We start from the raw sequence: 57,671 nt of genomic DNA on the forward strand, positions 1-57,671 counted from the left end.
TTCTTCTCTACCTTCTAATAATAATTGGCTAAAAAGAAGCGGTTGTGTTAGAAATAATTGATCAATCCCTTCTTTTTGAGCTTTTAAGGTAACTTCCCTTGATATTTCAGGCATACAATGGTAACCTCTTCGTATCAATTCTTCTAAAACAGAAGATTTACCTGTTCCTGGTCCACCGATAAGTACTATTTTTTGTTGCATTTTGCAAAAATAGAAGTTTCAAGTTAGAAATTTAATAAATAGTGTAATTTTGTGGTTTGCTCATAAAAAAATAAATAATTATCATTCAATGATAATTCTAATTATACTGTTAGATAAAATTAAAAGCATACTATATGTCAGATAAAGAAGCATTTTACAAGAAATTAAAAACTCAGTTAGACGATACAACGAAATTTCCAGCGGATTATATGTACAAGTTTATTGTTCCAACGGATGAAAACCAAGTAGAAGAAGTACAAAGTTTGTTTGATAAGGGAGGTGCAGTGATTAAAACAAAAAAATCGAAGACCGGAAAATATGTAAGTGTATCAATAGTATTGAAATTGAAAAGTTCTGATGAAGTAATTTCATATTATAGACATGCAGAAAAGATAAAAGGGATTATTTCACTATAAAAAAGAATGATATGAGATTTTATTTATTTTTAATAAGCCTTTTTACTATTTCAACAATTTTAGGCCAAGAAGAGGTGTTGTTTACCATCAATGAAACGCCAATCACAATTGCTGAATTTAAGCGTGTTTATGAAAAAAATTTAGATTTAGTACAAGATAGTAAAGCAAAAGATATAGATGGTTATCTAGAATTGTATATCAACTTCAAATTAAAGGTTCAAGAGGCTTATAAATTAAAGCTAGATGAAGCTGAAACGTACAAGAGAGAACTTGAAAGTTATAAAAAACAACTAATGTTGCCATATTTACAAGATCCTCAAAAAATAGCAGAATTAGTGAAAGAAGCTTATTACAGAACAAAGAATGAAGTAAAGGCAAGCCATATTGTATTGAGTTTTCCTAAGGGAATGAAAGAAAAAGATACATTGTCATTATATAGAAAGATAGAAGAAGTACGTAATAGAGTTTTAAAAGGAGAGGCTTTTGAAAAAATAGCTTTAGAAGTATCTGACGATCCCTCTGTGAAAAGAAATTTAGGAAATTTGGGGTACTTTTCAGCTTTTAAGATGGTGTATCCTTTTGAAACAGCTGCATTTAATACGGAGAAAGGAGCGCTATCAAAGCCTTTTAAAACTCGTTTTGGATACCATATTTTAAAGGTGCATGATAAGAAACCGTCGGAAGGAGAAGTTGAAGTAGCGCACATTTTTGTAGAAGATAAAAGTATCGTAGGGAAATCAAAATTAGACAGTGTTTATCAAGAGTTAAAGAGAGGAGAAGCTTTTGATGTGTTGGCAAAGAAATATTCTCAAGACAGAAAATCGGCAGTAAGAGGAGGGCGATTAGCTAAATTTGGTAGAGGAACAATGGTTGAAAAGTTTGAAAGAGTAGCATATGAAATACCAAAGGAAGGAGGGTATAGTGAGCCTTTTAAAACCAAATATGGATGGCATATTATCCAATTAATAAAAAAATATCCAATAGCTTCTTTTGAAGAATTGAAAGGAGATTTAGAAGAAAAAATTAAAAAAGGTAACAGAGGTAAATTGTCAGATAAGTCGCTTTTAAATAAATTAAAAAAGAGTTATAAGATAACAGTTAATAAAGAAGCGCTAGCGCTTTTCGAAAAATCAGATAGAAGAACTTTTCCAAAAGACAGCATGCAAGAGATTTTACTGAGTATCAATGAAAAAAGAATCAGCCAAGAAGATTTCTCATCTTATATAAAGATTAGAAAATATAAAGGAATTTCCGTGTTGTTGAAAGAATTTGTAAACCAAGAAATTTTAAAATATTTTAAAGAAAATTTAGTACATACAGCTCCTGAATATAGAAACACATTAAACGAATATAAAGAGGGATTATTGTTATTTGATTTAATGAAAAGCAAAATATGGGATGCTTCCGCAAAAGATACTCTTGGGTTAAAAAAATACTTTTTAGCTCATAAACCTAAGTATGCTCCTAAGAAATTAAGACAAATTAGAGGAATAGTTATGAGTGATTATCAAAAATACTTAGAAGAGGAATGGGTCAAAGGGTTGAAGCAAAAAAATGTTATTAATGTAAGAAGAAAGCAATTAAAAAAACTTAAAAAAGAGTATAATCAATAAATAGATGAGAAAAATATTTTTTTTATTAACACTACTAACTTTTTTTACCTCTTGTGAATATGTAAATGTAGAAACAAAGGAGCAAGAGAAACAAGAAAAACCGATAGCAGAAGTTTATGATTTTAAACTCTATAAATCTGATATAGAAAGTTTATTTCCTGAAAATATATCAAAGAATGATAGTTTAGTACTGGTCAAAAGTATTATAAATTCGTGGGCAAAGAAGCAATTACTATATCAAAAAGCAGAAGAAAATATAACAGAAGTAAATGATAACGAAATTAAGAATTTAGTGAAGGCTTATCGAGAGAGTCTGTTTATAAATAGTTATAAAGAACGTTTGATAAAACAACAATTAGATACGATTATAGCAGCAGAAGAAGTAGCTACATATTACAATAAAAATAAGGAGAATTTTAAATTGAATGAAGAATTATTTCAACTAGATTATATTTTTTTTGGTAAAAACCTTTTAAATAAAAAAGAAATTATTAAAAAATTTAAGTCAGACAAAGAGGAAGACTTAGAAGATTTAGAAGATCAAGGAATTAATTTTAAATCATATAGATTAAGGGATAGTACTTGGGTAACTTTAAATGATGTTCGACTTAAAATACCTCCATTTCGTTCAGAACCAAAACAGAAACTGTTAAAAATATCAAAATTCATACAAAAAGAAGATAGTTTAGGAGTATATTTGGTCGCTGTAAAAAGTATTTTAAAAAGAAATGATATAGCGCCAATGAGCTATGTAGTTCCTACAATAAAGGAGATGATTTTACATAAAAGGAAATTAGAATTAATAAGAGAGATAGAAAAAACGCTGATAAATGATGCAATTCAAAACAAACATTTTAAGGAATATTAGTCTGTTTACCACCTTGTTGCTAGGAGGTTTAACAATTATAAATGCGCAACAAGAAAAGATAGATGGAGTAGCGGTAGTTGTAGGAAAAAATATTGTATTAGATTCTGATATAGATAAATTTAAACAAGAAATAGCGCTTCGTAGTGAAGGAAAAGTAAAAATATCTGACTGCGATATGTTAGAGCAGTTAATGGAGCAAAAGTTATTGGCACATCATGCTGTAATTGATAGTGTGGTGGTAACAGATGCTGATATTAAAGATCGTGTGAATAGAAGTTTACAATTTTTTACTCAAGAATATGGTACTATTGACAAGGTAGTTGCGGCTTATGGTTTTAATGATGTTGAAGATTTAAAGAAAGAACTATCTAAGGTTCAAAAAGAAAATTTACAAATAGAGAGAGAACAAGCTAAGATCACTGAAAAAATAAATGTAACACCAGAAGAAGTACGTGTATATTTCAACGGATTAAAAGATAAAGATGAATTGCCAGAATTTCCGGCAGAAATTGAACTAGCGCAAATAGTATTACATGCAGAGCCTACTAAAGAAGAAAATGAGCGAGTAATAAATAAACTGAAGCAAATTAAGAAGGATATTGAAGAAAATGGCGCTAGCTTTAAGTTAAAAGCTATTATTAATTCAGATGATCCGGGGGTAGCTCAAAATGGAGGGCAATACACAATAACTAAAGATAGTCCTTTTATAAAAGAGTTTAAAGAAGTTGCTTTTTCTTTAGATAAAAATCAAATATCAGAACCATTTAAATCTTTATTTGGATACCATATTATTCAATTGCATGAAATTAAGGGGAACCAAAGAATAGCATCTCATATTTTAATGCAACCTGAAATTTCTGACGAGAAATTAGCTAAAACTAAAAAAGATATAGAAAAAGTAAGAAAAGATATTTTAGAAGGAAGAATTACGTTTGAAGAAGCGGTTAAAAAATACTCTGAAGATAAAGAAACTAAAAATAGTAGAGGTTTGATTGTAAATCCTTATACGGGAGAATCTACATTTGATTTAACGCGTATGGATCCTGCTTTATATGGTAGGGTAAATGATTTGAAAAAAGGAGAAATTACAGAGCCTTTTTACGACGAAACTCGTGGAGGGGAAAAAATGTATAAAATCATCTTAATGAAAGATCGTACCAATACACATAAAGCAGATTTGGTAGAAGATTATGTTAAGGTACAACAATTGGCTTTACAGAAGAAAAAAGAAGAAACAATAGCCAAATGGTCTAAAGAAAAAATTAATGATACCTATATTAAATTAAATGCAGAATATAAAAAGTGTACCTTTAAAAAAGATTGGAAAAAAGAAGATAAATAAAAAAAGGTATTAATTAATTCATAACAACTTACAAAAGATGTCAGACGTAGCAGCCGTAAATAACCTAGTTGAAAAATACAAAGCGCTAAAAAAAGAAATAGGAAAAGTAATTATAGGTCAAGAAAATGCCGTAAACTTTACATTATTGTCTGTTTTTTGCGGAGGGCATTCTTTATTGATAGGAGTACCTGGTTTGGCAAAAACGTTGTTGGTAAATACCGTTTCTGATGTTTTGGGATTGGATTTTAAAAGAATTCAATTTACACCAGATTTAATGCCTTCAGATATTTTAGGAAGCGAAATACTGGATGAAAAACGTCAGTTTAAGTTTATTAAAGGTCCTATATTTTCAAATATCATTCTTGCTGATGAAATTAATCGTACGCCGCCAAAAACGCAAGCAGCTTTGCTGGAAGCAATGCAAGAACGTTCTGTAACTGTAGCAGGAAATCATTATAAGTTAGAGTTACCTTTTTTCGTTTTAGCAACTCAAAACCCGATAGAACAAGAAGGAACGTATCCGTTACCGGAGGCTCAATTAGACCGATTTATGTTTTCTATTAATTTAGAATATCCAACTTTTGAAGAAGAGGTAGCAGTTGTAAAAAATACAACGTCTATGGCAAATGAAAAGTTGAAAGCATTATTTTCAGGTAGTGAAATTATAGCAATTCAAAATTTAGTGCGTAAGGTTCCTGTGGCTGATAATGTAGTAGAGTATGCTGTAAAATTGGTAGGGAAAACAAGGCCTAATGGAGTAGGAGCTACTGAATTTGTTAAAAATTACATTGATTGGGGAGCTGGCCCTAGAGCTTCTCAAAATTTAGTTTTAGGAGCTAAGGCTCATGCCTTGGTAAATGGGAAATATTCACCTGATATCGAAGACGTGCAAGCAGTTGCTGTTCCTATCCTTTCTCACAGAGTAGTTAAAAATTATAAGGCAGAAGCAGAAGGAATTACGATTAAAGAAATTATAACATCATTATTTTAATAATAGATAAAGCAGACATATATAGAAAAAGCAGAAGGTTAATTAAAGATCTTCTGCTTTTTTTATGTTGATAGGTTTTGTATTAGATTAATTACTCCATTCTAATATTAATTTAAAAGTAATGGCATAATTGGTTTGACCAATAGTATAAATAATTTCAGAAGGTTTTAAATAACGATATTCATTAAAAGAAATATGACCAAAGGCTAAACGCTCAATAGGCTCTTTAGTAACTGTTTTTTGTCCATAAAAATTTAGTTCAAAGTTGTCTGTTCCTCCGTTAGGGTGATGATTTCCTTCTTTATAAACCTTAGCTTCATAAGGAGTGTTTAAATCCGAAGAGATATTATGAAATGTATTGTAGTAAGTTACATCATTGGCATCATTAAAATTTGATTGATATGTGATTTGCATAGCGTTGTTAATAAGCGCTCTTATGGTAAATCTGGCATTTAAAGAAATTAAAGTATTTTCCTCCTACAGAATTATAAGAAAATTGATTCCAAATAGCAGAGGCGACTCCTGTTATTTCAATTGTTTTGATCTTAAGAGTAAAATATTCTTGTTCTTTGATAGTGAAATTTATAGCAATGTTGTATGTTTTACCATTTACTCCATGTATTTTGGCAGTCACATTTTTTTGACCAAAATCATTATAAATATATGCTATTTGGTTTGCTGTATTGCGATCGTTGTTTTCGCTTCCAAAATTTCATTCTACATAAGATATGTTCGAGATCTCTTCATTGGAATTAGAGGTTATTTTATAGGTTGTCTTATCAAATTGAGTCGGAGTACTTGAATACTCAATAAAATATTCGAAGACAGGTTCTATAATTTAATCGCTACTAGAACTAGAACTGCATGATAAAAAAGATAAGCAAATAGCACAAAATACTAGTCTGGTAAAATTTTTCATAATTTTCAGATTTTGATAGCAAATTTAACTTTTTCTCTAAACTATAGGGCTCTTTCTAAAAAAACCTCTTTGTTCAAAACAAAGAGGTTTTTTACATATTAAATATAGCATATCATTACTTAATCAATTCGTAGCTACGTTTGATAAAGTTAGTCAGCTCTTCACCATGTAATAAGTTTTGAGAAAGCTTTGCTAAATCAAAGGCTTGTTTTGTTAAGCGCTTTTGATCTTCTTCGTTAGCGTTTAGTATTTCAGAAACTAAAGGGTGATTGGTGTTAACAACAAGGTTATACATTTCAGGGAAATTGCCCATTCCCATCATTCCTCCACCTCCAGAAGCTTGCATCTCTTTCATTCTTCTCATAAATTCAGGTACAGTAATAATGAAAGGAGAGCTGGCAGAATCCATTGCCTCTAATTGAACAGTGTATGTTTGACTAGGCACTGCACTTTCTATAATAGGTTTTAACGTATCTTTTTCTTCGTCAGATAATTTAGAAATTACAGTATCCTCTTTCTTGATTAGATTATCTATAAAGTCAGCATCTACACGTGTAAATTGTACTTTACTATCTCCTGAAGTTTCTAGTTTTTGCATTAAGTGAGAAACTATTGGAGAATCTAATAGTAAAACTTCATAACCTTTGTCTTTAGCATCTTGGATATAGCTATGTTGAGCATCTTTATTAGCAGCATATAAAATGATATGTTTTCCATCTTTATCTGTTTGTGTATCTTTTGTTTTTTCGATAAGTTCATCGAAAGTATAAAAAGAGTCATCTACAGTTGGATACAAAGCAAACTTTTTGGCTTTATCGAAGAATTTATCTTCCGATAACATTCCATACTCAATAATTACTTTAATATCATTCCATTTTTTTTCAAAATCTTCACGATCTTTTTTAAACAAAGAGCTTAGCTTATCTGCTACCTTTTTAGTGATATATCCAGAAATTTTCTTTACGGCGCCATCTGCTTGTAGGTATGAACGAGAAACGTTTAGAGGAATATCAGGAGAATCAATAACACCTTTTAACATTTGTAAGAAGTCAGGAACGATACCTTCTACATTATCCGTTACAAATACCTGGTTTTGGTACAATTGAATCTTATCCTTTTGCATATCTAAATTTTGAGTCAATTTAGGAAAGAATAAAATACCTGTTAAATTAAATGGGTAATCTACATTTAAGTGAATATGAAATAAAGACTCTTCAAATTGCATAGGATATAATTCTCTATAGAAATTTGTATAATCTTCAGCCTCTAAGTCTGCTGGCTTTTTAGTCCAAGCAGGATTCGTGTTATTGATAATATCATCAACTTCTATTTGCTTATGAGGTTCAGTAGTTTCTTTTCCATCTTCTCCCTTAATTGTTTTAGGAGTGAAATCAGGATCGTTTATCTTCTTTGTTCCAAATTTAATAGGAACCTGGTTAAAGCGATTGTATTTGGTTAATAAACCTTTAATTTTAGAAGCTTCTAAAAATTCGGTAGAATCATCAGCTATATGAAGAATAATTTCAGTACCTCTATCAGATTTATCGTGTGCTGTTAGTGTATATTCAGGAGATCCATCACAGGTCCAATGTGCTGCAGGTTCATCTTTAAAAGATTTAGTGATTAACTCAACCTTATCAGCAACCATAAAAGCAGAATAAAAACCTAATCCAAAATGACCAATAACTCCTGTTTCATTTTTATCATCTTTATATTTTTCTAGAAATTCTTCAGCACCAGAAAAAGCAATTTGATTAATATACTTCTCAACTTCATCAGCAGTCATTCCTATCCCTTGATCCTTTATTGTTAACGTTTTAGCGTCTTTATCAATACGGATTTCAATTTTAGCATCTCCTAATGTTGTTTTGGCTTCACCGATAGAAATTAAGTGTTTTAATTTTGTAGTAGCATCTGTACCATTAGAAATTAATTCACGTAAAAAAATCTCATGATCTGAATATAAAAATTTTTTAATCAGTGGAAATATATTTTCAACAGATACATTGATGTTTCCTTTGCTCATAATTATATATTTTATTTTGATTGTTATTCCGAAAGCAATAAACAGTCAAATAGAATACCAAATCAATAAATATGACAAACTGACAGATAGTAGGTGGAAAAAAACTGAAAAACCTAAATAAGAGAGTTTTGTGTGAACCCTTTAAAATTTGTACTTTTGCGAATTACAAATTTTGGAAATAATAAAAAAATCAACATAAAAAATATGTATAATTCAAAAATTACAGGTTTAGGTTATTACGTTCCTGAAAACGTAGTAACTAATGACGATCTAAAGCAGTGGATGGATACAAGTGATGAATGGATTCAAGAAAGAACTGGTATTAAAGAACGTCGCTGGATTGATCCTAAAACAAGTGATGATACCACTTCTGTAATGGGGGCAAAGGCAGCCAAAATAGCTATAGAAAGAGCAGGATTGACAAAAGATGATATTGATTTTATAATTTTTGCTACGTTAAGCCCTGAATTATATTTTCCTGGGGGAGGAGTACAAATCCAAGATATGCTTGATATGCCAACTATTGGTGCATTGGATATACGTAACCAATGTTCAGGATTTATTTATTCATTATCTGTAGCTGACCAGTTTATAAAAACAGGAATGTATAAAAATATTTTGGTAATTGGTGCAGAAAACCATTCAGGAGGTTTAGACCGTTCCACTCGTGGAAGAGGAGTTACCGTAATTTTTGGAGATGGCGCAGGGGCAGCAGTACTTTCTAGAACGGAAGAGGAAGGAAAAGGGATATTATCATCACATTTACATTCAGAAGGAAAATATGCCGATAAACTAATTTTAGAAGGACCTTCAACAAGTAGATGGGTACCAGAAATATTAGAAGCAAATGATGCAGATGACGTATCTTATTATCCGCACATGGATGGTCAGTTTGTTTTTAAACATGCTATTAGCCGTTTTTCTGAAACGATAATGGAAGGGCTTCAAGCAAATGATTTGAAAAAGGAAGATATTGATATGCTAATTCCTCATCAAGCTAATTTGAGAATTGCTCAGTTTATTCAGAAAAAGTTTCAGTTGCGTGATGACAAAGTATATAATAATATAATGAAGTATGGAAATACAACAGCGGCTTCTGTTATTATTGCTTTGACGGAGGCTTGGGAGTTAGGTAAGATTAAAGATAATGATTTAGTAGTACTAGCTGCTTTTGGTAGTGGGTTTACTTGGGGATCAGTAGTGATTCGTTGGTAATTTATAAAACTGAAAATAATAAAAAAGGCTTTCTATGATACTACTAGAAAGCCTTTTTTATTTATAGTATTCCTCCACGAGTTTCATTTTTAGCTCTTTTTTTGCGATTTCTTTTTTTAGACTTGCCACTGCCAAAGTGGTATGAAAATCCGAAGTAAATGGCATCCTGTTCTAAAATATAGAACCCTTCTTGAGGAAAAGGTGAGTTGGAAGAAAAGGTATAATCTAGAGTATTGAAAATATCGGTGGCTCTAAATGTAATGTTTCCTTTATTATTTAAAACTGCTAACTTGGCAGAAATATTGACCAAATAAAAAGGATCTACTGTAAACTGTATTCCTTCAGATTTACTCTTATACAAACCGATTAGTTGTAATTTTAATCTTTTAGAAATTTTAAAACGATTTACAATAGTACCTTTAAAAACTGTATTTTCAATAGCTATTTTTTGAGTGTTTAATATCCCGAATCTGTCTTGAACATATAGATCGAAGCTAGGTGAGAATGACCACCATTTTGTTGGTTTTAAGGAAAGGTAAGCTTCTAATCCATAGCTATTAGATTGGTTGTAGTTTTGATGAGATATATATTGTATGTCCTTATTAAACTCGTCTAGTATGATGTTCCTACCTATTTGATCTGAAATTTCTCTAAAAAAGCCGTTAAAAGTAAAATATCCTCCTTTAAAATTTCGAGTATAGTTCAGTTCAAAAGAATTTGAATATTGAGGTGCTAATTCTTGATTTCCAACGGAAATAATATAAGGAGATGTAAATTCTTGTATTGGAGTAACTTGTTGTATTCCTGGTCTATCCACTCTTCTACTATATGATAACTGGAAATCATGCTTGTTAGAAGGAGAGTAGTTAAAATAAAAAGAAGGGTAAATATTAAAAATATTATCGGAGTATAATTGCGAATTTATTTGTCGTGTATTTGAAAAATTACCTGTAACATTAAATTGTTCCATTCTAAGACCTGACTGAAAAGAAAATTTATTAAACTTACCGTTATAATTAATGTAAGCAGAGTATATGCTTCTGTCATAGTTAAATTTAGTATTTCCCTTTGGAGTTGAAGGATTTTGAAAAGTAGTAATTTCTTGATCTGTAATTATTTCATTAAAAGTATTGTGTATTCTGGCTTCTAACCCTAGTTCTAATTTTCCTTTTTTGAAAGGTTTTATATAATCAAGATTCATTAACCAAGTATTCCGATCATCTGTAATGTTACTTGTATAATTATACAATTTTGAATCAGGTGAAATGACTTCCTTGTTGATGGCTTTTTCAGGGTTTTTGTTGGTAGAGTAATTTAATTCAACTTCTAAGTGATGCCCGTTTTCATCTAAGTCAAGTTTATAATCTAGGTTATAAGCACTTTCAGACGAGTTATATCTAGAGAGGTTAGGAGTACGCAATTTTAAGACGGTGTTTTCATAAATATAACCATCAGTATAAAAATCCGAATTGCTAAAATATTGAGAGCTATATATTGAAAAAGTGTTTTTTTTGTCAAGATAGATATCTGCGCCAATCTTAAGATTATGATCCGTATATTCATTAAGGTGATCTAACAATTGATGCACTTTTTTGTCTTTTCTATTCAGAATATAATCAGTTTCAGAGCTACCAAAGTCTAGAGCATAGTTTGTATAAAAATTAAAAATTCCAGCTCTGTAATTTAAATTTAAAGCACCATTAGGTCGGGTGTTTTTACTGTGCTCTATTCCAGTGGTAATAGTACCGTTAAATCCGATTTCTATATTTTTCTTTAAAATAATATTAATGATTCCACTCATTCCTTCTGGATTGTATTTAGCAGAAGGGTTTGATATTAACTCTACAGTTTTTATGTTGATGGATGGAATTGATTTTAAAAGCTCAGAGGAATTTAAATTCGAAGGCTTTCCGTTGACAAGAATACGAACATTACTACTTCCTTTAAATGTAACTTCGTTATTAAGATAATCAATACCGATAGAGGGTATCGTTTGGAGCATTTCAAAAGAGTTGGTTCCTGCCGCTGTCAAGTCTTTTCCTATAGCTACTACTTTTTTATCAATTTTTTGAGTTATTGTAGTTGTTTCTGCTCGTATTTCAATTTCATCTAAAGCTGTAGCATTTTCTTCTAAATTAATTGTACCGAGATCAAAATGTGAGTTTTCTTTAGATAGTAAAACATTTTTATAAATAGGGAGGTAGCCAATGAATTGTATTTCTAAGGAAATATTTTTTAAAGGAAGCTTTTTAATGGTAAAGTTTCCTTTTTCATTGGTAATACCTCCATTGATAATATTATTTTTTTCTTTACAAATAATATTGACGTAAGATAGTGGAATTTTAGTTTTAGCGTCTATTATAGAACCGCTGATACTCCCTTGTTGAGAAAATACAGAATAACTGTAGCAAATAAGAATCATAAAGAAAAGCTTCTTCATATTTAGCAAAATTAAATTTAGTATGGTATTTTACCTTATCTAATTTTCTAAATAGATTGTCGAAGGGGTAAAATTTGTGATAAAGATATGAAAAATGAAGTGACAAACAAAATTAGGCAATGTCTTATATCTCTTAGTAGGAGAATCTTATATTACTTATTTTTCTTGATATGCGTAGGTAATAAGAATGCAGTTTAGAGGAGTTTCCTTAAAAATAGAAAAATGCTTTTTAAGAAAAGAGGTTGGTAAGGAATTTTAAAAGGATGGATGATAGAAATGAGTTTAATATTTAGTAAAAGAGATACTAGTACGATTGTATTTTATTTTGTTTGTCAATAAAACAAGAAGGAGATAGATAGCACAGTTGAAAATAAAGATTTAATATATCATTCTCTAAGAAAGAAATACGGATATTAGGTGATATCAACGTTGATAATTTTAATTTTTAAGATGAAGTGAACTCTTTTACTAAAGAAAATCTTTTGCCAGGCTCAGCCAGTTCTACATTTTCAAAAATCTCTTCCGCCTCATTCTTAAATAAAGAAATATCAGAATACCTGCTAGAATAATGCCCTAGAATCAAGTGTTTTGCATTCGCCTCTTTAGCTATTGTAGCAGCTTGTTTAGCTGTGGAGTGTTTCGTTTTATTAGTTAGATCTTCTCGATCTGATAAAAAAGTGGCTTCGTGATATAAAATGTCAACATCGTTAATAATAGGAACTATATCAGGTTTAAAAGCTGTATCACTACAAAAAGCATAACTTTTAGGCTTAGGAGGAGCAATTGTTAAATCGCTGTTAGGTATAATTTCTCCAGTAGATAAGGTAATGTCTTTTCCTGCTTTTATATGATGGTAATCGCAAACCTCAATTTCTTTATATAGCTTAATATTTTCAATATGTAAACTCCTAGCTTTTTGCTTTTCTATAAATAAATAGCCATTGGTATAAACCCTGTGGTCTAGAGGAATTGTATGAACGGTAATCTTATCATTATCCAAAATAACTTCACTCTCTTTGGAACACAGCTCATGAAAAATCAATTGGTATTTTGTCCAAGATTTAGAAAGCTTCAGTTGTAATACGGTAATTTCTTTAATTCCTTTAGGGCCATATATATGCAATGCTCTCTCTCTACCTAGAATCCCGAAAGTAGCAATCAACCCTATTAAACCAAAAAAATGATCTCCATGCAAATGAGAAATAAAAATGTGGTTAATTTTGGAGAAGCCAACTTTATATTTTCGCATTTGGCGTTGGGTTCCTTCTCCACAATCAATTAAAAAATGCTGATTGTTTATCTCTAGATATTGAGATGTAGGGTGTGCGTTTATACGAGGTGTTGCAGAATGACAACCTAAAATGGTAAGCGCTATACTCATCTAATGACAAACCGTTTAGAAATCACATCTTTACTGTTTTGAATTGCGTAAATATACATTCCAGCTTTTAGATTATTTCTAGAGAAAGGAATTGAATTTCTTCCTTTTTTGGCAGTAAATACTTTTCTATAAATAGTTTTTCCAAGTATGTTCTTAATGTCAATAATTGTAACTTGATCGTTTTCTGAGTCAAAAGAAATCATTGTAGAAAGACGAAATGGGTTGGGAGCAGCCGATAAGTTTTTTACTGTTTTTTGAGAAAAACTTAGGGAAGTAATTAATAAGAAAGAAATAAAAAGTATTTTTTTTATCATCCGTTGCTTTTTTAAAACCCTAAATCTCGTTGAATATTCTCCATTTCTAAAACGTCTTCAGCTTCAACAAGAGTAGGAACAATGTTAAATGTTTCAGGGAAATCATCAGCATCAACACCGCTACAAATAACTACAAATGACGTGCCATTTTTTTGATGTTGCTCAGCATATTTCAAAAATACAAAAATATCTTCCTTAATTATCATAAAATTATCAGAAAGTTTTATAATAAGATGGTCTTTTTCTAAACGAAGGTGATTTTCTTTAAACAAATTGAAAAAAACATCAAAAGAATTTTCTTCTGGAGAGATTAAAATATAATTATCTTTTTGCTCTATTTTCATGGTTGCTAATTATCTTTTTATTTGTTGTGCTAGTAGGTAAATAACAGCCATTCTTACAGCAACGCCATTTTCCACTTGATTTAAAATAATCGATTGGTCAGAATCAGCAACGTCACTTGTAATTTCAACACCTCTATTAATTGGTCCAGGATGCATGATTACAATATCTTTGCCAACATTGTCTAATAATTCTTTATGGATACCAAATAACTGGGTGTATTCTCTAGTAGAAGGAAAATACTTAATGTCCATTCTTTCATGTTGTACACGAAGCACGTTGGCTACATCACACCATTCCAAGGCTTTCTTTAAATTTGTTTCCACTTCAACCCCTAAGCTAGAAATATATCGAGGAATCAATGTAGTTGGGCCACAAACTTTCACTTCTGCTCCTTGTAATTGGAGGGCAAAGATGTTAGATAAGGCTACACGAGAGTGAAGAACATCACCAACAATAACTATTTTTTTACCTTTTAAATTACTATTTAAAGCCTCTTTCATAGAGTAACTATCAAGCAAAGCTTGTGTAGGATGTTCATGAGTTCCGTCTCCAGCATTTACTATTTTAGCGTTTACATGTTTAGATAGAAACACGCCAGCACCTACATTTGAATGGCGCATGACAACAATATCCACTTTCATAGCAAGTATATTGTTAACAGTATCTATTAATGTTTCTCCTTTTTTTACAGATGATTGTCCTGCCGAGAAATTAATAACATCGGCAGATAATCGTTTTTCAGCTAATTCAAAAGAAAGCTTAGTACGAGTACTGTTTTCAAAAAATAAATTAGCAATAGTAATATCACGAAGTGAAGGAACTTTTTTTATAGGACGATTGATAACCTCTTTAAAATGATCGGCAGTTTTAAAAATAAGGTCTATATCTTCTCTATTTAAGTATTTTATTCCTAATAAATGGTTTACACTTAATTGGCTCATTTTAATTGTTTTGTATTAAGAAAACAGCATCTTCTTTGCTTGTCTCTTTCCAGTCCACTTTTACTTTTTCTTGATTAATAGCATCAACTTGCCTCCCTTTATAGTTAGGCTGAATAGGCAAGTGCCTACTGAATCGCCTATCTATTAATACTAATAGCTCAATATTATTAGGTCTTCCATAAGATTGAATGGCTGTTAATGCAGAACGAACACTTCTACCTGAAAATAAAACATCGTCAATTAATACTACGTTTTTGTTTTCAATTAAAAAGTTGATTTGAGTAGAAGTAGCTTCTAATGGGGCTTCTCTTCTTCGGAAATCATCACGATAAAAAGTAATGTCTAAGTATCCTAATTCTAAATTTTTAATATTATAGTCAGTTTCTAATAATTTAGCAAGCCTATTTGCAAGAAAACTACCTCGCGGCTGTAATCCTATTAAGACTGTATTAGAAAAATCATTGTGATTTTCGATAAGCTGACAAGCTAGTCGATGTAAAATAATCTCTATCTCTTTCGAGTTTAATAACACTTTTCGGCTCATAAGAAAGCTAAATATACTGGTTTTTTAACCTAAAAAGTATAAGGTCATGCAAAATTAGTGTAAAAAAATTGGTAAGCAAAATTTAAGTAGAAGAAAGCTAAAAGTAAATCAATTAAATTATAACTACCTTTGTCGCCTTTTAAAAATAGATATAGTATAGAATAATGATGAAGTTTATAAAAAGTAACACAGCAAGCTTGAAAGATGATACATTAGCAGGAATCACAGTGTCATTAGCAATGATACCAGAGGTTGTAGCGTTTGCATTTGTTGCACAAATAGATCCGTTAGTCGCACTTTCAGGGGCTTTTATTATTGGTTTGATTACAGCCGTTTTTGGAGGAAGACCTGGGCTGATTTCGGGAGCAGCTGGAGCAGTGGCTGTTATCTTTGTGGATATGATTTCTGAAGGACATACTAGAGGAATGTTATTTGACACACCAATAGATAATATGGGATATTACTATTTATTAGCAGCGGTAATTTTAATGGGAATCCTACAAATAGGAGCAGGGGTTTTAAAACTAGGGCGTTTTGTACGTTTAATACCTCATCCTGTAATGATGGGATTTGTAAACGGATTGGCAATTGTCATTTTTATAGCGCAGGTTAAAATGTTTTCTCATAAAAAATTAGAAATAACTAAAGAAGGAGTTAAAAATTATGTTAGTCATCCTATGCTAGGCATAGAGTTATATACAATGATTGGTTTAGTATTGTTAACAATGGGAATTATTTGGTTATTACCTAAAATCACTAAAAAAGTGCCAGCAGCGTTAACTGCTATTTTAATAACAACGGCAATAGTTATCATAGGAGGGGTAGAAGTAAGCACTGTAGGATCCTATATAAAAGAAGGTGGAGGAGCTGGTTTATCAGGTAAATTTCCAACTCCAAATTTAGAATTATGGCAAAATTTACCTTTTGATTTAAGTACCCTCACATTTATTTTACCTTACGCATTTTTAGCAGCATCCGTAGGACTGATAGAGTCGTTAATGACTATGAATTTGGTTGATGAATTGACGGAAACGAGAGGAAATGGTAATAGAGAATGCGTAGCGCAAGGAGCAGGAAATATTGTTAGTGGTTTGTTGGGAGGAACTGGAGGTTGCGGTATGATTGGACAAACGGTTATTAATATTAATGCAGGAGGAAGAGGAAGATTATCAGGAGTTATGATGGCGTTAACATTACTAACGTTTATTTTATTTGCTGATAAATATATAGAACAAGTACCAATAGCAGCTTTAGTAGGAGTGATGTTTATGATGGTTATAGAAACTTTTGCATGGTCTAGTTTTAGAATCATGAATAAGATTCCGAAATCAGATGCTTTTGTATTGATTGTTGTTTCCGCTGTAACAGTAGTTTTTGATTTGGCAATAGCTGTTTTTGTGGGAGTAATTATATCTGCATTGGTTTTTGCATGGGAAAATGCTAAAAAAATTAGAGCGAGAAAGAGATTTAAAGAAGATGGAACAAAAATATATGAAATATGGGGGCCTTTATTTTTTGGCTCGGTAACTGCTTTTAATGAAAAATTTGATATAAAAAATGACCCAGAAAAAGTAGAGATTGATTTTGTAGAATCTAGAATAAGCGATCATTCAGGGATTGAAGCTATTTCAGCGTTGGTGGAAAAGTACCAATCAGCAGGAAAGAAAGTTATATTAAAACACCTTAGTGAAGATTGCAAAGTATTGTTATATAAAGCAAACCCTATTTTTACTGGAGTAATAGAGGAAGCGGTAGATGATCCTCGCTATCATTTAGCGGCAAATCCAGAGGATTTTCCTAAGCCTTTATCAGAATATAAATTTTAAAAGAAAATATTTTGGCAAATAATTAGGATTATTAAAAATAATTATAAATATTTGTACGCAACAGATGAAAAAACAAATTTTAAATATTATTTCTATTATTGTCATTGTAATTATTTTACAAGGATAGTTAGGGAGTATATTTATATAAAAATAACAGAAAAGCTTCCTAAAAAATTAGGAAGCTTTTTTAGTATTAGTAAATGAAGCAAATTTTAAACATTATAATCATTATTGTCATTATTAACTCTTGGTAGAGTTGATACAGATGGTTATTGAATAAATAAGGCCTGTATCAATAAAGATACAGGTTTTTTTATGTATTGAATATTGTAAAAAAAAAGCTTTCAAAGTTAGAAGAATCAGGGAATAGAGCAATAAAGGCAAAAGCTAGGCTTACCAAAATAGGTAGAAGAAGTATTATAAAAAATTACTTGAAAATTAATTTTGAAGAGTGAAAATAAAGATAGGTTTTAAAAAAGCTTCGGTATTAGAAATTAGAATTATACAAACACAAAATATTTGGAGAATCCCAGAGAAAATAAAGTAAAATAAAAGATGGAATTGAACAAATTCAGTAAACAAGTTACACAAGATGATACGCAACCTGCTGCACAAGCAATGTTACATGCTATAGGTTTGTCTAGTTCAGATTTGAAGAAGCCTCTAGTAGGCATAGCAAGTACAGGGTATGAAGGAAATCCTTGTAATATGCATTTGAATGAACTGGCTAAATTGGTAAAGGAAGGAACTTTAAATAAAGGCTTGGTAGGGCTAATTTTTAATACGATAGGAGTATCTGATGGTATTTCTATGGGAACTCCTGGAATGCGTTTTTCATTGCCTTCAAGAGATGTTATTGCAGATTCTATGGAAACAGTAGTACAAGCAATGTCTTATGACGGATTGGTAACAGTAGTAGGGTGTGATAAAAATATGCCTGGCGCTTTAATGGCAATGTTGCGTTTAAATAGGCCTTCAGTTTTGGTTTATGGAGGAACAATAGCTTCAGGATGTCATGAAGGAAAAAAATTAGATGTTGTTTCGGCTTTTGAAGCTTGGGGAGAAAAGGTAGCTGGAACAATTGATGACGAAGCATATCAAAATGTGATAGAAAAAGCATGTCCTGGAGCAGGAGCTTGTGGAGGAATGTACACTGCAAATACAATGGCATCAGCTATTGAGGCTTTAGGAATGAGTTTACCATATAACTCATCAAATCCTGCCATCAGTAAAGATAAAGAGGAAGAGTGTGTAAAAGCAGGAGAAATGTTAAGAGTATTACTGGAAAAGGATATAAAACCATCTGATATCGTTACGAAAAAATCGTTGGAAAATGCAATAAGGCTGGTTACTGTTATGGGAGGTTCTACAAATGCAGTACTCCATTTTTTGGCGATAGCGAAAGCGGCTAATGTTGAATTTACACTTCATGATTTTCAAAGAATTTCTGATGAAACTCCATTCTTGGCAGATTTAAAACCAAGCGGGAAGTATTTGATGGAGGATGTGCATAAGGTAGGAGGAACCCCTGCAGTTTTAAAGTATTTATTAGACAAAGGTTTGTTGCATGGAGACTGTTTAACGGTGACAGGAAAAACACTAGCCGAAAACTTAGCTGCGTTACCTAGTTTAACTGCTGGGCAAGAGGTGATTAAACCATTAGAAACTCCTATAAAGGCTACGGGGCATTTAAGGATGCTGTATGGAAATTTGGCGAAGGATGGGTCTGTGGCAAAAATAACGGGTAAAGAAGGCTTGTTTTTTAAAGGGAAAGCAAAGGTTTATGAAGGAGAGTATGCGGCTAATGACGGAATTAAAGCAGGAGAGGTTATGAAGGGAGATGTGGTGGTAATTCGTTATGAAGGTCCTAAAGGAGGACCAGGAATGCCTGAAATGCTCAAGCCAACGGCAGCTATTATGGGGGCTGGTTTAGGAAAAGATGTTGCTTTGATTACGGACGGACGATTTTCTGGAGGAACTCATGGTTTTGTTGTAGGGCATATTACTCCTGAAGCTCAAGAAGGAGGAGTTATTGCTCTGGTAGAAGATGGCGATTTAATTTCTATCAATGCAGAAACCAATAGTATAACATTAGAAGTTTCAAAAGAGGAGCTGCAAAATAGAAAACAAAAATGGAAAGCACCGGCTTTAAAAGCAAGTAGAGGTGTTTTATATAAATATGCAAGAACAGTTTCGTCAGCATCTAACGGGTGTGTGACTGATGAATTTTAATACTTGAAATTATGACCACAAAATCACAAGAAAAATTTGTAAAAAAAACAACAGAAAAACAGCATATTTCAGGTGCAGAAGCGGTTGTTAAATGCCTGTTGGAAGAAGGTGCTAATTTAATTTATGGTTATCCTGGAGGGGCTATTATGCCTATATATGATGAATTATATAAATACCAAGATGAGGTTCATCATGTATTAACTCGTCATGAACAAGGAGCAACTCATGCTGCCCAAGGCTTTGCTAGAGTTACAGGAAAGGTAGGAGTAGCAATGGCTACATCTGGGCCAGGAGCAACAAATTTAATAACAGGAATTGCAGATGCGCAAATAGATTCTACTCCAATGGTTTGTATTACAGGGCAAGTTGCTTCTCATTTACTAGGGTCTGACGCATTTCAAGAAACTGATATTGTAGGAATTTCAACTCCAGTAACTAAATGGAATTATCAAATAACTAAAGCTTCTGAGATACCAACCATTTTTGCAAAAGCATTTTATATAGCAAGATCAGGAAGACCAGGGCCAGTGCTCATTGATATAACTAAAGATGCTCAATTTGAAACTTTTGATTTTGAATATAAAAAATGTACTTCAATTCGTAGTTATAAAGCAAAACCTCAAGTTAACTTAGAGGAAGTGCAAGAGGCAGCAACATTAATTAACAAAGCAAAAAAGCCATTAATTGTTTTTGGGCAAGGGGTTATTTTAGGAAAAGCGGAAGAAGAGTTTAAAGCATTTATTGAAAAAGCAGGAATTCCTTCTGCATGGACAATTTTAGGACTATCTGCTTTGCCAACGGCACATGAATTGAATGTAGGAATGGTAGGGATGCATGGTAATTATGCACCTAATAAATTAACAAATGAATGTGATTTGTTAATTGCTGTAGGGATGCGATTTGATGACCGTGTAACAGGTGATTTGGATAGGTATGCAAAGCAGGCCAAAGTGATTCATTTTGAAATTGACCCAGCAGAGGTAGATAAAAATGTAAAAACAGATGTGGCTGTGTTAGGAGATGTTAAAGAAAGTTTAGCAGAAATTTTACCCTTACTAGATGAAAATAAGCATGTAAGTTGGTTGGAAGAATTTAAAAAACTACAAGGAATAGAGTTTGATAAAGTACAAAAAGATGATTTATATCCAACAAAAGAAGGCTTGACTATGGGAGAGGTCTTAAAAGAAATAAATAAAGCTTCAGGGGGGGATGCCGTTATTGTTTCGGATGTTGGTCAGCACCAAATGTTTGCCTGTAGATATGCTAAGTTTAACCAATCAAAAAGTAATGTTACTTCAGGAGGTCTAGGAACTATGGGATTTGCTTTACCAGCAGCCATAGGAGCTAAGATGGGAGTGCCAAATAGAGAGGTTGTAATGATTGCAGGAGATGGTGGATATCAAATGACAATTCAAGAATTAGGAACTATTTTACAAACTAAAGCGGCTGTAAAGATAGTAGTTTTAAATAACGAATTTCTAGGAATGGTACGTCAATGGCAGCAATTGTTTTTTGACAAAAGGTATGCGTCCACAGAAATGACAAATCCAGATTTTGTTACCATAGCAAAAGGATATAGTATCGCAGCAAAAAGGGTTACGAAAAGAGAAGATTTAGCGGATTCTGTAGCAGAAATGATGCAATCTAAAGAAGCTTATTTCCTAGAGGTTTGCGTAGAAAAAGAAAATAATGTGTTTCCAATGGTTCCTACAGGGGCTTCAGTTTCAGATATAAGATTAGCATAATTATGGAAAGCAACAAACAAACATATACAGTTTCAATTTATACAGAAAATAATGTAGGGTTGTTAAATAGAATTTCAGGAATCTTTTTAAGAAGGCATATTAATATTGAAAGCATGAATATTTCTAAATCAGAAATAAAGAGTGTTTCAAGATTTACCTTATTAGTAAAAGTAACCGAGGAGCAAATAAAAAAGATTATAGGGCAAATAGAAAAGCAAGTAGAGGTGATTAAAGCGTATTATCATGTAGATAAAGATACTATTTATCAAGAATCCTGTTTGTTTAAATTGAGTTCAGAATTATTAATGATTAATGATGAAGTACAAACTATAATTAATAATAGTAAATCAAGAGTAATTAATATTAATAAAGACTTTTTTGTGCTTGAAAAGTCAGGAAGTAAAGAAGAAATAGAAGAACTATATCATACTTTAGACAAGCATGGAATTATGCAATTTGTTCGTTCGGGGCGTATTGCAATTACCAAAGATGAAATGAAAATATCCACCTTATTATCAACAAACAACTAAAAAATGACAACAAATTATTTTAATACATTATCGCTAGCAGGGAAATTAGAACAATTAGCAAAATGTAGATTTATGGAGGCTTCTGAATTTTCAGAAGGAGTTAAAGCGTTAGAAGGCAAAAAAATAGTAATTATAGGCTGTGGAGCTCAAGGATTGAATCAAGGATTGAATATGAGAGATTCAGGTTTGGATGTTTCTTATGCTTTACGACCGGCTGCAATTGAAGAAAAAAGAGCTTCTTATAAAAATGCTACTGAAAATGATTTTAAAGTAGGAACATTTGAAGCGTTGATACCTACGGCAGATTTGGTATTAAATTTAACACCAGATAAGCAACATACTAGGGTTGTTAAAACCGTAATGCCACTAATGAAAAAAGGAGCAACGTTATCGTATTCTCATGGATTCAATATTGTTGAGGAAGGAATGAAAATTAGAGAGGATTTAACGGTAATTATGGTGGCTCCAAAATGCCCAGGAACTGAAGTAAGAGAAGAATATAAAAGAGGTTTTGGTGTACCAACACTAATAGCGGTGCATCCTGAAAATGACCCAGAAGGAAAAGGATGGCTACAAGCAAAAGCATATGCGGTGGCAACAGGAGGACATAAAGCAGGTGTGTTAGAATCATCTTTTGTAGCAGAGGTAAAGTCAGATTTAATGGGAGAGCAAACCATTTTGTGTGGTGTATTGCAAACGGCTTCTATTTTGTCTTTTGATAAAATGTTAGCAGAAGGGATTGAGCCTACTTATGCAGCAAAACTCATTCAATATGGTTGGGAGGTTATTACAGAAGCATTGAAGCACGGTGGAATTACCAATATGATGCATCGTTTGTCAAATCCTGCAAAAATCAAAGCAGTTGAAATTTCTGATCAGTTAAAGGAAATAATGAAACCTTTATTTGTAAAGCATATGGATGATATTATGTCTGGTCATTTTTCAAAAACAATGATGGAAGACTGGGCTAATGATGATGTGAATTTATTAACTTGGAGAGAAGAAACAGGGCAGACTGCTTTTGAAAAAACTCAAGCAACAGCAATAACGATTAGTGAGCAAGAATATTTTGACCATGGTACTTTATTAGTAGCTTTTGTAAAAGCTGGTGTTGAATTGGCTTTTGATACAATGGTGGCCTCAGGAATTAAAGAAGAGTCGGCTTATTATGAGTCATTACATGAATTACCACTTATAGCGAATACTGTAGCTAGAAAAAAATTGTATGAAATGAACCGTATTATTTCAGATACAGCTGAATATGGTTGCTATTTGTTTGATCATGCAGCAAAACCCTTGTTAGCAGAGTTTATGAAAGAAGTAACAACTTCTCTTATAGGAAAGCAGTATGCGTCTTCCAATGAAGTTGATAATTTAACATTAATTAGAGTAAATGAAGAAATACAAAACCACCCAATTGAAAAAATAGGGAAGACATTAAGAGCGTCAATGACTGCAATGAAAAAAATAAATCAAGAAGAAAAAGCAGAAACGGTTGTTTTTCATTAGAATATGGAGGTAAAAACGAAGTATAGCCCAACAATAGAGGCAGTAGAGCGAGCTGTAGCAGCATTGAAAGATGTTGCTACAGAAACGCCACTATTGAAAAATTATATTTACTCGGAAAGATTTAAAGCAAACGTATTTTTAAAAAGAGAAGATTTACAACAAGTAAGATCTTATAAGATACGAGGGGCGTATAATAAAATCAGTTCAATAACAGAGGAAGAGCGCCAAAAGGGAATTGTTTGTGCGAGCGCAGGAAACCATGCACAAGGCGTTGCTTTTGCCTGCAAGAAGCTGAAAATACATGGTACAATTATAATGCCTTCACCAACTCCAAAACAAAAAGTAGAACAGGTTAAAATGTTTGGAGGAAATTATGTTGATATCGAATTAAGAGGAGATACGTTTGATGATGCCTATAATTTGGCGAAGCATAAGTGTGATACGTTAGGTAAAACTTTTATACATCCTTTTGATGATCAAAAAATTATAGAAGGTCAAGCTACGGTAGGTTTAGAAATTATTAATCAGTTAGAAACACCGATAGATTATGTATTTGTACCAGTAGGGGGTGGCGGATTGGCATCAGGGGTATCAAGTATATTTAAGCAATTATCACCAAATACAAAAGTAATAGGGGTAGAGCCAGCAGGAGCTGCTTCTATGAAAACTGCTATATTGAAAAATAAAAATGTAAAATTAGAAAACATAGATAAGTTTATAGATGGAGCGGCTGTACAACAAGTAGGAGATTTAACGTTTGATATTTGTAAGGAATACTTATATGAGATGATTACGGTACCTGAGGGGAAGGTTTGTCAAACTATTTTGGATTTGTACAATAAGGAAGCAATTGTGGTAGAACCAGCAGGAGCTTTAACAACGGCTGCATTGGATTTTTATGCTGAAGAAATTAAGGGAAAAAATGTAGTTTGTGTAATTAGTGGTAGTAATAATGATATCACAAGAACCGCAGAAATTAAAGAAAGAGCATTGCTATATGGACAATTAAAACATTATTTTATCATTCGATTCCCACAACGAGCTGGTGCGCTAAAAGAATTTGTAATGGATGTTTTAGGAAAGAATGACGACATTACATATTTTGAATACTCTAAGAAAACGAATCGAGAAAATGGTCCTGCTGTAGTAGGAATTGAGTTGGAAAAAAAGAATGATTTGTTACCATTAATAGAAAGAATGAAACAACGTAATTTTTATGGAGAGTATCTTAACGATAAGCCCAATCTATTTGAGTTTTTAGTGTAATTTATTCGTTTGTAGCAAAAAGATGTATAAAGGGGCATTTTTTGAAAAAGGTTATTTTATAACCACTATAAAAAAGGCCTCTTTTTTGTTGTGATTTTACAGCAAATAGCTAGTAATGATGCTGATTTTGATGCCTTTAATTAAATCAATATGGTTTTTATCTAAATATTAGAGGTAGTGTAGCCCCCCCTTTTGAGAGAAAAAATTACAAAGCTTGTTTGATGAAATCTTCATATTCATAAAAGAATAACTCAAACTTAGGCATTATATTTACAAAAAATTCAAAACAATTCCTCCAAGTATTTTTATTATGAATACTAAATTTTTCTTCAAAAGGAACGTAAATTCTTCTGATTATTTTACCATTATCCAACACAAAAGCTGCATCGTAAATAACCTCAGGTATTTCCGTTTCAAGTAAAGTTCTTAAAGAAAGCATTTGATCATAAAGGAGTTCGTTAGCAACTTCATCAAAGTGTTCGATGTCTAAACAAACTGCTGCCTTTTTTCTGTCTGCTTGAAATTTAAAAGCAAATCCTTTGATTTTAGTGTTGTATAAAAGCCATTTTCTAGGAAAAGATTTGCCAAAACTCGTCCAAAATTCTTTGCGCAATGTAGCTGATTCTTCTTTTGAAAACATTATCCGTGAACTTTAGCAGCGGTTCCGCGATTGCGCATTATTTCAGCTTCAAAAGCAAGTAAGTCATGCCATTTTTTGTCCACAATTTCCCTATCTTGATATGCTCTTGCAAACCCTAAGAAAGTAGTGTAATGGTTGGCTTCTGAAATCATTAAATCTCTATAGAATTTAGACAATTCTTTATCTTCCATATTTTCAGAAAAAACTTTGAATCGTTCGCAGCTTCTAGCTTCAATTAATGCAGCAATTAGCAAGCGTTGTATTAAAGCATCTGTTCTGTCTTTTGTTTTTGGAAAAAACTTTTGTAGTTGAATTGCGTAATCGTTTTTTTGTTCTCTACCTAATACCATGCCTCTTTTAACCATAAAATCGTGTACCATTTTAAAGTGTTCCATTTCTTCTATGGCAATGGCACTCATAGCTTGCACGAGTTTTGTTTCTTCAGAATAGTTGATGATTAAAGAAACGGCATTAGATGCTGCTTTTTGTTCTAAAAAGGCATGATCTGTTAGTATTTGCTGTAGGTTATCTTTGGCAATATCTGCCCATGAAGTTTCTGTTTCGAATTGTAGTCCTAACATTGTTTTTATTTGAATACACAAAAGTAAAAAAATATAACTGGGTTTTGATATTCCTATTCGTTATTATTCATCATTAGCGTAAAAGAAGCGGTGTTGTACTTAAAGTGATATATTTTCCTTTACCTTTTGATAATGATTGTTATTAATAGTATGGATACAAGGTGGTATAAGTGTTTTTTATCCGTTAAGTACTTAGTCCTCTTTTTTGTACAATATTTGGTAATCAGCAATGGTGCCTGTTTTTCCGAGTGCTTTTTTGCCTTTGAATAGTTTGACCTCTAGTACTTCCCCCGTTTTTCCGTTTAAGGTAATGACAAATCGTCCTTTGGTGTTGTTATAAATACCATTGAACTCCAATGTCCATGTAGCTTTTTCTTGATGGTGCCACCTTGAAATACCAATTACTTGCTTTTTTAGATCTTTTACTCCGTGTTTTGCTAAATAGGCTGTAATATCTTTCCAAGAGTAAGTAAAGGGAGTATCTAAATTCTCTTCTCTTATTAAATTGCCCTGCTCATCGTAGTTTCTTAATATTCCTATTGGAAATATTTTAATAAATCTTTTAACAGCTCTTTTTAACTTTCCATTCTTTTTATAATACTCATAAAAATATTCAAAAATAGCTTCTTCTTGTCTTATAGTTTCCCAATAAACCTCATTAGCTTCATGTTGTTCTACAATATTTCCTTTTTCTTTATAACGGTATTCACCATTTTTTTTATTTCTTTCAAAAGTGGGGATATCAAATTGTCTTTTTGTTTTTTGTTGTGCGATGGATTTGTTTATACCAATAAGGATAATAATTATATATATTAGTTTAAACAGCGTTCTTTTTATGCAAATAGAAGAGGACTTACGCATCTTTTTTGTACAATATTTGGTAATCAGCAATGGTACCTGTTTTTCCGAGTGCTTTTTTGCCTTTGAATAGTTTGACCTCTAGTACTTCCCCCGTTTTTCCGCTTAAGGTAATGACAAAGCGCCCTTTGGTGTTGTTATAAATACCATTGAACTCTAATGTCCATGTAGCTTTTTCTTGATGGTGCCACCTTGAAACACCAATTACTTGCTTTTTTAGATCTTTTACTCCGTGTTTTGCTAAATAGGCTGTAATATCTTTCCAAGAGTAAGTAAAGGGAGTATCTAAATTCTCTTCTCTTATTAAATTGCCCTGCTCATCGTAATCTATATAGTTTATAACAAATGATTTATAAAAACGTTTAATTTCTGATTTTAATTCTCCATTTTTATAATAGAGCTCTAAGGTTTCAAATAGAGAGTTTTTATCCCTTATTAAAGAGGTGTACTCTTTGTCCCATTCAGTTTGTTTTATTGAAATATTCTTGTCTAAATGAAAGGTGTATTCATTTTCTATTTTATTTTTTTCAAAAGTTGCGATATCAAATTTTTTCATTGTTTTTTTTGTTTTTTGTTGTGCAACACATCCATTTATACCAAAAGAAATGGCGATTATATACATTAGTTTCATCAATTATTCTTTTTCAATATTACTTTGTATGAGGTTCCATTGCCATTGGTATGTGCTGATTACAGGAATTAAATCAGGACCTATATCGGAGTAATCCATAATATTATCAGTTTTATACTGTTGAAAAGTAAAGTTGCTATGATTGTCAAAAGTATGATAAAGTCCCATAGCATGAAAGGTTTCATGTGCTAAAGTGCTATCAGTTAAGCCAGGTCTTAATACAATTACAGAGCGAGACGATTCTGGAGCGGGAATATTATAAGCCCTACCATATAAACCGCCTTGTTCTTCATCTATGAAATAAATTTTATAATGTTTGCTATAATCTATATCGCTATTTTTTTCGAGTACAGCATTCAAATAATCTTGAAACTCATCAGTATCCGCATTGATAAGTGTTCCTAAAGGCGCAAATTTTTGATTAAACAATGTATCGGAAGATAGATCTAATAATACTGTGCTATATGTTGCTTTGGTTAATGTTTGGCTAAGGTATTTTGTAAGCTGACTTTTTCCATTAGTAGTTGAACCTTCCTTGATATCCCTAGCTTTTAGTTCCGTTTTAACCTTTACAAAAACAATATTGGTTGTATATCGATGTGTTTTGTCATTGGCCAATATTTTTAGTTTTCCAGCAAATTTCCGATACATAATTTAGCAACAATATTCATACTTTTACTTTTTTACATATATAATTTTCTTTTTCTTAAAACTATTGTTTTAATTGGATGGATTGTCATTAGCATGCAGTCCATTTTTTGCAAATGATGTCCTTTTGAGAACCTCAATAGTTGCTGATATCAAATGTATTTAAAAAAATGATAAAAAACAAAATTCTAAAACAAGAAAATAAGATTTTAAAGTGATGTAAGTCAGGTTTAAAGTGTTTAAAAACGTATATATACGTAGGTGTTTTAGCGGGGTTTTACGAGTTTTTTTATCAAAAAAAACATATTTCTTTTTTAGCATAGAAGCTTTACTACCATTTTCTATAGTGTATTTTTTTCAGATTTTGCACGATTTTATCGTGTAGGATAATTCCATTACTACAATCATTATTACTTACTTAATCAACAAGTTAGTATAATTTTTTGATAGAAGTGTTTAGTAGAGGTTATTTGGTATTGTGATATCGCTTTGTTTGATAGCTAAATCTTGTACAAACTTTTAGGAGTGAATTGAAAACCTTGTACAGGAAATGAAGGTAAAATCTTGTACAAACTTTTAGGAGTTAGTTGAAAACCTTGTACAGAAAATGAAGGTAAAATCTTGTATAAACTTTTGGGAGTGGGTTGAAAACCTTGTACAGGAAATGAAGGTAAAATCTTGTACAAACTTTTAGGAGTGGGTTGAAAATCTTGTACAGGAAATGAAGGTAAAATCTTGTACAAACTTTTGGGAGTGGGTTGAAAACCTTGTACAGAAAGTGAAGGTAAAATATTGTACAAACTTTTAAGAGTAGGTTGAAAATCTTGTACAGGAAATGAAGGTAAAATCTTGTACAAACTTTTAGGAATGGGTTGAAAACCTTGTACAGGAAATGAAGGTGAAATCTTGTACAAACTTTTAGGAGTTAGTTGAAAATCTTGTACAGAAAATAAAGGTAAAATCTTGTACAAACTTTTAGGAGTTAGTTGAAAACCTTGTACAGAAAATGAAGGTGAAATCTTGTACAAACTTTTAGGAGTGGGTTGAAAATCTTGTACAGAAAATGAAGATAAAATCTTGTACAAACTTTTGGGAGTTGGTTGAAAACCTTGTACAGAAAATTGTATAGAAAAGCTGTATAAACTTTTAAGAGGGAGTTAGAATTATGGCATCGTGTTGTATTGGTAATTAACGTGAGTTAAACATAAGAAAATAACCTGAAATATTGATTAATAGTTTATTTCGTATTCTATTTTCTGTCTATTTATTTGTTAATCAGATTGTTATGATTTTTATGAATAAGGGCTGTTTTTATCATGAAAACTGACTAGCTAGTACATCTTAAAATTATAACTAGCTGATATTCATTAGGTATTACATCGAACTTACGTTAATTTATAAATTGCATTCTCCTTTTAGAACTTTTACCGCTATTATTTTTATACATTGTCATGCCACGTTTTCTATTTTTTGCTATTCATTGAGCAGTTAGTTGGTCCGCAATTTACAGGAATTATTTTTCGTTTAATTGCTAACTCATTATATAACAATTCTCCAAGGTTTGCTATTTTTAATAAATATAATAAAGGAACAAAAAACCAAAATACAGGAATTCTTTTAAATATTAAAAATATAGAATCGTAACCATAATACCATTTATTATCAATAGAGGATGCCATTTTTCCTTTTGCTATTTTAATATCAATACTGCTAAATTGATTTATATGGTTTAAGTTCCTTAATTCTTTAGTTATTATCAAATTGAACCAATCTAATCTTCCAACAACTTTAGTAAAACGCGTACAATTTGGACAATGATTGTCGTAAAAAATAATTATTGATTTCATTTAACTTGATTTAACATCCAGTTAGTTATTTCTGTTAAAACAATTGGTGAAAATGTTTGTTCAATTTTTGTATATTCAGACGGCAACCCTGTTTCGCATTCTTGAAATAAATGATTTAAATTTGGAAATTCTTTTATCGTTACATTATTATTTCCTCCTATTTTTAAAGCATTTTTTATTGCGGTTAAATTTTCTTTTGGTGGAACTTGTAAATCTTTTTCTCCATTGACGGCTAGTACGGGGCACTTTATTTTTTCTAATATTATTGCTGGATTGGACTTTATAAAATATTGCATCCAAGGGCTTGAAATTTGATTTACTTGTATTGAAATGAATTTTTCTTTTGTCATTCCATTTGGAATTTCTAAACTTGTATCATTTTTAAGCATTTTATTAATTGAGTTTGTCAAATCTGTTTTTAATTTATTAGTATCATTAGATTTAATAACCATCTCAAAAAGTTTTTCATTTGTTTTAATTGATTTTTTTATGTCAATTTCTGAAACGCCGTTTGCTTTTGCAATTAGTTTTTGTTGAAGTAATAATAATTTGTTTCCTTGAACTCCTGTTCCTGCTAACAAAACAACAAAGCTAACGTCTTTTGATGTTGAGGCCACCATTGTGGCAATTAAACCACCTTCACTATGGCCAACTAAACCTATTTTCTCTTTGTTAATTTCTTTTCTTGTTTGTAAATAAGCAATTGCACTTTCTACATCTGTTGCAAAATCGGCAGAAGTTGCCGCTTTAAAATTTCCTGTTGATTGCCCAACTCCTCTGTCATCATATCGTAAAACTGCAATTCCATTTTGAGTTAAATGGTCTGAAATTACTAAAAATGGTTTATGCCCTAATAGTTCCCCATCTTTGTTTTGAGGTCCACTTCCTGAAATTAAAATTACGACAGGAAAATTCCCTCCTTTTTTTGGAAAAGTTAAAGTTCCTGTCAAAGAAATATTAGCTTTTGTATTTTGAAATGTTATGTCTTCTGAATAATATGGGTAGGGTTTTGATGGTTCTTGAGGTCGTTTTAAAATTTCTTTTTCAAGAGCTTTTCTTGATAAAACCATTGGGAATTCTCGTCCTCCTTGTTTAAAAGTTCCAACTATTTTGTTATCGCTTAATTTTCCGCTATATTCAATTCTAGCATTATTAACTTCAAATTTAATTTTTGAGTTTTCAAAAATTGTATTAGTTACAGGAATACCCATTGCACCTTGATCTGGACTATCCATTGTTGAATTATAAACATCGCCAGATTTTGTTATATTGAAAATAAGACTTAACTGTATTCCCTGAACTTTTAAAACTCCATTCCATTGTCCAGTGATGTCTTGTCCAAAAAGGTTCAATGAGAAAATTGTCATTAAAAATAGTAACTCTTTTTTTTTCATTTTGTTAAAGTGTTTTTATAAACTTAGATATTGTAATTATTGCGATAACTAATACTACTAATACAATAATTGAAGTTGAATTTGCAAAGTTTACTGTCCAACCAAAATATTTATTACGTTTTGGGGGGAATAATCTTTTATCGTCTTTGTTAAAGTAGAATATGCCATATTTCCAATTATTAGGGTCTTTGTGCCATTGCTCTAGTAATTCTTTTGTAGGTTTTTCTTTTGGTTTCATTTTATATATTATTTAAAGGTTTTTTTAAAAAAAATATTTCTTTGTTTAGGGGGATTAGTAAAAGTATGAGTGCTGAGAACATAACTATTATAAAAGTAAAAATACCAAAAACTAGAAAAATTAAAATATGAAAAATAATGCCTAGTATGAATAGCTTATGTTTGAAATAAGAGTCTTTGATAAAAATACTAATAGCAAGAAGTAATTCTAAAATTATAATGAAATATGTTGTTAGCACAAGTAATAAAGGAAAATCAAAAAACGTATTTAATAAGTCTAATCTTGTGCCTGTTGCCCCAAGACTAGGGTCGTTGATAAAATAATAAAGTGCAGTTCCTTCAGTCCAATTCGGAGCAAATAGTTTGGATATTGCTGCATCAAAATATATAAAAGCAACTTGAATTTTGAGTATTTGAATTGTTATAAAATCTGAAATTTTAACATATTCATTTTGCTGTTTTTTAACACTATACCAATGATTTACTCTGTTGTCAGTCAAGGTTAGTGGAATAATTAAAAATGTTAAAGCTGATGCTACTTGTGCACCTCCATCTACTATAACAAGGCCTGTATTTACACTTAGAGCTAGCCACCAATGTAACAAACCTGTTATTTTTGGGTAAAACCCTGATATTATTAATATTAAGATTAATATTGCTGTAATTTTAGAGAAATAGGGATTAAAAGAAAACAAGCAAAAGAAATTAATTTTAGATAATAAAGTATCACCACAGTTAGGAATACTAGGAACTCCTAGGCCTGTATGAAACAGAATATCTAGTGGATTAAATAAAATCACAAACAGGGTGGAAAGAGCAAGTAAGCTCCTTATAATGCCTAATGTATTAGTGTGGTAATTATATTGTTGACTTTTTTTATATATGAGGTAAATGTATTTATGCATAAGTGTTATTTAATTATTATTTTAACAAACTTACTTGGCATTTCAAATTGATTAACTTTATTTCTCCATAAATAAGGCAATGGTTCAATTTTAGCAAAAATATATTCGCCATTTAATTCTGTATATTTTATATCTCTCTTTAATTTTATAGTTTTTATAGTATCATTATCAATTATTTTTAATAAATTTTTCCCTGTATTATTTGTGTACCATAGATTTTCATCGATTAAGCTTGAAATCATACCGTACTCCATACCAATAGCTCTTTGGTTATTAACCATTCCGTAAAAATTAGCAATTGATGAGTTTGGTAAGTTCATATGCAACATATATTTTTGTGACTTTTTTTGAAATATATAGACATATTCCTCCCTTGGGTCTTTTGTAAAAAAAGGCCATCTATTTGGAAAAACTATAGATAGGTTCTTTTTTATATTTTCATTAATCATCAAAGGAGTTTTTGGCATTGCTCCTACTAGAAGAATAATGCCAAAAAACATCCAAATAAAAATATTTAGGAAAATAAAATTTTTCTTCCTACTTGATAACATTTAGTTCCGCGATTGAATTAATGAAGTTCTCTTGTTCTAATCTTACGGCTGTATTCGTTGATCTAGCAGATGACCAATATACAACATCTACGTATACTGCTACCCAAAGTGCCGCAGCTACAACAACGGCAACTGCCCAAACAGCAAGACAAGCTTCTTTAGCTTGGTAATTGGGTTGATAATTCTTTAAAAATTGTCTAGACTTTAAATCTTGAATTTCATCCAAGTTAACAACCAGACTTGATTTTTTTTTGGGATATTTGTTTTTCAATTTCATCGTAATCAAAACTAGTTAAGGTTTGAATAGCTTCTTTTATAATGCCTTTTGAGTTATTTAACTCGTTTCTGATAATTACACGGTTTCCTGTATAAATTGCATTTTCAAGATTGGTAAAATATTCAGGATTACTTTTATCTATTTGTGCAATTAAATTATTTTGAAAATTTAAAAAAGAAGTTTTTTGTTCACTAGTAAATTGTGATTTTAGTTTTTTAAAATCCTGAAAATTAGATAACCTTTGAGAAACGTTACCTTCCGAAAAAAAGATTCCCTTGAATAACTCTTTACCCGTTATTCGATTTGTTTCTATATTTTCAGGAATTGTATCGTCATATTGACTACAAGAAACAAAAAGTATTAATGTTGCTAAAAGTATAGCAAAATAAGGTTTTCTTAAATTATTTAAGATATTCATAATTTTAGTTTTATTGGAAAATAGCTTTTTTGATTTTAAGACTTTTTCTATAGTTAATTATTTTCTACTCTTTCGATTTTGGCAACTCGTCTGTCCTATTTTTTATTTCGTTTTGACAGAATTTCACATTTTTTGATTTTGGATAGTCAGTCCTATTTTGACTGTAATGCTTGCTTTAATTCGGTATAACGCTTCAGCTAATAACAGTACTGGAACAGAAAATTAGAGGTTTTCGATTTAGCAATTAGTTGAAGCATTTTGTTTGTTTTTATCTTTTTACATTCAAAAGTCAAATCATTTTGATTTGACTGAATTAACAAATATATACTAATTTTTGGATTAAATATGAAAAAATGTATTTTTTATAGCTTTTGTTTGGATATATTGTTTTTATTTCCACATTTTTGTGAATATTTTATATAAATTTTGTTTCCAACACGTATATATCGATTCCTTTATTTTCTATGTATGCTATTAACCTATTCCTTAAAGTTTTATTTATTACAAAGTCTTGTATCTTATTCTTAAAATCTCTTCTTACCTCGAACTCACGTTAAATAATAAAATCGTCAAAATGATTTTTAATTTTTTCTAAGCTAACTGTATTTACTGTGTGGGCTATTGCTGAGCTTGCCCGTAAGTTAGTAAGAGACTTTATGTTTTAATAACCGTCTTTTAGTTGTATAGGGTAACCTTTCTCTTTATTTTTTTGAACGAAAAATGAAGCAAAGAAGTATGTACCAGCCATTTGCTCGCCATATTGCCTGTGCGTTTTAGTAATAGTCTGTTTTTTTATTAGTAGAGGTTATTGTAAAAGAATTTGCTTTAAGAAACTATTGTAAGATACTTCTTTAGCGTGTATTATACTGACTTATCTTTATCAATAACACTTAATGCAAGCCGTATTTTAAAATAGTCGAGTTGTTCTTCAAAATAATCAAAATAAGGTTTTAAAGCAGTAGGATTGTCTAATTTTATCTTAGCTTCTTCAACAAGGGCTACTTCTTTTTTAGTAACGAAATCAAAAATGTTAATTTGTTTTCCGTCAGCATATAATTTAGCTATATGAGAGTAAATAGTGGTAGGTTTTAGTTTTCGCTCGATTGAAATTTCTTCAATAGAGCGTCCTGCTTTGTATAATTCATAGGTAACTAAATGGGTATCTTTTTTCTTTGTTTTTATTTTTGTTCCCATGAAGGCAATGACTTCTGCAATGAACTCATCTCCGTAGGCTTCTGCCTTTCGTTGTCCAACACCACTTATTTGTAAAAATTCAGATTCAGACATAGGTCTTTCTCGTTCAATTTCTTTCAGTGTAGCATCATTAAAAATTAGATAAGCAGGAATATTTTCTTCTAGAGATATTTTGTAGCGTAATGCACGTAACTTTTCAAATAAAGTTGTTGCTGCTTTTTTCTTTTTCTTTGTAGGAGCTTTTGCAACAACCGGTTGCGCTGTTGTAATGATAGGTTTGATTAAGTGTACTTTTTTTCCATTGAAAAGAATTTCTTTAGAAAAATCGGTTAATTGCAATGCATTGTTTCTATGAAAAGCAATTTCGCAATACCCTTGATTAATTAACTGTATGACATATTGTTGTAAGTCTCTCCATGAAATATCATAGCTAATTCCATATGTTTTTATATGTTCATACCCTTTTCCGTAAACAGCGGCGTTTTTAGCACCTCGTAGTACATCTACTATCATACCAATAGCCTCTTGTTGTTTTAATCTGTAAATGGTAGATAGTATTTTCTGTGCAATAATAGTTCCGTCAAAAAATTGAGGAGGATTTTTACAAACGTCGCAATTGCCACAGTCATCAGCCAAGAGCTCACCAAAATAGCTTAAGAGTATTTTTCGTCTGCAAGTATTTGCTTCTGTAAATTGCTTCATACGATCTAGTTTAGCAAGTTGCACTTCTTGGTTACTGGCTCCTTCTGTAAATTTTCGTAATTGAATTACATCTGCATAACTATGAAATAAGAGCGCTTTAGAAAGTAGTCCATCTCTACCAGCTCTACCAATTTCTTGGTAGTAACCTTCCATATTTTTAGGCATATTGTAATGAATGACCCAGCGGACATTTGATTTGTCAATTCCCATACCAAAGGCAACAGTGGCACAAATGACCTTTTTTCTATCAAAAATAAAGTCCTCTTGCACTTTATTCCTTTTTTCAAAAGAAAGTCCTGCATGGTAAGCTGCTGCATCAATACCGTTGGTTATTAGTTTATTAGCTAGCTGTTCGGTTGCTTTTCTGCTTAAACAATAAATGATACCATATTCGTCTTTTCTTTGATTGATAAATTGAACGATTTGTTGTATTCTTTTATCAGCTAAGCGTACTTCTATAGCAATATTTTTTCTATCAAAAGACGAAATGAAATTAGTAGCATGAGGAATGTTTAGTTGCGTTAGTATATCCTCTCGAGTTGCTTTATCTGCGGTTGCTGTTAATGCTACGATAGGAGTACTCGGTAGTTTCTTTTTTAAATAGCCTAATTGTTGATAAGAGGGTCTAAAATCATGCCCCCAAGAAGAAATACAATGGGCTTCATCTATAGCAATACAACTGATATACTTTTGGTTGACGATGTTTTCTAAAATACTTAAACTTTCAGGAGCTACATATAGTAGCTTTAGTTCTTTTTTTAAAATACGTTCTATAATTGTATCATGCTCTGTGCTATGCTGACTACTGTTAAAATAGGCAGCAGGAATACCATTTGCATTGAGCCCATCAACTTGATCTTTCATTAAAGCAATTAATGGTGATATGACTAGGGTTACCCCTTCAAATAATAAAGCAGGTAGTTGGAAGCAAATAGATTTACCTCCTCCTGTAGGCATGATTACGAGGGTATCTTTTTTAGAAAGTATATTAGAAATGATGTCTTGTTGTTGACCACGGAATGTATCGTAACCAAAGTATTTTTTTAAAGTAGAGAGGTGTAATGTTGTCGTATCTTCTTGCAATGTATGGCTTTTTGAGAGACAAAAATAAGAGATCTATTTGGAAATGTTTACCACCAAACGACAAAGAATTTTAATAATTGCCCATTTGCTTTTTTTAGCCAACATAATGGCGCTTTTTTTTCTTGTAAGTAGTGGTTAATCTGAAGGGTATATTCATTAAAAGAAAGCCATTTTACTTGTGTATGAGGTGATGTTAGCCAGTTGTGTTTGCTAGGAATGTAAAACTTGCTATTAGAAAATTGTTGGAGTGCATCAATATTTATATAAAACCCTGAAAGGCATTTGTTATTGATGTTTTGAAGTGTAGGAGTATTATTTAGAGGAGTAAATAGTTGTGCCTTAAAATATACTTGTTGCTGTATATGGCTTGCTTTAAGTTGGAGTTTTTTTAAGAGTGGTGCTGTTTGTGGGTGGTAGAGTAGTGGGAGTTGCTTTTCTTTTAGTTTGGTTAATTTTTGAATGAGTGAATCTTTTCTATTGGGGCTTATCCAATGCTCCATTTCTGTGTTTCCTACCGTTGCATCATATAAGTAGAATTTATAAATGATTTCTAAATGAATAGGAAGCTGATTTTTTAAGAGTAGGCAATCCAATTCACCAAGCGTTCTTTTTTCTTGTTGAATTTGGACATTTTCAATTAAGATATCAATTGTTTTTTGTTGCTGGAGTTCAAAAGAAACGAAACGTTCAACCAATTTTCCTAAACGTGGTTTTTTAGGAATTTGAGTAGTAAATTTATGGGTGTTTATGTTGGGCGTCTCGTATTGAGTTATACCAAAAACTCCTTTTCCTTGCCATAGAAAAGGTGTTTGTAAAAATCCTTCATATTGATATTGTAATTCTTTTGATTTTTGGGGCATGTTACATCGTTATGATGATTCGCAATCATATGCTTGTCATCTTTTATTTGATGCCTAATTTATCTAATACTAATTGTGTAATATCAAAACGTTCATCAATATATCCAAATTCGTTTCCATTGGTGGTTAGTATTTGTGTATATCCATTAGCTTTTGCAACTTCGGCTATGGTTTCACTTAGCTTTTGATACAATGGGCGCATAGATTGTTCTCTTTGGAGTTGCAACATTTTAGCTCCGTTCTGTTTGAATTTGGTTAAATTGTTTTCTAAAGTGATAATTTCTGTTGACTTTGCTTTTTTATCAGCAGTACTCATCGTTTTTAATCCAGCTTTGTATGCTTCAACTTTGGTTTGGTATTCTTTTCCTTTTATTTGGAAAGAAGAGTCGAGCTGCTTGGCGTATTTTTCTACTCTTTTTAATATGTGTTTCATTTGTGGCATCTTACCAATAATAAAATCGCTGTTAACGGTACCCAATTTTGTTTGAGAGAACACCGTAATATTAATAAAAAGAAAAAGAATAAGTGAGATTTTTAAGTACATGTTTTATAGTTTTTGATGGATGGTTTGTATGATGTTTCTAATATCATCTTTGAAATCAAACCAGATGATATTGGTATCCTTTCTAAACCAAGTCATTTGTCGTTTAGCAAATCGTCGGGTATTTTTTTTAATTTCAGCAATAGCAGTATCTAAGGTGAAGTTGCCATCGAAATAAGAAAATAATTCACGATACCCAACCGTTTGTAAGGCATTTAAGTGTTTGTAAGGGTATAGTTTTTTAGCTTCCTCTAACAACCCGTTTTCTAGCATTATATCCACTCGTTGGTTAATTCTATCGTATATGATTTCTCTATCAGCGGTCAATCCAATTTTAATTGATTTAAAATTTCGAGGAGCTTTGGGTTTGTTTTTAAAGCTTGAATATGTTTGTTGGCTACCTATGCAAATTTCTAAAGCACGTATTAGCCTATGTGGATTGTTTATGGCAATGGTATTGTATGCTTCTGGGTCTAATTTTTTTAGTTGGTTTTGCAAAGAGATTATTCCTTCAGTATTTAATTGAGAAGAGAGTTGTACTCTTATTTCAGGAGAAACTTCAGGAAACTCATCGAGTCCTTTTAAAGCGGCATCTACATACAAACCACTGCCGCCTACCATGATTTGTATGGTATTTTGTAAAAATAAGGTTTTTAGTTTGGCTAAAGCCGCTCTCTCAAAATGACCAACACTGTAGGTATCAAATATGCTAATATTTTGTATAAAATGGTGATGTGCAGCTTTAAGTTCATCTTTATCAGGAACAGCTGTACCTATTGTCATTTCTTTAAAGAATTGGCGAGAATCGCAAGATATGATATCGCTATTAAAATGCTGCGCCAATTGAATGCTCAATGCTGTTTTACCTATTGCTGTTGGCCCTACAATGGTAATTAATGTATGTTTAGAGTTTTCCAAAGCTTAGTTTAATTTACTTCCACAATTATAACAAAAATCGGCATTATCATGATGCCCCTCTATCGAGCAATTACCACAAGATTGTGTGTTGGTGTGTATGTTTTCTACTTTTGTCATTTCAGAAGTAACAATTCCAGTAGGTACAGCAATGATACCATATCCTAAAATCATAATAATGCTAGCAATAAATTGACCAAATGGCGTATGAGGAGCAATATCTCCATAACCTACGGTGGTTAATGTTACCACTGCCCAATAAACACTTCTAGGAATACTTGTAAAACCATTTTCTCCTCCTTCAATCAAATACATAACAGTACCCAAGATAACGCATAGAATGATTACAAAAAATAAAAAGACAGCAATTTTGGCTCTACTGGCTTTTAAGGCTTTTATAAAATTGTTAGATGCACCAATAAAACGAGCAAGCTTTAAAATTCTGAATACACGTAGCAATCGCAATCCTCTTAAAGCTACTAAACTATGAGTTCCTGTAAAAAAGATAGCCAAATATTTAGGTATTGTAGATAGCAAATCAATAATACCATAAAAACTAAAAATATATTTGGTAGGCTTATGTATAGCAACAATTCTTAAAATATATTCTATAGTAAATAATATGGTAATAAACCATTCAGTAGTATTTAATAGTTTTGAATATTCAGCGTTAATAGCTTCAACACTTTCTAACATTACTAGTAAGATACTAGCAAGAATGGCTAGTAGTAAGACTACATCAAAAAGCTTTCCTGCTGGAGTATCTGCTTCGTAAATGATTTCGTGCAATTTTTGTTTCCAAGTAGTATTTTTAGCTTGTTGTTGGTTCAAGAAATAATTTTTTTATGTTCTGATACAATACTACAAATTATTTTAGAATGACTTGTGTAATTTTTTTCAATTTGATAAAAAAAACATGGTTTTGGATGCTTTTTTATTGTATTTGATAAATAAAATGGCTAAAAGTACTCAAGGTTGTTGTTTTGGTTTAAAAATTGAATGTTTGAATGGGTTGGTATAAGTTTATTTAGAGGCGGATAATTTTTTGTACTTTTTTTCTTTGAAGGTAATTTTTAATAATGGTTTTGGCTAGCATTTTATTAGGAATAGGGGTTAGGATTGATTTTAAAATTTCTATTTTATTTTCTTGATGGGCTAAATTGGTGAAGCCGTATCCAATAATTTCATTGTTTTCTATTAGAATAACAGAGTGTTCTTCTACATTTCTTCCTTTGTCCACCAAAATCATATTGGTGTGGTTAAAAGGAGTTAGATTCATTGTTTTTCGTTTTTTACGAATATTATATTTGGGATTTAATGTTTCTAACTCGCTATAATACTTCAGTCTTGTTAAGAGCTCATTTCCTGTTTCTTCATAGGTAAAAGAGATTACTTTGTCTTGAAGTTTTTTAGATCTTTTGCTTGTTTTTATAAAAACATTATTGATTTCTTTTTTAATATTAGCTCCTCTTCCTACAAAAATAACGTTTCCTTGCGCATTGTGTAGGTAAAATACCCCCATTACATCAGGGGCTTTGTCAAGCAATGCATTAAGTTTGTTTTTAGTGTTTCTTTTATCAGCATATTTTACAGCATTTTTTAATATTTCTTTTTCTGTATCTTTTTCTAAGAGTAATTTAAATAGTTTTACGGTAGCTAGTGCATCTCCATTGGCTCTATGCCTATCAGATACAGGAATGCCTAAAAATCTAGACAGCTTTCCAAGGCTATGAGAAGGGGCCTCCGGAATTAGCTTTTTACTGAGTTCAACAGTACAAAGTGTGTTTCTTTGAAACTCAAATCCGAGTCTTTTAAATTCAGTTCTTAATATTCGGTAGTCAAAACTAGCATTATGAGCTACTAAAATACAGTTTTCAGTAATTTCAACAATTCGTTTTGCAATTTCATAAAACTTAGGGGCATTCCGTAGCATTTTACTGTTTATACCTGTTAATTTAACAACAAATTCTTGAATTTCTCTTTCAGGATTTACCAGAGAAATAAACTGATCTACAACGGTATGACCATCAAATTTGTATATAGCAATTTCAGTAATGCCTTCTTCATTGTATTTACCTCCGGTAGTTTCGATATCTAGAATTACGTACAATACTTTTTATTTTTAAGGGGGGTTATATAAACGTTCTATTTTTTCTTTATAATAAAATGAATGTTATTTATAAGGGGAATTATAATTGGGTATTTTATAAGAAAAATAATTGAGCTCTAAAATTACATAATATAATTTCTATGACCAAAAATAGCGCTGCCAATTCTTACCATATTACTTCCGTTTTCAATAGCTATTTTGTAGTCTCCACTCATACCAATAGAGAGGGTTTTTAGTGTTGTATGTTGCAATTTTAATTGGTCAAATAAAGTTTTTAAAGAAGAAAATTCATTTTTTATTTGTGTAGTATCTTCTGTAAAAGTAGCCATTCCCATAAAGCCTACAATTTTTATATTTTTTAAGGCTAAAATTTCGTCAGAGCTTATCAATGTTGCAATATCATTAAAAGATAATCCAAATTTTGTTGCTTCTTGAGCAATACGAGCTTGTAATAAACATTTTATAACCCTATGATGCTTTTCAGCTTGTTTATTAATTTCTTTAAGAGTTTTAAAACTATCTACTCCATGAATTAAATCAACAAAGTGTGCCATGTATTTTACTTTGTTCTTTTGTAAATGACCAATCATATGCCATTGAATATCTTTAGGTAAGGCATCATATTTTACAACCATTTCCTGAATTTTATTTTCTCCAAAAATTCGTTGACCAGCATTATAAGCTTCTTGTATATCAGCAATCGGTTTGGTTTTAGAAACCGCAACAAGGGTGACTTCTTTAGGTAGCTGAGATTTTATATGATGTAAATTTTTTGAGATGGTATTTAAAGGTTCCATTGATTTAGTAAGAAAGTTAAAATTCGTAAATGGTTAACGCACTGCGTAATTTAGGTTCTATATAAGTTGTTTTTGGAGGCATTAAAAGATCGGCATCTACAATTTCTTTTAATTCGCTGATATTGGTAGGTAGCATTCCAAAAGAAACTTTAAAATGACCTGCATCAACTTTTGTTTTTAGTTCTAGGCTATCAGATTTGTTTTGAGAATATACAATTTTAGAAGCATTTCTAATATCATCAATGCCTAAAATTGGTTTTAAGACTGTTTGATAGAGGATTTGTGCATCTAATTTACTCAAAGCATCTGTAAATTGATACGCTGATTTTCTGAGGCTCAAAGCATAAAAATCGCCATTTAAGTACATGCTAAAATGGTGTTTTTCTTTAGGTTTGTAAAGTTCTTGCCCTTTGTATTCTATTTTGAAGAAGGCATCTAGTTCTATTAGAAATTCTTCTACGGATAATCCGTTTAAATCTTTTACAAAACGATTGAATTCATAAATGCTTAATTGGCTTTCAGGTAGTAAATAACTCATAAAAAAGTTATAAGCTTCTTTGCCTGTATGATTCGGATTGTTTTCTGCTATATTTTTAGCCAGCATACATGAAGATGTAGAACGATGATGCCCATCAGCAATATACAGCGTATTAATATTTTGGAAAGATGCTGTAATTAACGCAATATCTGCTGAATCGTTGATAATCCATAAAAAATGCGATTCTTTATCAGTGGTAGTAAATTCATATTCAGCTCTGTTTTTCTGGTACTTTTTTATGACTTTATCAATAGTAGCATCATCAGGATAAGTAAGTAATACGGGTTCAGCATTAAAGCCTGTATTTTTTAAATAGTTTTCAAATAATAATTCACGTTCTCTCAGGGTTCCTTCATGCTTTTTTATGGTATTATTGTAGTAATCTTCAATAGAAGTAGCAGCTATAATTCCACAGAAGGAGTTAGTGAGTGTTATTTTTTGATAAATATAAAAAGAAGCATTGGCATCTTGTGTAAAAATGGCATCTTCTTTAAATTCTAAATAACGATTATGCACCAATTTAAATCGTTGTTCTCCGCTAATATCTTGTTTGTGGTATTTGTACCCAGGATTAATTACATGCAAAAAGGTGTAAGGGTTAAAGCTTAGTTTTGCATCCAACATTTCTGGAGTATATATTTCATAAGATTTTGAAGAAACTAGAGCAACTTTATCTCTAGTTGCTCTAACTGCTTTAAATGGTTTAACAGTAGCCATATGCTATTCAGAAAGTAATTTTACAATTTGTTGAGCTAATTCGGTTCCCATTCTATTTTCAGCTTCCATAGTAGCGCTACCAATATGAGGAGTCATTGAAATTTCAGGATTCATTAGTAACTGTATTTCAGGAGTAGGTTCATTTTCAAAAACATCTAAAGCAGCATACCTTACTTTACCGGTTTCTATTGCATTTACAAGAGCAACTTCATCTAAAGCGCCTCCTTGAGCTGTATTAATAATACCTACGCCGTCTTTCATTTTACGGAATTCCTCTTCTTTGATAATGTATTCGGAAGAATATTTGAGTATGGTAATAAAATCAGCATGTTGAAAAAGTTCTTCCGCTGGTTTTATATCAATGTTAATCATCACAGATTGCCCATTGTAAAAAGGAATGGTTATAGTTGTTTTTTCTAAGTTATCGCTTGTTGCAATTACATTCATTCCAATGCCTAGTGCTATTTTAGCAACTTCTTTACCAGTAGCATCAAGCCCAAGTATTCCTAGTGTTTTTCCTCGTAATTCGATTCCTTTAGAAAACTCTTTTCTTAGAGAGTTAAAACGTGTTTCACCTTCTAAAGGCATTTCTCTATTGGATTGATGTAAGAAACGCACCATTCCAAATAAGTGTGCAAATACCAATTCTGCTACAGCATTTGAAGTAGCAGTAGGAGTATTGATAACGAGAACTCCATTTTCATGAGCATATGCAGCATCAATATTATCCATATGCAATCCTGCGCAACCAATCAATTTAATACTTGGACAAGCCTCTATTAATTCTTGGTGTATTTGGGTGCTGTTTTTTACAAGAATGGCGTCAATTTGATGCTCGTTGATATAGTTTTCTAATTGTCTTTGCGCAACTTTAGTGGTACGTACTTCAAATCCATTTTTTTCTAAAGTATCAATCCCGCTTTGAGAAATTCCGTCGTTTGCTAATATTTTCATTAATTATATTTAGAATGATATTATTTTTAAGCTTTTCTTTCTAATTCTTGCATTACATCCACTAATGCTTGCACACTATAGAGAGGCAGTGCATTATACATACTGGCTCTATACCCACCAACGCTTCTGTGCCCATGGAGTCCATTAATTCCAGCATCTAGCCACAAGGCATCAAAAGTATTTTTTAAAGCACTGTTTTTGAGTATAAATGTTGCATTCATATTACTTCTGTCTTCTTTAACTGAAAGTCCTTCAAATAAAGGATTTCTGTCAATTTCATTGTATAGTAAAGAGGCTTTTTGATTGTTTACGTTTTCAATAAACGGAATACCTCCTAAGTTACTTAACCATTCAAGGGTAAGCATTGAAACATATACAGAAAATACAGGAGGAGTGTTGAACATGCTATCTTTATTTAGATGTATTTGGTAGTTAAGTATTGAAGGTATTTCACGCTCAACTTTCCCTAAAATATCTTCTTTAATAACGACCAAGGTAGTACCTGCTGGCCCCATATTTTTTTGCGCCCCAGCATATATTAAGTCGAATTTAGAAAAATCTAATTGACGAGAAAAAATATCTGAACTCATGTCGCATACAGTTGGGATGGGGGTTTCAGGAAAACTTTTCATTTGCGTTCCATAAATGGTATTATTGCTAGTGCAGTGAAAATAATCAGCATCACTAGGAATATGATATCCTTTAGGAATATAATTGAAGTTATTGTTTTTAGAAGAAGCGACCTCTACTAATTCACCAAAAAGCGTAGCTTCTTTAATAGCTTTAGAGCTCCATGTTCCAGTATTAAGGTAAGCCGCTTTTTTATTTAGTAGGTTATAGGCAGTCATTAAAAATTGAGAGCTAGCACCTCCCTGTAAAAATAACGCTTTGTATCCTTTGTTTTTTAATCCTAATAAATCCAAAACTAAACTTCTAGCATTTTCCATAACAGCAACAAAAGGTTTACTTCTGTGGGAAATTTCAATTAAAGAAAGGTTGTCTTGATTAAAATTTAATACAGCTTCTGAAGCTTTTTGAAGAACTTCTTGAGGTAAGATGCATGGACCAGCGCTAAAATTATGTTTTTTCATTGTGGTATTTTATATTATTACGTGCAAAAATAAGTTATTATTATAGTTCCGAAAGGAATTTTAAAGTATTTACCCCGTCAGCATAATCTGACAATTTAGGGTGTTGAGTTTGCCCGAAAGGAATTTCATTTTCTATAAAGTTATTTGCTACAACGCATTGTATTTTTTCTCTTTCTTCATACAGTTTAATTTTTAAACTGTCAATATTATCGTAATATTCATAAAAAATAGAGGCAATAGGAGAGGAGTAGCTTTGATCTTCTTTAATCATTAAAAAACCGTTTTCTAAAATATCAAACTCACTAATTAAATACACCGCCTTGTTATAGTCGTAATTATTAGCATATTTTGCATTATTGATGATTTCTTGTTGATGGAACATTCCTTTGAAAAAGGGATCGAAATTATAACCTTTAGGAATGAACAGTTTAGAAACATTTCTACACCCTAATCCAAAATAACGAAAGATATCTTCACTTAAGTTTTTAAAATCTTCTGCGGTCTCATTTCCTGTAATGATAGCACAAGAATTTCTGTTTTTTCGAATGATACTAGGTTTGTCTCTAAAATAATATTCAAAATAGCGAGCAGTATTATTACTACCAGTAGCAATAACAGCGTCAAAATTTGTTAATTTATCTTTAGTAAATAGAATATTTCCTTTTAAGGATGGTGCTACATACTCTAAATACTTAGCTAAAAAAGGAAGCAAATGTTCATCATTAGATGATTGCTTTACGACAACGTTATGCCCTGAAATTAATACAGCTAAAAAATCGTGAAATCCAACTAAAGGAATATTTCCTGCCATAATAATGGCTATTTTTTTAGAGGGGTTCTTACCAAGAGTTTCGGTAGAAACCCATGTCGTAAGATCCTTTTCATTCAAAGCTTTAGACCAATTTTCTATAGAGAATAAAATATTATCTTTTGTAAACCATGAATTATGCTCTTGTGCTATTTTAATTTGGTGTTTAAAACCATCAAAAAACAAGTCGTTAAATTCAATATTTTCTTTTTTAACAATTTTATTTTGTGAAAACTGACTCAAAAAGGCACCCAGTTTAGTAAAGGCGCTGATACGTTGTTGGATTATACCCATTTATTTTGGTTCTAAATTATATTGGTTTTACTTTTGCAAGCACAAAGTTACAAAACTGAAAAGATTATTATGGCAATTATTATAACAGATGAATGTATAAATTGTGGGGCTTGTGAACCTGAATGCCCTAACACGGCCATTTATGAAGGCGCTGATGATTGGAAATATGCTGATGGAACAGATTTAAGTGGTGATATTGTATTGCCGAATGGTAATGCAATGAATGCAGACGAAGATCAAGAGCCTCTTTCTGATGAAATTTATTATATCGTACCAGATAAGTGCACGGAATGCAAAGGTTTTCATGAAGAGCCGCAATGTGCAGCAGTTTGTCCTGTAGATTGTTGTGTGCCTGATGATGAACATGTGGAAACAGAAGAAGCATTGCTAGAAAAGCAAAATTTTATGCATAACGAATAAATAGATAAAAAAGAAATTGAAATTTTGAAAAGAACCAAGCCTAAGCGCTTGGTTTTTTGTGTTAAAACGTATAGTAAGAAAATACCTTTCCTAACGTGTATTTAAGCCGTGTAAAGATCTTAAAATAAAAAAACACTGAAGTACAAACTTCAGTGTTTTCGATTACAAATAATTAACTTAAATTTAATGAAATTTTAGAATCGGTAGTTTAATGATAAGTTGAACATGGTTCCTAATTGACTAAAGTGAGAACCATCATATGTTGTTATATCGTAACGATTGTTAAAAGTGATAGCATTGGCTTCGTTTTGGATTTGAGTTAATCCAGATGAAGTAATAGTTGTATCGTCTATAATAGCTTGCCCATTAGCATTTTCAGCAACAAACTCCCACTCAGGTAAGATGTTGAATAAGTTATTTATATTGAAAGCAATGGTTATTTTATCAGTTGCATTAAAGTTAACTCCTAAATCTGTTACTATTTTTGGTATAAATTCTGTTCTTAAATCACTACTCATGAATTTTTGTTTGAAAGTAGCTTTTCCAAAATAGGTGTTATTTAAAGATAAATCAAATTTACCTACATTGTAATTAGTTCCTAAGATCCATTTAGTTTCAGGTCTAGAAGTAAACATTAAAGCAAGGTTAGATCTATCTAGTACATCTTGCCCAGCAAATTGAGGTAAAGCACTTGTTCTTTTGTTTTCAATAGTGTAGTTTCCAGATAAATTGAAACCTAGTTTACCTTTACCTAACTCTACTCCTTTGTATCCAAAAACGAAATCTAAACCAGAAGTTGTTGTACTAAAACCATTTACAAAAAACTGATTTTTATTAATTTGGTTTGTGTAAACAATTCTATCGTCGATATCTATTTTATAGTAATCTATGGTAAAATTAAAGTTTTTGCTTGGTCTTCCTCCAATACCTACGGTAAAGTTAGTAGATTCTTCAGGTGTTAATTTAGGGATACCCAATCGTCTTGCTGTAGGAGAAACGTTGTTTACTAAACCGACAAGTTCAATACCTCCTCCATCAGCAAATGAATATTGAGATTTTTCAGTATAAATTTGGTGCAAAGTAGGAGCTCTAAATCCAGTAGATAAAGACCCTCTTAAAGTGTATTTGTCATTTGCAAATTTATAGCGAGAACTTAATTTCCAAACAAAGGTACTTCCGAAGTCAGAATAGTTTTCAACTCTAGCGGTTCCATTTACAAGGAAGTTTTTTGAAACATCCCAGTCTAAACTAGCGTAGGCCCCTAAATTATAACGATTGAAGGTTCCTGAGTTTTCAGGAAGATTTCCAGCAAAAGAATCAGCTCCTACTCCTTCATAAGAAGCTTCGTCACCCGCAATGATTTCAAAATTTTCCGTTCTAAATTCAGAACCGAAAGCAATAGAAACTTTGTCAGATAAAATTCTAGAAATATCGATATTTCCAACTACATGATTAAAAGAAGTTCCTCCTGGATCAAATGAGGTTGGACTAAACTCTCTATATTTATTATTGTATGTTAATTCACCTGGATCAACAACGTTATTATTATTAGCATCTGTCCAAACAGGATCCGTTGGAACTTTAGATCTGTTATGAGAATTATTAACTTTGTAAGTTTGTTGATTTCCTCCTAAAGTAATACTACCATCAATGTTCCAATCATTAATTTTAGATGTAATTCCTAAAGTAGCATTATAATCATTTAAAATCCCTTCAAAAGTAGGAAGATATCCATCATACCCATTAGTATTAGTAGGATGATTTCCAGGGAATAGGTCTGCTAAGTATGGATGATCGCTAAGGGTTCTCCAATATGGAGTTCTGTAATTCGCAAATGAGTTCACGTTTTTGTAAACATAGGCAGCATTAAAGTATAATTTAGATTTTTCTGATAAATCATAACCACCATTAATTAAGAATTTAGAGGCTGTTGTTTCTGGTGCCCCATTGATATTCCCTGCATCTGGTCTTCTTGATAAAAACTCTTTTACATCAGCTAAAGGAACTCCAAATCCTGTATCTGCAAAAGCTTCCCCTTCGGCGCTCACTTGACCTGGACGATTTGCTAAGGCTGTTTTAGAAAAATCAATGGTGTAGTTTATAAAACCTTTGTCATCACCAATAGCAGATCCGTTATTAACAGAAACACCTAGCATTTCTCCATCACCTTCCCCCGTAATTCCTGTGCGGAAAGTGGCAGAGCCATTTTTATAGTCGTCTTTTAAAATAACATTCATAACCCCAGCAATAGCATCAGAACCATATTGAGCAGAAGCGCCATCACGTAAAATTTGTATGGTTTTGATGGCATCAGTAGGGATTGCTGAAATATCAGCACCCGTTTCACCTCTACCAGGAGAATCCTGAGTATATAATAAGGCACTTAAGTTTTTACGCTTACCATTAATTAGAATTAATGTTCTACTAGGCCCCATGTTTCTAATCTCATAAGGATCTAACAATGAAGTAGCATCATTAACAGGTGTTTGAACGGTGTTAAAAGAAGGGATTTTATACTGTAGTGCCTTGTCAAAAGTAGCTTGACCAGTAGCTTGTAAGTCTTTAGCAGCAACAACATCTACAGGTAAAGGACTACTAGTGTTGCTTCTTGGTGGTGTTCTTGATCCTGTAATAACCACCTCTTCTAGTTCTAAACCTTCTTTTAAGATAATGTTAAAGTTTGTTTTACCATTTACTTTAATGTTTTGAGTATCAAAACCTGCAAAACTAATGACAAGCGTAGCATCATCTTTTACTGTTAGGCTAAACTTTCCATCGAAATCAGTATTTGTTCCATTTGTCGTTCCTTTTTCTACCACGTTGGCTCCAGGAAGACTTTCATTGTTAGCATCTTTTACAGTACCTGTAATTTTTGTTTGAGACCAAACAAAACTACTACACAGAACGGCAAAAAACAATAATGTGAGTTTTTTCATAAATAAATATTTAGTTAATAATAAAAGTGTAATTAATTTGTAATATACATTTATAACGAGTCGTTATATTATTAATGAGTAAATGGAGTTAATTATATACCCTTTTGTTTTAACTTTTTTTTAAGATTTTTTAAAACTCTAAGTAAAATAGTGCTTTTTTAGCGTTTTTTTTAAATAAAAAATACCTTAATGAGAATATCATTAAGGTATTTTAAATTCGAATTTTTTTTAGATGAAGATTAAAATTGAAGATTTAATCCGACACTGAAATTCGTTCCTAATTGTCCTAATTGTTGTACCTCTGAAGAATAAATAAATCTAGATCCAGCTTGAGCTGTACCTGTAGATTTAAGAGTAGGATCAGGATATACATCAAAAATGTTATTAATATTTGCATTTAGGTTGATTTTGTTCGTCAACTTATACACAAAACCTAAATCAGTAGTTATTTTAGCATTTAAAACTTGATCTATTCCTTTTGCTTGCTCAATGCCATTGCTGTCAAAACCTGCTGAAGGAGCTGTAATTGTAACTTCTCCAAAACGAGTGTTATTTAATGAGATATCCCATTTATCGGTAATATAATTTAAGCCTAAAATTGTTTTAGATTTTGGTCTTGAATTGGTAATTAATCCTTTTTCTTGCCTATCGAAAATGTTGTAACCAGAATCAGCAATTACTTTAGGAGTATCAATTCCATCAATAGTTGTTTCATTGAAGTTAGCAGATAAACTAACATGTAACTTATTATTTTCTGTTATTTCTATATTTCTATAGTTTAAAACAATGTCGGCACCTGTAGTTTTTGTATCTCCAGCGTTGATAAAAAACTGAACAGCGGTAACGTTATTGTCTTTTAATATTTGCTCTACAGGATTGATTGTAGTTTTGTCTCTGTCACTACCTATTTGAGAAGAAAATAAGACTCTATCATTTACATTGATCTGATAAAAATCAACAGAAGCAGAAAATTTTCTATTAAATTTATACGTCAAACCAGCGGATATATTTTTAGAGATTTCATGTGTTAAATTAGGAACACCTAAAGCTTGTACGGCAGGATTATTGTTGGCCAACGTACCTTGTAATAATGGTTCAGAAGAGCCAGCTACAATGATATATTGACTTAAGGTAATATGGCTTTGGTGTAAAGTAGGAGCTCTAAAACCAGTACTGAAAGAAGCTCTAAGAGCCCCCTTATGTCCTAGCTTGTAGCGTCCATTTATTTTCCATGAAAAATTATCTCCAGCATCCGAATAATCCTCATATCTACCAGCGATACCAAAAAGTAATTTTTCAGTAAGATCATAATCCAATTGAGAATATAAGGCTATATTGTTTCTGCTGTTTTTTCCAGCTTCTTCTGGTTTGATTCCTGCAAATGAGTCTGATCCTCCTCCAAAATAAGATAAAGGATCTCCTTCAAAAGCTCTGAAGCTTTCTTCTTTGTACTCTAGACCAGTAGCTAAGGCAACTTTATCAGATAGCTGACCAGTTACATCAAAGTTTCCAACAACATTTGTAAATCTATATCCTCCGGGTTTAAAAGTTCTTGGAGAAGTTCCATGAACAGCTAAATAATCTCTATTAACAGAGTTATTTACTGTAACATCTACCTCGTTAGCTCCATAAGTAATACTAGCATCAGCATTCCATTTTTTTCCCAAAGGGAACTTAATACCTACAGCATTTATGTAGTCATTGATTTCAGTTTCAAAAGTTGGTTGGTAACCTATAAAATCTAAAGGTCTTGTTAAAAAGCTAGAGTTACCTACTCCCGCTTGTCTCCAATAAGGAGCCCTGTAGTAAGCGAAACTTTTACCATTTCTAGTAGTAAAGCCATGGAAGGTGTATAAAGTAGATTGCTGACCTAAAGGATGTTCTGCATTGATAAAAAGATCTTTTTTCTCCATTTCAGGCTGTCCTACTTTCATACCTAATTGAGGATTTTTTTGAGCCCATTTAGTCCAGTGTCCGATATTGGTATTGTGAAAATTTAAGTCGCTTAAGAAATTTTCGCGAGCTGTTTTAATAACCACGCCATTTTCAATAGTATCGGTATAATTAGGATTTCCATTTGAATCAAATTCAGTTGGAGCATCAGGCAAGTCTGAAACCCCAGGAGCACCAGCTCTATTTGTAATTTCTTGTTTATAATAGCCTAAAGTAAGGTTTATAAAGCCTCCTTCTCCAAATTTGAAAGCGGTATTAAAATCTGTAGCAAAATTAAAACCATCTTGTTCAGATGTTATACCAGCTTTAGTCGTAAAGGTAGAAAATTCAACATCCTTTTTCAAAATAATATTCATTACTCCGGCAATGGCATCAGATCCATAGATTGCAGAAGCTCCATCACGTAATACTTCTACATTTGCTATTGCCGCTGTAGGGATGCTTTTTAAATCAACTCCAACTTCACCTTTACCAGGAGTACGATTTAAATATACTTGAGCACTTTGATTTTTTCTTTTTCCATTAACTAATACTAAAGTTCTACTAGGTCCTAAACCACGTAAGTCAGCTGGGTCATAGTGTGCGGTAGCATCAGAAATAGCTTGGTTTTGAGAGTTGAAAGAAGGTACTTTAAATGTTAGCATTCTATCTAAAGTAGGTTTGCCGCTTTGCTGCAGTTCTTTAACATTAATATTGTCAATAGGTACAGGAGAATCTAAAATAGTTCTAGGTTTAGCTCTGTTTCCTGTGATGACCACTTCTTCTAATTCTAAACCTTCTTTTAAGATAATATTAAAATTAGTTTTATCATTCACTTTAATTTCTTGGGTGTCAAACCCCGCGAAGCTGATGACTAGTATTGCTCCTTCTTTCACACTTAAGGTAAACTTTCCGTCAAAATCAGTATTAGTTCCATTTGTCGTTCCTTTTTCAATGACGTTAGCCCCGGGGAGGCTTTCATTGTTAGCATCTTTTACGGTTCCTGTAACTTTTGTTTGAGACCAAATAAAGCTACTGCATAGGAATGCAAAGATTAATAATGTAATTTTTTTCATAAATAAATGTTTAGTTTGTAACAAATATATAATTATTTTAAATATATGTGTGCTAAAAAGTATTTTAGTTGCTTAGTACTTATTGGAAAAGGTTAGTTATAGGTTGAATTGTATTTTGGAATAGAAATAACTGCCGTTTGTTCCCATTTGAGTAGAGTCCCATAAACCACCGCTATCTGTATGGTTTCCTTGAAGAGTAGGGTAGGTGTTAAAGAGGTTGTTGATACCAAATTGATACGTGAAAAAATTTAAGAATTTATAACTAGCATAAATATCTAGAGTGTATTTGGTATTGTAAGTGTCTGTAGCTTTTTTGATTCTTTCAGTTGCTGAGTTATTAAAGTTAGATAAGGGTTGTAAAATTTGCCAATCAATAAGCTTTATACTATTAAACCTGGTTATGTTAGTTCCTACATTCAGTTTTTGGGTATGGTAGTTAAAAGATAGGTTGAATTTACTTTTTGGAGCAGAAGCTAATAGAAAATATTTTTCTCTAATTCCAAAAAAGGTTTCTTTGTCAAGTTTTTTATGATGTACTTTTTGAATATTCATTCGATTAATATTTCCTGAAAAATCGACTGTTAATTTGGAATCATTAAATTGTTTAGTCCAGTTTGCTCTGATATCAATACCAAAGGTATTTGTATTTACTCCATTGGCAAAGAACTGTATCTTTTTGACATTTTTGAAATCGAGATTAGAAGCATCGAAGTTGCCACTTAGTATGATTCTATCTTTAATAGAAACAAAATAAGAATCTAACGAGAAATGAAAGTTTTTGTAGTTTTGAGATACTCCTAAGCTAGCATTGATGGCCTTTTCTTCGCTTAATGTTTCAATGCCTGTTTTTTTAGTAATAGGGTTGTTATTGGCTATTAATAAAGATTCAATAGGTTGATTTTCAATATAATTGGTGAAGGTTAGATTGTAGTATATTTGAGCTAGTGAAGGAGCTCTGAACCCTGTGCTGAAAGAACCTCTTAAATTGAAATTTGGGTTTGTTTTTATTCTGGTAGCTATTTTAGTGTTTAGAGAGCTCCCAAAGTCGCTATAACGCTCATATCTAAGTGCAGTTCCTAGCATCCATTTTTTTGTAAAATCAAATTCAATATCAGAATAGATACTAAAATTAGTCCTAGTTCTATCAACTTCATTACTAGGGGCGTATCCAGGAAATCCTTGGGAACCTCCTGGTCTGATAATACCATTAAATGTAGGAAGATCATCTATGGATGTATGATTTGTAGCTGGAGTCCCAAAATTATCATACGTAGTATAAGAAGCCTCTTCACCAGAAAAAATCTGATAATTTTCTAAGCGATGTTCTAGTCCAAAAGCTAAGTTTGTGCCTTCTAGAAAGGAAAAATGCTTTGCAATATCAATGCTGGTAGTATTTTGTTTTAAAGAATGGCCTCCAGCGTCAAACTCTGTAGGAGAATTGTCTAATAAGGTTGCGTTTAATGTATTCTTTAAGAGATAATGGAAGTTGTTTTTTCCAAAAGTATTATTGAAGTCAATGGACCAATTATTGATAGATGTTTTTATTCCTGTAGAGATAGATGTATCAGTTATTTCAGAGGTTATAAGAGGATTGAAACCATTGGGGTAAAGACTAACTATATTCCGCTCACTATCAAATGGCCTTGTAAAAGCATAAGCTTTTGTATTTCTATAATTTTGACCTCCAAAGGTATAGAGAGTGGTTTTGTAGTTGAGGGGGATTTCTGAATTAAGAAACAAACTAGCGCTGTTAATCCCAGCATCTCCATAATTTCTTCTTTGAATTGTGCCGGCTCTATAAGTGTTTTCTTTGCTTAGAAATTCTGAAGAGATGTTTAGGAAACCTTTAGAGGAAATCTTAGCACCGTAATTAAGATCCAATTTATATGTAAAGCCGTCAAAACTTTTTCTTTCTTGCTTTATGTTTTTAATAGTAGGATTTGCGTTGTAAAATCCGAAGGTAGTATTTACGCTTAGAGTATTTGTAGTGTCCTTTAATTTTAAGTTGATGACCCCAGCAATAGCATCAGAGCCATATTGAGCGGAGGCGCCATCTTTTAATATTTCAATTTCTTTAATAGCAGCTGTAGGTATGGCGTTTAAGTCAGTCCCAGAATTTCCTCTTCCTCTGGTGCCGTATAGGTTGATTAAAGATGCTTGATGCCTTCTTTTACCATTGATTAAAACGAGGGTTTGGTCAGGGCCTAAACCTCTATAAGTTGCAGGAACGATATGGTCTGCTCCGTCTGCTCCAGATTGTCTGGTGGCATTAAATGAAGGGATAGAATATTGCAATAATTGGTTGATTTCTGTCAATCCGCTTTTATGAATTGCTTTTTCAATATTAATGATATCTGTAGCAACAGGGGAGTCTCTTTGTGCTCGATTGGTATTACGAGAGCCTACAATTTGTATTTCATCTAAGGAAACTCCATGGTTCATTATGATTTTAATGAAGGAGGTTTTAGGAGTAACTGTTTTTGAATCATATCCTATATAACTAATGTTTATGGGGGTGTTTTTTGTTAGAAGTAAAGAAAACTCTCCGTTGATATCGCTTACTGTTCCGTTATTGGTGTTTTTTTGAACGATGTTAGCCCCTTGGATTGGAGTATGGTTTTCAGATAGAACAATTCCTTTAAGAATCCTACTTTTCTTTTTATGCTCAAAAAGAGAATTTTTTATTTGATTGAAAAATAGTGTGTTGTAATTTATGGAAGCATTATTATTTGATTGGTACCTAGAGTGGTCTTTTTCTGAATAAATTACATAATAGCTATTTCCAAGATTTTCAAAGTGAAAAGGAGTTGTTTTTTCTAATAAATTAATAGATTCATGTAAAGAGAGGTTTTTAAAAGGTATTTTATCTATAAGGAAGCTTTTTAAAAGATTTGGATTATAAGTGAAAAATACTTGATATTTAGTGCTAATAGTATTGAGTATTTGACTTATTAGAACTTCCTTTTTTTTTACTTTTTGAGCAGTAATAAATTGAGCATATGTCACGAATATAGCTATGATGAAACTAAAAATACGTGTATTTTTTATATGCATTTAATGATTACTTATTATAAATAATTAATTTGTCTTTTTCTTTTTTGATTTTAACGTTTACAGATTTTTCAATAGCTTGTAAACAAATATCTATATTAGTATTAGGAACTGTTCCTGTAATTAGTTTATTTTTAGATATTTCTTCTTTGAAAACAACTTCATATCCGTAGGTTTCTGTTATCTTTTTCATAGCATTTTCTAATGAAAAATTTAAAAAGGTGAGTTTTCCATTTCTCCATGATGCTTTGTGGTTAGAAGGGGCAAGTTCTTTTTCTTCAAGTATCTTGTTCTTTTCAGAAGAATAAGAAATAAAGTTTCCAGGAGTCATTTTTTTAGTAGCTCCATTTTTTAAAGCTAACCATATGTTTCCTTCTTCCAGATATACTTGCGTTTTTTGCCTTTTTGTATTTACATTAAAGACAGTTCCGTAAACCTCAACTTCTAAATCATCTGTTAGCACCCAGAATTTGGCGTTGGTACTATGTTTTTTATCTACTTTAAAAAAAGCTTCTCCTTTTAGCCATAACTTTCGAGTATTGCTTTCTGAATAAGATATAGATGAGTTAGCATTTAGCTTTACAGTACTACCATCTTGTAGCTTTAAGTCTAATATTTCTCCATAACCAGTGGTGTGTGTAATATAAGAAGGTTTTGTGAAGATATAAGTGCTTATAGTTAAAAAAAATAACAAGGAGGCTGCTATGCTAAGCCATTTTAAAGAATGTCTTTTCTTGGTTTTATTTAGAGGTGGAGATTGAATTCTTTTAGTAAACTTATCCCATTCCGAATTCACTTTTTCTTTCGGAACATTATTTTTATCAAATTGAATGCCTAAAATGATGTCTTTTGCTTCGTAGGCTATTTTTCGCTTTTCAGGATTGTTATTCAGCCAAAAATCCCAAAATTCTTTATCGGAAAGTTTTTGATTTTTAGCCCAACTTTCAAAAGAGGGGTCTTCTAAAAAATCAAGCACCGTATTATATGATTTTGTACTCATAATTGTTGTAAATAAGAGGTCTTGTATCTTAAATAAGATACTTTTTTAGAAATATACCCTTTTAAATGTGATAAATTAAGAATTCAATAGGTGTGAAATACTAACATCTTCTCGTAAGTTTTTGATAGCCTTATGGATTGTATTTACAACACTTTGATAGTTGATTTCCATAACTTCAGCAATCTCGATTGTCTTTAAATCGCAATAATACTTTAAATAAATAACTTCTCGTTGTCTTTTGGGGAGTTTGTTGAGTATAAGCGTTAGGTTTTTTTCTCTAAAAGAGGTGGCCTCTTGTTTAGTTATGACTTCCTCTGGAGTAAATTGAAGATCAATCATATTTTTATCTAGATCTCTTAGCATTCGACTCTTCTTTCCTTTTTGTATCATTTTAATAATAAACCTTCTATAAGAAGAAAATAGGTAAGGAGCAATGGTTTCTAAACTGCTTAGGTTTTGCCTGCGTTCATAAATGTATAGAAAAAAATCTTGTAAAGAATCTTCCGTAAGAACTATATCTCTAGAAATTTTAAGCCCATAATTGAAAAGGCGAGGATAAAAATTCTTAAATAGAATTTCAAAAGCCTCTATATTCCCTTCCTTTAAAGATCTCCAAATAAGTTCGTCGGATAGGTTTTTCATAACGAAAAAGGTTTTTTAGTGATAAAATCTAATAAAAAGAAGCCTAAATATAGGTAAAAAATATTTAAAATATTTTTTTACTAGTAAAAATTTAAAAAATAAACTAGTGAATAGAGTTCCTATTAATGGTAAAAAATGAAATGAAAAAAGTTATATTTGCAACTGAAAAATTCGAATAAAACATCTAAAATGAAAGCTGGAATTGTAGGATTACCCAATGTAGGAAAATCAACTTTATTTAATTGTTTGTCTAATGCTAAAGCACAAAGCGCAAACTTTCCATTTTGTACTATTGAACCTAATTTAGGGGTTGTAAACGTACCAGATCAGAGATTGCAAAAATTGGAAGAGCTAGTAGC

The 57,671-nt window shown here is 31.6% G+C and carries 53 protein-coding genes (2 of these 53 running past the window's edge); 15 read left to right on the plus strand and 38 right to left on the minus strand.

Annotation, left to right across the window (positions count from 1 at the left end):
* Positions 1–201, minus strand: partial view of an AAA family ATPase gene (locus MARIT_RS06705; protein WP_024741850.1) — the beginning only. 342 nt of this gene lie to the left of the window's left edge; the window shows 201 of its 543 coding nt (coding positions 1–201); the start codon lies at positions 199–201; its stop codon lies beyond the left edge, outside the window.
* Between the two features lie 134 nt (positions 202–335).
* Here MARIT_RS06705 and MARIT_RS06710 point away from each other — a divergent pair, with 134 nt between their 5' ends.
* Genes MARIT_RS06710 through MARIT_RS06730 form a run of 5 tightly spaced genes read left to right on the plus strand, consistent with a single transcriptional unit; the run spans position 336 to position 5,431 of the window.
* Complete coding sequence (locus MARIT_RS06710; RefSeq protein ID WP_024741851.1) at positions 336–617, plus strand: DUF493 family protein; 282 nt, start codon at positions 336–338, stop codon at positions 615–617.
* Positions 618–628: 11 nt separating this feature from the next.
* Complete coding sequence (locus MARIT_RS06715; protein WP_100211112.1) at positions 629–2,230, plus strand: peptidylprolyl isomerase; 1,602 nt, start codon at positions 629–631, stop codon at positions 2,228–2,230.
* A gap of 4 nt (positions 2,231–2,234) precedes the next feature.
* Positions 2,235–3,098, plus strand: coding sequence for a hypothetical protein (locus MARIT_RS06720; RefSeq protein WP_024741853.1), 864 nt, complete (start codon positions 2,235–2,237; stop codon positions 3,096–3,098).
* A complete protein-coding gene (locus MARIT_RS06725; RefSeq protein WP_231975203.1) occupies positions 3,061–4,440 on the plus strand; it encodes a peptidylprolyl isomerase in 1,380 nt (459 codons plus the stop codon). The genes MARIT_RS06720 and MARIT_RS06725 overlap by 38 nt, the downstream gene beginning before the upstream one ends.
* Before the next feature lie 37 nt (positions 4,441–4,477).
* On the plus strand, positions 4,478–5,431 hold the full coding sequence (locus MARIT_RS06730; protein ID WP_024741855.1) for an AAA family ATPase: 954 nt from the start codon (positions 4,478–4,480) through the stop codon (positions 5,429–5,431).
* Positions 5,432–5,518: 87 nt separating this feature from the next.
* Here the strand turns inward: MARIT_RS06730 and MARIT_RS06735 are convergent, their stop codons facing one another.
* The 3 genes from MARIT_RS06735 to htpG form a co-directional block, all read right to left on the minus strand.
* The gene (locus MARIT_RS06735; RefSeq protein ID WP_100211113.1) at positions 5,519–5,845 is read right to left on the minus strand and encodes a hypothetical protein; all 327 of its coding nucleotides are present in this window, start codon (positions 5,843–5,845) and stop codon (positions 5,519–5,521) included.
* Between the two features lie 7 nt (positions 5,846–5,852).
* Complete coding sequence (locus MARIT_RS06740) at positions 5,853–6,065, minus strand: hypothetical protein (protein ID WP_100211114.1); 213 nt, start codon at positions 6,063–6,065, stop codon at positions 5,853–5,855.
* Between the two features lie 400 nt (positions 6,066–6,465).
* Positions 6,466–8,376 (minus strand): molecular chaperone HtpG, encoded by a 1,911-nt coding sequence (gene htpG / locus MARIT_RS06745; protein ID WP_024741858.1) that lies wholly within the window; start codon positions 8,374–8,376, stop codon positions 6,466–6,468.
* Positions 8,377–8,580: 204 nt separating this feature from the next.
* Here htpG and MARIT_RS06750 point away from each other — a divergent pair, with 204 nt between their 5' ends.
* Positions 8,581–9,591 carry a 3-oxoacyl-ACP synthase III family protein gene (locus MARIT_RS06750; protein WP_024741859.1) on the plus strand — a complete coding sequence of 337 codons (1,011 nt, stop codon included), beginning with the start codon at positions 8,581–8,583 and terminating at the stop codon, positions 9,589–9,591.
* A 61-nt stretch (positions 9,592–9,652) separates the two neighbouring features.
* Here the strand turns inward: MARIT_RS06750 and MARIT_RS06755 are convergent, their stop codons facing one another.
* From MARIT_RS06755 to pyrR, 6 genes are all read right to left on the minus strand, one after another.
* Positions 9,653–12,031, minus strand: a complete 2,379-nt coding sequence (locus MARIT_RS06755; protein WP_100211115.1) for an outer membrane beta-barrel family protein — start codon at positions 12,029–12,031, stop codon at positions 9,653–9,655.
* A 445-nt stretch (positions 12,032–12,476) separates the two neighbouring features.
* Positions 12,477–13,412 carry a ribonuclease Z gene (locus MARIT_RS06760; RefSeq protein WP_084339896.1) on the minus strand — a complete coding sequence of 312 codons (936 nt, stop codon included), beginning with the start codon at positions 13,410–13,412 and terminating at the stop codon, positions 12,477–12,479.
* Positions 13,409–13,726 carry a T9SS type A sorting domain-containing protein gene (locus tag MARIT_RS06765; protein ID WP_024741862.1) on the minus strand — a complete coding sequence of 106 codons (318 nt, stop codon included), beginning with the start codon at positions 13,724–13,726 and terminating at the stop codon, positions 13,409–13,411. The genes MARIT_RS06760 and MARIT_RS06765 overlap by 4 nt, the downstream gene beginning before the upstream one ends.
* An 11-nt stretch (positions 13,727–13,737) precedes the next feature.
* Positions 13,738–14,070 carry a hypothetical protein gene (locus MARIT_RS06770; protein ID WP_024741863.1) on the minus strand — a complete coding sequence of 111 codons (333 nt, stop codon included), beginning with the start codon at positions 14,068–14,070 and terminating at the stop codon, positions 13,738–13,740.
* A 9-nt stretch (positions 14,071–14,079) separates the two neighbouring features.
* Positions 14,080–15,012 (minus strand): aspartate carbamoyltransferase catalytic subunit, encoded by a 933-nt coding sequence (locus tag MARIT_RS06775; RefSeq protein WP_100211116.1) that lies wholly within the window; start codon positions 15,010–15,012, stop codon positions 14,080–14,082.
* A 1-nt stretch (position 15,013) separates the two neighbouring features.
* Positions 15,014–15,556 (minus strand): bifunctional pyr operon transcriptional regulator/uracil phosphoribosyltransferase PyrR, encoded by a 543-nt coding sequence (pyrR, locus tag MARIT_RS06780; RefSeq protein ID WP_024741865.1) that lies wholly within the window; start codon positions 15,554–15,556, stop codon positions 15,014–15,016.
* Positions 15,557–15,720: 164 nt separating this feature from the next.
* On the opposite strand from pyrR, the gene MARIT_RS06785 reads away from it, so the two are divergent.
* The 6 genes from MARIT_RS06785 to ilvA all read left to right on the plus strand — a co-directional run bounded on the left by MARIT_RS06785 (position 15,721) and on the right by ilvA (position 24,664).
* The gene (locus MARIT_RS06785; RefSeq protein ID WP_024741866.1) at positions 15,721–17,382 is read left to right on the plus strand and encodes a SulP family inorganic anion transporter; all 1,662 of its coding nucleotides are present in this window, start codon (positions 15,721–15,723) and stop codon (positions 17,380–17,382) included.
* Between the two features lie 555 nt (positions 17,383–17,937).
* Positions 17,938–19,614: a dihydroxy-acid dehydratase gene (gene ilvD / locus MARIT_RS06790; RefSeq protein ID WP_024741867.1), complete on the plus strand. Its 1,677-nt coding sequence runs from the start codon at positions 17,938–17,940 to the stop codon at positions 19,612–19,614.
* An 11-nt stretch (positions 19,615–19,625) separates the two neighbouring features.
* On the plus strand, positions 19,626–21,359 hold the full coding sequence (ilvB, locus tag MARIT_RS06795; protein WP_024741868.1) for a biosynthetic-type acetolactate synthase large subunit: 1,734 nt from the start codon (positions 19,626–19,628) through the stop codon (positions 21,357–21,359).
* Positions 21,360–21,361: 2 nt separating this feature from the next.
* Entirely contained in the window at positions 21,362–21,889 is a 528-nt protein-coding gene (gene ilvN, locus MARIT_RS06800; protein WP_024741869.1) for an acetolactate synthase small subunit, read from the plus strand.
* Between the two features lie 3 nt (positions 21,890–21,892).
* Positions 21,893–23,398 (plus strand): ketol-acid reductoisomerase, encoded by a 1,506-nt coding sequence (gene ilvC, locus MARIT_RS06805; protein WP_024741870.1) that lies wholly within the window; start codon positions 21,893–21,895, stop codon positions 23,396–23,398.
* A gap of 3 nt (positions 23,399–23,401) precedes the next feature.
* Complete coding sequence (ilvA, locus tag MARIT_RS06810; RefSeq protein WP_024741871.1) at positions 23,402–24,664, plus strand: threonine ammonia-lyase IlvA; 1,263 nt, start codon at positions 23,402–23,404, stop codon at positions 24,662–24,664.
* Positions 24,665–24,869: 205 nt separating this feature from the next.
* Here the strand turns inward: ilvA and MARIT_RS06815 are convergent, their stop codons facing one another.
* The 11 genes from MARIT_RS06815 to MARIT_RS06865 form a co-directional block, all read right to left on the minus strand.
* The gene (locus tag MARIT_RS06815) at positions 24,870–25,304 is read right to left on the minus strand and encodes a DUF4268 domain-containing protein (RefSeq protein ID WP_100211117.1); all 435 of its coding nucleotides are present in this window, start codon (positions 25,302–25,304) and stop codon (positions 24,870–24,872) included.
* Positions 25,304–25,885 (minus strand): tRNA-(ms[2]io[6]A)-hydroxylase, encoded by a 582-nt coding sequence (gene miaE / locus MARIT_RS06820; RefSeq protein ID WP_024741873.1) that lies wholly within the window; start codon positions 25,883–25,885, stop codon positions 25,304–25,306. The genes MARIT_RS06815 and miaE overlap by 1 nt, the downstream gene beginning before the upstream one ends.
* Before the next feature lie 192 nt (positions 25,886–26,077).
* Positions 26,078–26,746 (minus strand): hypothetical protein, encoded by a 669-nt coding sequence (locus MARIT_RS06825; RefSeq protein WP_100211118.1) that lies wholly within the window; start codon positions 26,744–26,746, stop codon positions 26,078–26,080.
* A complete protein-coding gene (locus tag MARIT_RS06830; RefSeq protein ID WP_157926219.1) occupies positions 26,739–27,374 on the minus strand; it encodes a hypothetical protein in 636 nt (211 codons plus the stop codon). The genes MARIT_RS06825 and MARIT_RS06830 overlap by 8 nt, the downstream gene beginning before the upstream one ends.
* A 3-nt stretch (positions 27,375–27,377) precedes the next feature.
* Positions 27,378–28,025 carry a zinc metalloprotease gene (locus MARIT_RS06835; RefSeq protein ID WP_100211120.1) on the minus strand — a complete coding sequence of 216 codons (648 nt, stop codon included), beginning with the start codon at positions 28,023–28,025 and terminating at the stop codon, positions 27,378–27,380.
* 497 nt (positions 28,026–28,522) lie between these two features.
* On the minus strand, positions 28,523–29,107 hold the full coding sequence (locus MARIT_RS06840; RefSeq protein WP_100211121.1) for a hypothetical protein: 585 nt from the start codon (positions 29,105–29,107) through the stop codon (positions 28,523–28,525).
* A 378-nt stretch (positions 29,108–29,485) separates the two neighbouring features.
* Entirely contained in the window at positions 29,486–29,869 is a 384-nt protein-coding gene (locus MARIT_RS06845) for a DCC1-like thiol-disulfide oxidoreductase family protein (RefSeq protein ID WP_100211122.1), read from the minus strand.
* Positions 29,866–31,263 carry an alpha/beta hydrolase family protein gene (locus tag MARIT_RS06850; RefSeq protein WP_100211123.1) on the minus strand — a complete coding sequence of 466 codons (1,398 nt, stop codon included), beginning with the start codon at positions 31,261–31,263 and terminating at the stop codon, positions 29,866–29,868. The genes MARIT_RS06845 and MARIT_RS06850 overlap by 4 nt, the downstream gene beginning before the upstream one ends.
* A gap of 4 nt (positions 31,264–31,267) precedes the next feature.
* A complete protein-coding gene (locus MARIT_RS06855; RefSeq protein WP_100211124.1) occupies positions 31,268–31,501 on the minus strand; it encodes a DUF5808 domain-containing protein in 234 nt (77 codons plus the stop codon).
* 1 nt (position 31,502) lies between these two features.
* Complete coding sequence (locus tag MARIT_RS06860) at positions 31,503–32,405, minus strand: sporulation-delaying protein SdpB family protein (protein ID WP_100211125.1); 903 nt, start codon at positions 32,403–32,405, stop codon at positions 31,503–31,505.
* Positions 32,406–32,410: 5 nt separating this feature from the next.
* Positions 32,411–32,956 (minus strand): SdpA family antimicrobial peptide system protein, encoded by a 546-nt coding sequence (locus MARIT_RS06865; RefSeq protein ID WP_100211126.1) that lies wholly within the window; start codon positions 32,954–32,956, stop codon positions 32,411–32,413.
* A 20-nt stretch (positions 32,957–32,976) separates the two neighbouring features.
* On the opposite strand from MARIT_RS06865, the gene MARIT_RS15470 reads away from it, so the two are divergent.
* A complete protein-coding gene (locus tag MARIT_RS15470) occupies positions 32,977–33,126 on the plus strand; it encodes a hypothetical protein (RefSeq protein WP_157926221.1) in 150 nt (49 codons plus the stop codon).
* A 57-nt stretch (positions 33,127–33,183) separates the two neighbouring features.
* Here MARIT_RS15470 and MARIT_RS06875 read toward each other — a convergent pair whose 3' ends face one another.
* The 12 genes from MARIT_RS06875 to MARIT_RS06930 form a co-directional block, all read right to left on the minus strand.
* Positions 33,184–33,651, minus strand: a complete 468-nt coding sequence (locus MARIT_RS06875; RefSeq protein ID WP_100211128.1) for a hypothetical protein — start codon at positions 33,649–33,651, stop codon at positions 33,184–33,186.
* Between the two features lie 861 nt (positions 33,652–34,512).
* Positions 34,513–36,630 (minus strand): DNA helicase RecQ, encoded by a 2,118-nt coding sequence (gene recQ, locus MARIT_RS06880; protein ID WP_100211129.1) that lies wholly within the window; start codon positions 36,628–36,630, stop codon positions 34,513–34,515.
* A gap of 47 nt (positions 36,631–36,677) precedes the next feature.
* On the minus strand, positions 36,678–37,490 hold the full coding sequence (locus MARIT_RS06885; RefSeq protein WP_100211130.1) for a DUF1853 family protein: 813 nt from the start codon (positions 37,488–37,490) through the stop codon (positions 36,678–36,680).
* A 43-nt stretch (positions 37,491–37,533) separates the two neighbouring features.
* Entirely contained in the window at positions 37,534–38,034 is a 501-nt protein-coding gene (locus MARIT_RS06890; protein WP_038026031.1) for an OmpH family outer membrane protein, read from the minus strand.
* A gap of 3 nt (positions 38,035–38,037) precedes the next feature.
* Positions 38,038–38,949, minus strand: coding sequence for a tRNA (adenosine(37)-N6)-dimethylallyltransferase MiaA (miaA, locus tag MARIT_RS06895; RefSeq protein WP_024742118.1), 912 nt, complete (start codon positions 38,947–38,949; stop codon positions 38,038–38,040).
* A gap of 3 nt (positions 38,950–38,952) precedes the next feature.
* Positions 38,953–39,777, minus strand: a complete 825-nt coding sequence (locus MARIT_RS06900) for an ion transporter (protein WP_024742119.1) — start codon at positions 39,775–39,777, stop codon at positions 38,953–38,955.
* Between the two features lie 196 nt (positions 39,778–39,973).
* Positions 39,974–41,056: an exonuclease domain-containing protein gene (locus MARIT_RS06905; protein ID WP_024742120.1), complete on the minus strand. Its 1,083-nt coding sequence runs from the start codon at positions 41,054–41,056 to the stop codon at positions 39,974–39,976.
* A gap of 122 nt (positions 41,057–41,178) precedes the next feature.
* Positions 41,179–41,853 carry a YggS family pyridoxal phosphate-dependent enzyme gene (locus MARIT_RS06910; protein WP_038026033.1) on the minus strand — a complete coding sequence of 225 codons (675 nt, stop codon included), beginning with the start codon at positions 41,851–41,853 and terminating at the stop codon, positions 41,179–41,181.
* 16 nt (positions 41,854–41,869) lie between these two features.
* On the minus strand, positions 41,870–43,108 hold the full coding sequence (locus tag MARIT_RS06915; RefSeq protein ID WP_100211131.1) for a DUF1015 domain-containing protein: 1,239 nt from the start codon (positions 43,106–43,108) through the stop codon (positions 41,870–41,872).
* 3 nt (positions 43,109–43,111) lie between these two features.
* Positions 43,112–44,062, minus strand: a complete 951-nt coding sequence (locus MARIT_RS06920; RefSeq protein WP_100211132.1) for an NAD(P)-dependent oxidoreductase — start codon at positions 44,060–44,062, stop codon at positions 43,112–43,114.
* Positions 44,063–44,088: 26 nt separating this feature from the next.
* Complete coding sequence (serC, locus tag MARIT_RS06925) at positions 44,089–45,153, minus strand: 3-phosphoserine/phosphohydroxythreonine transaminase (RefSeq protein ID WP_024742124.1); 1,065 nt, start codon at positions 45,151–45,153, stop codon at positions 44,089–44,091.
* A gap of 40 nt (positions 45,154–45,193) precedes the next feature.
* A complete protein-coding gene (locus MARIT_RS06930; RefSeq protein ID WP_100211133.1) occupies positions 45,194–46,255 on the minus strand; it encodes an acyl-CoA reductase in 1,062 nt (353 codons plus the stop codon).
* A 69-nt stretch (positions 46,256–46,324) separates the two neighbouring features.
* Between MARIT_RS06930 and MARIT_RS06935 the strand changes: the two genes are divergently transcribed.
* Entirely contained in the window at positions 46,325–46,675 is a 351-nt protein-coding gene (locus tag MARIT_RS06935) for a 4Fe-4S dicluster domain-containing protein (protein WP_024742126.1), read from the plus strand.
* A gap of 194 nt (positions 46,676–46,869) precedes the next feature.
* Here MARIT_RS06935 and MARIT_RS06940 read toward each other — a convergent pair whose 3' ends face one another.
* The 5 genes from MARIT_RS06940 to MARIT_RS06965 form a co-directional block, all read right to left on the minus strand.
* Complete coding sequence (locus MARIT_RS06940; RefSeq protein WP_024742127.1) at positions 46,870–49,611, minus strand: TonB-dependent receptor; 2,742 nt, start codon at positions 49,609–49,611, stop codon at positions 46,870–46,872.
* 239 nt (positions 49,612–49,850) lie between these two features.
* Entirely contained in the window at positions 49,851–52,619 is a 2,769-nt protein-coding gene (locus MARIT_RS15895; RefSeq protein ID WP_231975205.1) for a TonB-dependent receptor, read from the minus strand.
* A gap of 96 nt (positions 52,620–52,715) precedes the next feature.
* Positions 52,716–55,625 carry a TonB-dependent receptor gene (locus tag MARIT_RS06955; protein ID WP_162288609.1) on the minus strand — a complete coding sequence of 970 codons (2,910 nt, stop codon included), beginning with the start codon at positions 55,623–55,625 and terminating at the stop codon, positions 52,716–52,718.
* Positions 55,626–55,680: 55 nt separating this feature from the next.
* Positions 55,681–56,670 (minus strand): FecR family protein, encoded by a 990-nt coding sequence (locus MARIT_RS06960; RefSeq protein ID WP_100211135.1) that lies wholly within the window; start codon positions 56,668–56,670, stop codon positions 55,681–55,683.
* A 75-nt stretch (positions 56,671–56,745) separates the two neighbouring features.
* Positions 56,746–57,312: an RNA polymerase sigma factor gene (locus MARIT_RS06965; RefSeq protein WP_024742131.1), complete on the minus strand. Its 567-nt coding sequence runs from the start codon at positions 57,310–57,312 to the stop codon at positions 56,746–56,748.
* A 189-nt stretch (positions 57,313–57,501) separates the two neighbouring features.
* On the opposite strand from MARIT_RS06965, the gene ychF reads away from it, so the two are divergent.
* Positions 57,502–57,671: the start of a redox-regulated ATPase YchF gene (gene ychF, locus MARIT_RS06970; protein ID WP_024742132.1), read on the plus strand. The gene runs 922 nt beyond the window's last position; the window shows 170 of its 1,092 coding nt (coding positions 1–170); its start codon is at positions 57,502–57,504; the stop codon falls past the right edge of the window.

The organism is Tenacibaculum maritimum NCIMB 2154 (genome assembly GCF_900119795.1).
Taxonomy (GTDB): domain Bacteria; phylum Bacteroidota; class Bacteroidia; order Flavobacteriales; family Flavobacteriaceae; genus Polaribacter; species Polaribacter maritimus.

Excerpts from the sequence above, each read along its gene's own strand:
- MARIT_RS06720 (WP_024741853.1), top strand. The coding sequence starts at position 2,235 with ATGAGAAAAATATTTTTTTTATTAACACTACTAACTTTTTTTACCTCT.
- MARIT_RS06785 (WP_024741866.1), top strand. The coding sequence starts at position 15,721 with ATGATGAAGTTTATAAAAAGTAACACAGCAAGCTTGAAAGATGATACA.
- MARIT_RS06915 (WP_100211131.1), bottom strand. The coding sequence starts at position 43,108 with ATGGCTACTGTTAAACCATTTAAAGCAGTTAGAGCAACTAGAGATAAA.
- MARIT_RS06850 (WP_100211123.1), bottom strand. The coding sequence starts at position 31,263 with ATGAAAAAAAAAGAGTTACTATTTTTAATGACAATTTTCTCATTGAAC.
- MARIT_RS06875 (WP_100211128.1), bottom strand. The coding sequence starts at position 33,651 with ATGAATATCTTAAATAATTTAAGAAAACCTTATTTTGCTATACTTTTA.
- MARIT_RS06770 (WP_024741863.1), bottom strand. The coding sequence starts at position 14,070 with ATGAAAATAGAGCAAAAAGATAATTATATTTTAATCTCTCCAGAAGAA.
- MARIT_RS06960 (WP_100211135.1), bottom strand. The coding sequence starts at position 56,670 with ATGAGTACAAAATCATATAATACGGTGCTTGATTTTTTAGAAGACCCC.
- MARIT_RS06710 (WP_024741851.1), top strand. The coding sequence starts at position 336 with ATGTCAGATAAAGAAGCATTTTACAAGAAATTAAAAACTCAGTTAGAC.
- MARIT_RS06845 (WP_100211122.1), bottom strand. The coding sequence starts at position 29,869 with ATGAAATCAATAATTATTTTTTACGACAATCATTGTCCAAATTGTACG.
- MARIT_RS06885 (WP_100211130.1), bottom strand. The coding sequence starts at position 37,490 with ATGCCCCAAAAATCAAAAGAATTACAATATCAATATGAAGGATTTTTA.
- MARIT_RS06760 (WP_084339896.1), bottom strand. The coding sequence starts at position 13,412 with ATGAGTATAGCGCTTACCATTTTAGGTTGTCATTCTGCAACACCTCGT.
- MARIT_RS06735 (WP_100211113.1), bottom strand. The coding sequence starts at position 5,845 with ATGCAAATCACATATCAATCAAATTTTAATGATGCCAATGATGTAACT.
- MARIT_RS06965 (WP_024742131.1), bottom strand. The coding sequence starts at position 57,312 with ATGAAAAACCTATCCGACGAACTTATTTGGAGATCTTTAAAGGAAGGG.
- MARIT_RS06910 (WP_038026033.1), bottom strand. The coding sequence starts at position 41,853 with ATGGAACCTTTAAATACCATCTCAAAAAATTTACATCATATAAAATCT.
- MARIT_RS06855 (WP_100211124.1), bottom strand. The coding sequence starts at position 31,501 with ATGAAACCAAAAGAAAAACCTACAAAAGAATTACTAGAGCAATGGCAC.
- htpG (WP_024741858.1), bottom strand. The coding sequence starts at position 8,376 with ATGAGCAAAGGAAACATCAATGTATCTGTTGAAAATATATTTCCACTG.
- pyrR (WP_024741865.1), bottom strand. The coding sequence starts at position 15,556 with ATGAGCCGAAAAGTGTTATTAAACTCGAAAGAGATAGAGATTATTTTA.
- serC (WP_024742124.1), bottom strand. The coding sequence starts at position 45,153 with ATGAAAAAACATAATTTTAGCGCTGGTCCATGCATCTTACCTCAAGAA.
- MARIT_RS06825 (WP_100211118.1), bottom strand. The coding sequence starts at position 26,746 with ATGCGTAAGTCCTCTTCTATTTGCATAAAAAGAACGCTGTTTAAACTA.
- MARIT_RS06750 (WP_024741859.1), top strand. The coding sequence starts at position 8,581 with ATGTATAATTCAAAAATTACAGGTTTAGGTTATTACGTTCCTGAAAAC.
- MARIT_RS06865 (WP_100211126.1), bottom strand. The coding sequence starts at position 32,956 with ATGTTATCAAGTAGGAAGAAAAATTTTATTTTCCTAAATATTTTTATT.
- ilvB (WP_024741868.1), top strand. The coding sequence starts at position 19,626 with ATGACCACAAAATCACAAGAAAAATTTGTAAAAAAAACAACAGAAAAA.
- MARIT_RS06755 (WP_100211115.1), bottom strand. The coding sequence starts at position 12,031 with ATGAAGAAGCTTTTCTTTATGATTCTTATTTGCTACAGTTATTCTGTA.
- MARIT_RS06830 (WP_157926219.1), bottom strand. The coding sequence starts at position 27,374 with ATGAAACTAATGTATATAATCGCCATTTCTTTTGGTATAAATGGATGT.
- MARIT_RS06835 (WP_100211120.1), bottom strand. The coding sequence starts at position 28,025 with ATGTATCGGAAATTTGCTGGAAAACTAAAAATATTGGCCAATGACAAA.
- MARIT_RS06920 (WP_100211132.1), bottom strand. The coding sequence starts at position 44,062 with ATGAAAATATTAGCAAACGACGGAATTTCTCAAAGCGGGATTGATACT.
- MARIT_RS06715 (WP_100211112.1), top strand. The coding sequence starts at position 629 with ATGAGATTTTATTTATTTTTAATAAGCCTTTTTACTATTTCAACAATT.
- ilvN (WP_024741869.1), top strand. The coding sequence starts at position 21,362 with ATGGAAAGCAACAAACAAACATATACAGTTTCAATTTATACAGAAAAT.
- MARIT_RS06725 (WP_231975203.1), top strand. The coding sequence starts at position 3,061 with ATGATGCAATTCAAAACAAACATTTTAAGGAATATTAGTCTGTTTACC.
- MARIT_RS06860 (WP_100211125.1), bottom strand. The coding sequence starts at position 32,405 with ATGCATAAATACATTTACCTCATATATAAAAAAAGTCAACAATATAAT.
- ilvC (WP_024741870.1), top strand. The coding sequence starts at position 21,893 with ATGACAACAAATTATTTTAATACATTATCGCTAGCAGGGAAATTAGAA.
- MARIT_RS06765 (WP_024741862.1), bottom strand. The coding sequence starts at position 13,726 with ATGATAAAAAAAATACTTTTTATTTCTTTCTTATTAATTACTTCCCTA.
- MARIT_RS06775 (WP_100211116.1), bottom strand. The coding sequence starts at position 15,012 with ATGAGCCAATTAAGTGTAAACCATTTATTAGGAATAAAATACTTAAAT.
- MARIT_RS15895 (WP_231975205.1), bottom strand. The coding sequence starts at position 52,619 with ATGAAAAAAATTACATTATTAATCTTTGCATTCCTATGCAGTAGCTTT.
- MARIT_RS06935 (WP_024742126.1), top strand. The coding sequence starts at position 46,325 with ATGGCAATTATTATAACAGATGAATGTATAAATTGTGGGGCTTGTGAA.
- MARIT_RS06730 (WP_024741855.1), top strand. The coding sequence starts at position 4,478 with ATGTCAGACGTAGCAGCCGTAAATAACCTAGTTGAAAAATACAAAGCG.
- miaE (WP_024741873.1), bottom strand. The coding sequence starts at position 25,885 with ATGTTAGGACTACAATTCGAAACAGAAACTTCATGGGCAGATATTGCC.
- MARIT_RS06890 (WP_038026031.1), bottom strand. The coding sequence starts at position 38,034 with ATGTACTTAAAAATCTCACTTATTCTTTTTCTTTTTATTAATATTACG.
- MARIT_RS06815 (WP_100211117.1), bottom strand. The coding sequence starts at position 25,304 with ATGTTTTCAAAAGAAGAATCAGCTACATTGCGCAAAGAATTTTGGACG.
- MARIT_RS06940 (WP_024742127.1), bottom strand. The coding sequence starts at position 49,611 with ATGAAAAAACTCACATTATTGTTTTTTGCCGTTCTGTGTAGTAGTTTT.
- MARIT_RS06930 (WP_100211133.1), bottom strand. The coding sequence starts at position 46,255 with ATGGGTATAATCCAACAACGTATCAGCGCCTTTACTAAACTGGGTGCC.
- MARIT_RS15470 (WP_157926221.1), top strand. The coding sequence starts at position 32,977 with ATGAAGTTCTCTTGTTCTAATCTTACGGCTGTATTCGTTGATCTAGCA.
- ilvD (WP_024741867.1), top strand. The coding sequence starts at position 17,938 with ATGGAATTGAACAAATTCAGTAAACAAGTTACACAAGATGATACGCAA.
- ilvA (WP_024741871.1), top strand. The coding sequence starts at position 23,402 with ATGGAGGTAAAAACGAAGTATAGCCCAACAATAGAGGCAGTAGAGCGA.